This window comes from Neiella litorisoli (genome assembly GCF_014773395.1).
GTDB classification, from domain to species: Bacteria; Pseudomonadota; Gammaproteobacteria; order Enterobacterales; family Neiellaceae; genus Neiella; species Neiella litorisoli.
On record NZ_JACXAF010000024.1, the window covers coordinates 1 to 57,671 of the forward strand.

A 57,671-nucleotide genomic window follows, 5' to 3' on the forward strand; every position below is an offset into this window, starting at 1 on the left:
GTGCTGTGGCAAGGATGGCTCAAATTACAAGCCATCCTTGAAGGGTACGAATTAGCCAAGTCTCTTGAACTCTAAGATGTGATCAAGAGACAGCCGAGTTTCGGTGGCTTTTTTGATCGGGGCGACCTCATCGTTAAATCGCAATCAGATAGGCACCAGCGGCGATCGAGACAACAAAGGCCATGCCATACCAGAACAGTTTGAAGAAACCGCGAGCAGTATCAATCTTCAAATCGTGCATAGCATGGAAGATGCGGTGACAAGCGTGCCACATTGGGAACGCGATCACCGCTAGCAAAATAATCTTGCCCAGCCAGTTGCTGGCAAATGCATTGACGCTGGCATAATCCAACTGCAACACGCCGAGCGGCACTAGAATACCGGTGATCAGGATCAGCGCTGGGGTGGCAAATGCTGCAACCACGCCGCCGGCACCAAACAAGCCCCAAAAGATAGGCTCATCGGCACGATGATATGTTTTGCCTGACTTACTCATGCGGCACCTCCCCAAGCGACAAAGCCAAGAATCACGATGGTGGCAATAACAAAGACGATGTAATGGCCGACGACCACCGGCTTGTCACTGATTTTCTGATCGCCTTTTTGCAAATGCATGGCCTTTGGCGCCAGCGAGAACCAAGTTATGGCGTGGTATAAGCAGGCGACTAAAGCGATCAAATGAAAGCCAATGTAGATAGGGTTTTCCATGTGACCAAGCCAGTTATTCCACGCCGCTTCGCCTTTGACCAGTGCGGCCAGTCCCCACAACATGATCAGCGAATAAAGACCAACAAAAATACTGGTGCCTTCGCGCAGCATATACAGGGTATGGAATCGATTGGCCATAAACCAATTGGCTGGCATCGGTTTTACATAAGGTTTGCGCTTACTCATGATGGCCTCCGTGGACGAAGTTTTGACATCACAAAGTCGGTGCTGCTTTCGACTTTGCCTTGCTGGATTGCCGATGCCGGATCGACACCTTTTGGACAAACTTCCGAGCAATAGCCGACAAAGGTACAACCCCAGACACCTTCCTCGGCATTGACGATATCAATCCGCTCGTCACGGCCTTGGTCGCGGGAATCTTGGTTGTAGCGGTGTAGCAAAGTCAGGGCTGCTGGTCCCATGAATTCGTTGTTGAGGCCATACTGAGGACAAGCGGCATAACAAAGCCCGCAGTTGATGCACAGGCTGTATTGACGATATCGAGTGAGCTGAGCGGGCGTTTGTAGGTGCTCACCATCGTCCACCGATACCGCATCTTGGCGAATAATGTAGGGCTTAATTTCTTCGAGCTTTTCCACAAAATCGCCGATGTCAGCGACCAAGTCCCGCTCGATTGGGAAGTTGGCCAATGATTCCACCGTGATACCGGTGTTGAGGTAATCTCGCAGAAAGGTTTTACAACCGAGTTTGGGCACACCATTGACCATGTAACCGCAAGAGCCACAAATGGCCATTCGGCATGACCAGCGATAACTCAAGGTGCCATCTAGATTATCTTTGATGTAATGGAGGGCATCGATGATCGACATATCGTCGGCATACGGCACTTCAAACTCTTGCATGAAGGGGGCGTCGTCTTGCTCCGGGCGATAACGCTGGACCTTGACGCGCATCATCGCGCTATTCATTTTGCACCTCCTTCTTGTTCTTGCGCTTCGGCGGCGGCACCGTAGACTCGCTCTTTCGGCTGTGATTTGGTGATCACTACATCCTGATATTGAATATCGGGAATGCCGTCTTCGCGGTAAAACGCCAACGTATGTTTCAGGTAATTTTCATCATCGCGTTGTTCATAGCCATCAATACGCTGATGTGAACCACGAGATTCTTTACGATTGATCGCCGAGTGAGCCATGACGGTTGCAACATCAAGCATGTAACCAAACTCGATGGCATTGAGCCATTCGGTATTGAACACCGTTGATTCGTCATCAAGCTTCAGATTGCCAAGGCGAACGCGCAATTCTTTCAGCTCGTCGATGGCGGTTTGCATCAACCCTTCTTCACGATAAATACCAACGCCGCGCTCCATGGTTTCGATCAACTGTTGGCGCAAATCGCCTAGCTTCTCGGTGCCGTTGGACTGACTGCGAATGGCTTCGGCAGCAGCAATTGACGCTTCGGCTTGGGCAATGGCGTCGGCTTCGCTAATGTGGTCGACTTCAAGCGAACGGGCGCCAGCATTTTCACCGGCCACTCGCCCGAGTACGGCTAATTCTGCCAGCGAGTTTGAACCCAAGCGGTTGGCGCCGTGTAAGCCTGAGCTGGCACATTCACCAATTGCAAATAACCCTTTGACGGTGGTTTCACAATTTGGATCGACGTAGATGCCGCCCATGGTGTAGTGGACGGTCGGTCGCACTGGGATTGGTTCATGAACTGGGTCAACGCCGACATAGGCTTTGGCTAGTTCGCGGATGAATGGCAGGCGTTCGTTGATTTTCTTTTCACCCAAGTGACGCAGGTCAAGGTGGCTGACCATGCCCCATTTGGAATCAATCATGTTGCCTTTTTTCTCTTCGTGCCAGAAGGCCTGTGAAACTCGGTCACGCGGGCCCAGCTCCATGTATTTGTTTTTCGGCTCGCCGAGTGGCGTTTCGGGGCCCATGCCATAATCTTGCAGATAGCGATAGCCATCTTTATTGACCAGAATGCCGCCCTCGCCGCGACAGCCTTCGGTCATCAAAATGCCGGTGCCGGGCAGTGCGGTCGGGTGATACTGAACAAATTCCATATCGCGTAGGGCAACGCCATGGCGATAAGCTAGCGCCATGCCATCGCCAGTCACAATGCCGCCATTGGTGTTGTAGCGATAGACGCGGCCTGCACCGCCGGTGGCTAGGATCACTGATTTTGCGCGGATCAGATGATAAGTGCCTTCGGCTAAGTTGATCATTACCAGACCTTTGACTGCGCCATTCTCAACGATTAAATCGTGGCAGAAGAACTCGTCATAGCGGGTGATATTGCTGTATTTGGTCGAGGTCTGGAATAGGGTGTGGAGCATGTGGAAGCCGGTTTTGTCGGCGGCAAACCAAGTCCGTTCAATCTTCATGCCGCCGAAGGCGCGGACGTTGACATGGCCACTTTCTTTACGGCTCCAGGGGCAGCCCCAGTGCTCGAGTTGTAGCATTTCTTTTTTCGATTGCTCAACGAAGTATTCGACCACGTTTTGGTCGCATAACCAGTCGCCGCCGGCGACCGTGTCGTTGAAGTGATTATCCAGTGTGTCGTGATCTTGTACTACCGCTGCCGACCCGCCTTCTGCCGCCACCGTGTGGCTGCGCATAGGGTAGACTTTGGAAACTAGGGCAATACTCGAATCTGGATATTTTTCGGCAGCAGCAATGGCGGCGCGCAAGCCTCCACCACCGGCACCGACAATCGCGATATCGGTTGTGATTATGTCCACTAATGTTCTCCCAAGAACTGGCTCTATTTAATTGTTGTAGGGCTGTCCCGATGGTACTGATACGTACCTGAATATAGGTTGATCTTGATCTTTTTTTCCGGCAGTTGTGAAAAGGCGCTGCCAGAGTTGTTAACTATAGGTCGTTGTTGCATTTTTACCGCAATTGTTAGTCTGCAAATTGGATCAAAGAAGGACCATATGAGGGGGCAATTAGCCGCAGTTGTTGAACTCGGATGACAAGTTTGGTTAACAACTTGTCTTATTTTTGTCATTGATTAACTTTTAGCTTGGCTATAGCATGAGCCGGTTCACATAATCACCAGATTAATTAGTCGATGTTTCAACGGTTCACTCCAAACCACCGAATTTGGCTCCTTGCCATGTTGGTGGTCGCTTTGCTCGGATTGCAGCTTGCTGCAAGCTGGCATAGTGCCGATCACGTCCATGAGGATGAGGGTCAGCATGTGGTGTGTACCTTGTGTCTGGTCAAGCATTCAGTCGCTGTCAGCTCGACGCCGGCTGCCGCGTTAATTGCCTCGCTGTGTTTACTCAGTTTGGCAAGACGCATCCGTATTGTTACTTCCAAACCTTTAGCGCCAACGTTTGCAACCAGTTGTCGCGGCCCCCCAGCTGTTATCTAGCTTTTTCTTTTCTTACAACACCTAACTAAACACATGCTCACAACGGCAGGATGAGTCGTTGTGCTTTGGGAGAATAACAATGCAAAAATCCACTACTGTTCTAGCGGCAGCGATCACTGCTGCGTTGGCTGTTGCTGCAGCGCCTGCTGCAGCTGAAGAAGCCAAGTCTGGACTGAATAACATTAACGTCAGTGCCATCTTAAATGGCGGTTTTACCTCACGGGATGAGGACTTCACTGGTATTTCTGGCTTGCCGATTGATGGCGACCATGCATCGGGTCCCCAAGATGGATTCTGGCTGGATCATTCTGAGTTGGCTTTGTCGGGCGCTGCCGATGACATGATTTACGGCAAAATGACGGTGGTACTTGAAGACCATGATGGCGACACTGAAGTCGAGCTGGAGGAAGCCTTTATTCAAACCATGGGGCTGCCGCATGGCTTGGCGATTCGCGCCGGTCGCTTTATGTCGAACGTTGGCTACCTCAATGCAAAGCACACTCACACCGATTACTACGCCGATCGCCCAATTGCCTATCGTGGCTTGCTGGGCCGCCATTATTACGATGACGGTGTTCGTTTGAACTGGGTTGCGCCAACCGATTTTTATCTGGAATTTGGTGTTGAGGCTTTTAAAGGTGGCCAATTCCCAGCGGCCTCCGGCGATACCGTCGGCAGCCATGTGGTGTATTCAAAAATTGGGGACGACATTAGTGAAAGCTTAAGCTGGCAGGGTGGCTTGGCATGGATGAAAACCGATGTCGATCCGGACCACTGCTCGAGCCATGATCACGGCCATGATGATGAACACGATGAACATGACGAACACGAAGAGCATCATGATGATCACGACGAGCATGAAGAACACGAAGCTGGTCCTGCATTCTGTGAGTTCGACGGTGACAAAGACTTCTATGTTGCTGACTTTGTGTTGAAATGGGCTCCAGGCGGCAACTACAAGTATCAGTCGGTGACTTGGCAGACTGAGTGGATCAAAGTTGACGAAGATGGTGCTGTGTTCCACGAAGAACATGACGATCACGAGGAAGAAGAGCACGAAGAACACGGCGAGTGGGAAGCGTTTGATGCTGACAATACTGGCTGGTACACCTCGTTGGTTTATCAATGGTCACCACACTGGGCGGCTGGTGTTCGCTACAGTGAAATTGATGCCGATGACGCCTATGCTGAGGAAGGTTTTGACAGTCCAAAAGCGTATGACTTTATGTTGCAGTACAACTTCTCTCACTTCTCGTTATTGCGATTCCAATATACTCGCGATGAGAGCCAAGCCGATGGCGTAGAGGACAATGTCTTCACTCTGCAATACACAACTGCGATAGGAGACCATGGTGCGCACATGTTCTAAAATGTGGGCTGTTGCGTTGACGGTGCTGCTCAGTGCAGCAGCACCAGCTCGGGCGCTGAACATCTTTGCTTGCGAACCCGAGTGGGCTTCGTTAGCCAAAGAGCTAGCGCCTGAAGCTGATATTTACAGCGCAACCACTGCTTATCAAGACCCTCATTATGTTCAGGCTCGACCGAGCTTAATTGCCAAGCTTCGCCGTGCCGATCTATTCGTGTGTTCTGGTTCCGAGCTTGAAATCGGCTGGTTGCCAGCGCTGCAAATGCGCGCCAATAACAGCAAGGTCAGAGATGGCCAACCCGGCGCCTTCTATGCCGCTGAACAAGTCGAGCGGTTAGATGTGCTAGGCAAAGTCGACCGCAGCATGGGCGATGTGCATGGTGGCGGCAATCCTCATGTCCATTGGTCGCCGACTCGCATCGAGCAAATCGCTAAAGCCCTCACTCAGCGCTTAATCGTTATCGAGCCAGCCAATGCAGAACGCTACCAGCAACAACTCGCGTCGTTCTTGCAGCGCTGGCAGACCCAGCGTGAACAATGGGCTGCCCAAGCATCGAGCTTAAATGGGGTGCAGGTGGTGTCATACCACACCAGCTATCGATACCTATATGACTGGTTGGGTATTGAGCAAGTGGGTGATTTAGAGCCAAAGCCGGGGTTGCCGCCAACCAGTGGTCATCTGGCCTCTTTGGTTAGCCTGCACAAGCAAAAGCCTTATCAATTGATTATTTACGCGTCTTACCAAGATGGTAAAGCGGCCAATTGGTTGTCATCTAAGACGGGGACTGCCGTGCTGGGACTGCCATATAGTGTGGATCCAAACAAGGAGCAGCTGGTTGATTTATTTGGGCTGTATCAAACGGCAATCGATCAACTGCTAGCTGCGGTAGCCGCCGATGGCTGATTTGTTACCGATCCTGATACCGGCACTAGTGGCCGGTTTGTTGGTGGTGTCGACCCATGTGCCGCTAGGGTATCAGGTGTTGCGTCGCGGCATTATCTTCATCGATTTGGCGATAGCGCAGGTGGCAGCATTGGGCATTGTGGTGGCGCATCAGCTGCATTTGATGCATACCTTCCATGGCGTTGAATATTTGCTGTCGGTGGTGTTTGCCATGTTCGCTGGCTTGGTGCTGGCGCTGTTGGAAAAACGCTTAAAACAAGAGTTAGAAGCGGTTATTGGTTGCATTTATGTATTAGCAGCAACTGCGGGCTTGCTGGTGTTGGCTCATGATCCACACGGTGGCGAGTTGCTCAAGCAAACCTTGTCGGGCTCTATCCTTTGGGCAACTTGGGATATGTTGGTTTGGCATGGGGTAGTGGTAGCTGGCGTGTTGGTTTTACTGTGGTGGAAGCGCTCGTTATTAAACGGTATTTGGTTCTATCCCATTTTTGCTATTGCGATTACTAGTGCGGTGGATTTAGTCGGCGTCTATCTGGTGTTTGCTAGCTTGATCATGGTGCCGTTGGCGACCAATCGCTTGCCGTCAGGCGCCAAGCGTTTGGCCACTGCTTATGGCTTGTCGATACTGGCTTACGCCGCAGGATTACTGATTTCGGCTTGGTGGGATTTACCGAGCGGAGCGACGTTAGTTTGGTGCTTGGCTGTTGTCGCGCTGGCGTTTGCTTTGCTGGCACAGCGTAAAGCTACCATGGCCTAGCTTTGGTCACTCTCCTTAAAAGTCCCATGAACTGTGTGAAAAGTCGGGCATTAGCGAGTATCGGTGCGTCAGACAGCAGGAATGCTGTCTGTCGAGCGCCCCAAGGATGGGCTTGCAGCGTCAGCGATAATTGCTGATGGCTGGCTTTACCATCCATTTGGGCCATCAAGGAGAATTAGCTGCTTCTAACTCAGACTCGTCGTGAATACTTTGCTGACGGGCTCCTGCCCTTTGCAAAGTCCCGCTCCGGCTTCCTGCCTACGCGACCACTTTATAAAGTTGTCCCATGTCGGCTCTACTGCCGCTTCCCTGCGGCAGAAGCTTGTTTTCGTCCTATTGACAACTCTCCTGAAAAGCCCGTGGACTGTTTGAAAAGCTAGGCATTGGCGAGTATCGGTGCGTCAGACAGCAAGGATGCTGTCTGTCGAGCGACCCAAGGATGGGCTTGCAGCGTCAGCGATAATTGCTAATGGCTGGCTTTGCTATCGACTTAGATGAGCATGGTGAATTAGCTGGTTCTAATTCAGGCTCGTTTGCTAGCTACTCCAACGCCTTTACCAGCTGGGTGACCGCGTTGCGGGTGGCGGTAATCTGGTGGCTGATGGCATCGTTGCTATCGCGATCCGTGGCTAGAGTCGGCCAGTGTTGTTGCCACTGCGCGAATAGTTGCTCAGTGTGCTGGGGCACGGGTGGAGGCATTAATACGCTGAAATCTCGGATCAACAGCACATGATTCCAGCCTTGGAGGTTGTAATCCGTTGGTGGCTGCTCACCGAAATGAGTTTGATGGACCAGTTGCTGCAGAGCTCCCAGTTCCCTGAGCATTTCAAAAGCAGCAAATCTTATGGTTCGGTTATGTTCAGTCACGTCGCTGCGATATTGGCTAGCCGCCAGTGCCGTGACGGCAATAAACAGGCTCACCACACCGACCCATTGTTGCTTCAAGTCGTTGAGCAAACTCATGTCGACACCCCGCTTCCATGGGGCGCTTGTTCTCCAGATGGTTCAATCGGCTTTAATGCGGCAATAGCGCGGCTGGGGAAGTTAGTGAAAATGCCGTCTACACCTTGAGCTTGCAAAGCGATGACATCATCGACCTCGTCTACGGTATAGACCCGCACCTGCAAGCCACGCCGATGAGCATCATCAATGAGATCATCATCGAGATTGGCCACATCAATATGAATCGCCGAGCAGCCGATGCGCTGGGCAAACTCTGCTAAATCCAATGGCACACTGGCGGTCAAACCGGCGTAGTTGTATTGCGGCCAGTTATAACGAAGCTCAGACAATAAGCGATGGTGAAAGCTAGAAACGATCAGTTGCTCTGGGGCAAAGCCGAGTTGCGCTACTGCAAAATCGAGCGCATTGAGCGTTGGTCCAGCCACCTCTTTGTGCTTTAACTCCACGTTGAGCTGGCATCGACCTCGGATACAATCGAGCACTTCGAGTAGCGTTGGGATTTGTTGATCGCCACCGGTTTTCAGTTGTCGGAGTTGCTCAAAGCTAGCATCGCGCAGCCGACCAATACCATTGGTGGTGCGGTGGAGCCAACGGTCATGGAACACCATGACCTGATCATCGGCTAATTGGACATCAATCTCGATGCCATCGGCATCAAATTGAATCGCACGCTCAATGGCGACCAAGGTGTTTTCTGGATGGTCGCCACTGGCGCCACGATGGGCAAAAACCTGCATGCTGAACTCATCAGCTATCGATTCATACTGCAAGTAAACATGCGCTCAGAATAACCGTCAAACCGATTAATGAGACCGCGATGCCAATCTTGGCCATATCTTTGTTATTAATCTTGCCACTGGAATAGGCCAGCGCATTGGGCGGCGTGCTCACTGGCAATACCATGCCCATTGATGCAGATAGTGCCACCACCAACAGCAGCGATGTTGTGCCGGTCAGTTGGCCAGCATCAATGAGTGTTGTTGCTACAGCGACGGCAACCGGCATTAGCAAGTTGGCGGTGGCGGTGTTGGACATCAAGTTGGCCATCAAATAACACAACACGGCTAAACCAATGAACACGCTAGCCAGCGGCAATACGGTGAAGTCGACGGCGTGGGCAATTGCTTCAGCTAGGCCTGTTTTAGACAACGCTATACCAATGGCGATACCACCGGCAACTAGCCAAATGACATCCCAGTTGAACAGTTTCAAATCTTCTTTGCTAATAATGCCGGTAGCAGTGAATACCGCCAGTGGCAGGATAGCCACCACGTAGCTGTTCATGCCGTGCAGCTTGGTCGACAACCACAACAGAATGGTGGTGGCGAAGGTGACGTAAACAATAATCGCGCGCGGCGAGGTACGGAATTTGCGCTTAATGTTGATGTTCAGCTCGGTCATTTTTGGCGGGAAGAATCGCGTCAGCAGAAACCAACCCACTGCCAACATCACAATGACAAAAGGCACGCCAAAGGCCATCCAAGAACCAAAACTAACCGCATTTGCGCCTTCAAGATACTGCAGTGCAATAGCATTGGGGGGCGTGCCAATGGGGGTGCCAATACCGCCGAGGTTGGCTGCGACAGGAATCGACAGCACCAACCCCTTGGCCCCAGGATCGCCCTCTGGTACTGCCGCCAAAACCGGCGCCAGAATCGCCAACATCATCACGGTGGTCGCGGTATTGCTCATGAACATGGAGAACACTGCGGTGATCATCATCAGGCCCAGCATTACGTTTTGCGGCTTATGGCCAAACGGCTTGAGCAATACGCGCGCTAGGTTAATGTCCAGCTCGTATTTGGAGGCCGCCACGGCCAAAGCGAAGCCGCCTAAGAACAGGATGATAATCGGCGAACTGAGGGCGTTGAGAATGCTGGTGTAAGGCAGTAACAAATCAGCGCTGCGAAAATCGGCGACAAGCCAGCCGAGACCGGCGCTCGATAGCATCATTAACTCCAGCGTAATAATCACCACAGATGTGGCGAATACCGGAATCGGCTCCAAAATCCACAGGCCCGCAGCGAGCACGAAAATCGCCAGTAGTCGCTGCTGAATGGGATTCAAGTCAGCTAAAGGTAACCAGTCAGCGGGTAGGATTAATACCAGCACGAATAAGGCGATGCAGATAGCCAGTTTGCGCCACTCGATCATAGAACACTCCATCGTATGGTGAGTCGTCGATGAAAAAAGCTAGAGCCAGTTTAGGAGCACTTGGATTGGTGCTCCTGCGCAGGATCATCTTTTGGTTTGACCTACAAAAAAATATAGCCAGATTGTGATCTATCAAAGTGAAACAGCAAATTTTGCTTGTTTCGCCCTTAGTTTTCGCTCAGCAGCAAATAATCAGCGATTGAAGTTAATGAGAACTTGCTGTTTGGCCTTAAGATTCGTAACTTGGTGGCCATTATTGTAAATGGATTGTTGAAGTTACCGCAGTGGTAATTCGGTCATCATATGTATATCCAGACTCGTTTTTTTATCGCTTTGTTATTCGGCGCCTTCTCTGCTCCGGCGCTTGCTCAGTTGAGCAACTACGAAAAAGGGCTGCAGTCCTACGAGGCCAACAAGGTTGAAGAAGCCTACATCCACCTCAAAAACGCCCTGCAAGATAACCCTGATTACCTCCCTGCACAGATTTTATTAGCAAAAATCCTCATCGATCGGCGCCAATACGCAATGGCCGAGAATGAGCTCGACAGAGCGGCTCGCAAAGGCGCCGATGGCGACATTATTGTTGAGTTGTTGGGGCAGGCATTGTTGGCTCAAGCCAAGTATGAACAGGCATTAAATTATGCCAACCGCATGGTGCTATCCGACGCCGGTGAAGTTCACTATCAACTGGTTCAGGCTCAAGCCCATCGAGCGCTCGGTAATATCGGCCAGGCGGAGTCGATTTACCGCGCCATTGTTCTACAACAGCCGCTGCAACTGAAAGCGAATCTTGGCCTTGCCGCGGTGTTACTGTCACAACAGCAGTTAGATGAAGCCGAGCAGTTACTGGCAACCATAAAGAGCGTTGCGAGCTCTGACAGCCAATACTGGTTACTCGCCGGTCGAGCTCATTATCTACGCGATGATGTGCAACTTGCGCTCGCGGCCTATCAAAAGGCGGTAGAGCTGGCACCAGAAAGTGTCCCTGCGCTTAAAGCATTAGCGATTACTTACTACGTCGATTTGGCTAACTATGACAAAGCACAACAGTCAGTGGAGCAAATTTTGGCCATCGCGCCAAACGATCCCCATGCTCAGCTGATTAAGAGCAACTTGCTAGCGGATCTGAATCAAGACAGTGTTGCCGATCAGGTGCTGATGCAACTTCACAGTCAGTTGTCGCGGGTTGACACTCAATACCTGCTGAAAAGCAGTGAGTTGCTCCTTATCGATAGCGTCACTAGCTACAAATTACAGAAGTGGGAAGAAGCTAGTCGTAAGTTTGAGACCTACCTAGACAAGGAACGTGACGTCAATGCGGCGGTGATGCTGGCCGATACCTACCTGCAGCTTGAACTCTATCCGTCAGCTTTGGCCCTGTTAGATGGCTATAAGAAAGAATTACTGGATAACTTGGATCAGGCGCTGATCCTCGCATCCTTGTATGTTGATTACGGCAAGCTTTATGACAGCCGACATTATTTACCGCAAATCGAGCAGCGTTATCCGGGGGCGCCGTCGTTACTCGTTCTGATGGCAAAAAGTCTGACCAAACGTGGCCAATATGATGAGGCGCTCGCAACCTTATTGCGGGCCACGGATCAGTCAGACCGAGCGTATCAATACGCCTTGGCGACGGCTTATGGCAACGTTGGCCAGCCTCAGCAAGCATTAGCTATTGTCAATGAGCTACTGCAGCAAGAGCCAAATAACCAAGATCATCTGCTGTTCAAAGCACGGTTGTTGGTGCAGCTGCAACAAGCCGACGAAGCCGAAAAAATCGTGGCTGGTTTGTATCAACGCACTCCAGACGAGCGCAATGTGGCCTACGCCTATGCCAGTTTATTGCGCGCCAAAGGACAGCCTCAACAAGCTTTGTCAGTGATCAAGCCGGTCACTCAGGCGCACTCCAGAGATAATCAACTGTGGTATCTGTTAGCCAAAATCGAAACTGACCTTGGTCGAGTTGATGAAGCTGTTGATATTCTCAAAGAAAAGGTCAAAGGCGATCGCCTGACTGTGACCGTTGAGTTGGCCAAAATCTACCATCAGGAGGGGCGTTTTGACGATGCCATGAGCATGGTCGACAGTGCCTTGTATCAAGATCCAAACAATGAAGAAGCCGCTGTGCTCAAGGCGCAGATGCTGATTGAACAACGCGATCGCAAGGGTGCCGATCGCGTGTTGGCCAAATTGAGCCGCTTGTGGGCTGAGAATGCCGCCCGACTGGTGGAGTTGAGCCGCATGCAGCGAGCTAATCAAGCGTTGACCAGTGCTGAGCAATCGCTGCGCCAGGCGCTGGCGTTACAGCCTAGCTCAAGCATCGCCTTTATCGAGTTAATTGAGCTGTCGTTACAACAGCAAAAAGTGTCTGAGGCAAAATCGTTGCTAGCCGATTTTGCTGATTTGGAAGGGGCTTCCGCGGTCTACCTAGAGGTGTTGCGTGGCGATGTCGCCTTGGCGGAAAACAAAACTGAACAAGCTCTGACTCATTATCAAGCTGCATTTAAGCTGGACCCTTTGAACGTCAAATCCTTTACTCGGATGACGCAATTGAGCGCAAGTGCTGAGCGTCAGCAGCAATATGCTCAGTTGGTTGAAGCCCAGCTTGATAAACAGCCGCACAATGACTTTATGCGCCACACTCTGGCCGACTTTTATTTGCAGCACGGCCAGTTCGACCGTGCTCAGCATCATTTGCAACTGTTGCTGACCCAACCTGTGCCCGATTTCCGCAAGGCGGTGGCGCTAAATAACCTGGCGTTTATTCATATTCAAAAGAATAACTATCCGCTGGCGGTATCGACCTCGGCGCAAGCGTTGCAGTTGCTCCCTCAGAATGCCCAGTTTCTCGATACCCACGGTTGGGCATTGACGTTGAACGAGCAGTATTCCGAAGGGTTAGGCTATTTACGAGAGGCGCATGTAAGGGAGTCCTCGGAGATCGAAATTCGATTCCATTTAGCATATGCGCTTGCCAAAACAGGGCGTCAGGCTGAGGCGCGCGCGCTACTCCAGCAACTACCTGATTTTCCGAAAGGTATTGCGGAGCAGAAATTTGCGAATGAACTGTTTTCTGAAATTTTTGTTAATTCTCAAAAATAATCGTCAGAAAAATTTACAATCAGTTTAGAATATATACTCAATTTTTATGGGTTGTTACTTAACTTATTGTAAATTAAGTCTAAATAATGTTGGCTTGATTTGTGCTTATTTACTCCGCGTGAATCGATATTAAATTAAATAACGATACGTAGTTGTTGTACTTTTTGGGTTTGAGCGTCGTATGAAATTACTAGCGGTAAAAATCACACTACTGACAAGTTTGGCTCTAATGAGCGGTTTGTCATACGCAGGTTCGGTCATTAGTTGTTCGAGTAAGTCCATCAATCTTGATTACGGTAATGCTTCAGGCTACGCGCAAGCTTGCCATGAAACGCCAACTTGGCAGCGCCTCGGCAGCAGTTGGGACAGCGAAGCGGCAAACACCAATGGTGACGCGACTGACTCTGATGGCGTTAAATGGCGTATCAAGCAGTCCGACGGCAGTTGGTCAGACTATTCCAACACCGCTACGCTAGAGCAAGGCGATACGGTTGAGTTTCAATTCAGCTTTACCCGCAGCACCACAGGTTATGCCCATAACTACGATCAGCTGAAAGCGTGGGTTGATTGGGACCAAGACTTTAAGTTTGAAGGCCGCAAAAAAGGCGAGCTATTGACTAAAGTGACTTGGGATAAGAATAGAGATTCCGAAGGTAATATTGACGGTGGCGGCGATCCAAACCGTTCGTTAGGTTGGATCGATTCAACTAACCACAGCTTGGGTTATGTAAAGAACAGTGCCGACACCCATGGCTTTTTCTATCAAACCATCACGATTCCAATGGATGCCATGATTGGCGACACTTGGATGCGCGTTCGGGTGGCTTGTTCTGAGTCGATTGTCAATAACGGCGGTGGGGTTTTAAGGCCTAAAGGCTATTTGTATCAAGGTGAAGTGGAAGATTACCTGCTGACCATTGCCAAAAAGACAACGATTACCAAGGTATCAGAGCCTTCAGCGATTGCCTTGATGATGGCAGGTTTCCTGTTGATGGTTGCCCGAGCACGGAAAAAGGCGCGCGTCAGCTAAGTCGCAAAACAGCACAAAAAAGCCCCTTTCGAGGGGCTTTTTTGTGTCTTCAGCTTTTGCTCTGTTTGTGGCCATAAAGTGTCTCGTAAGCCGCAGCTGATAGCACTAAAGCGCCGCCTAAGAGCGTTCGCCAGGTTGGTACATCAGCTAGTATCAACACAGCAAGCGAGGTGCTGTACAAAGGCTGCATACAGGAAATTAAGCCAACTGTTTTTGCCTTTAAATAGCGTAGGCTGGTGGTGTACAAAGAATGAGACAGTGCAGTAAAAACGACGCCAAGAAGGATTAAAAAGGTCCAGTCTTTGCCACTGGCTTGTTGCCAGTCATCAGAGAGAAAGGCTACTAGCGCGAGACCGCCGATGAGGGTTTGATAAAACATCGCCTGGGTGCCGCTATAGTGTGAAAATTGATATTTATACAACAGGTTTCTGGCGGTAAATAGCAAGGCCGAGAACACGCCGGTGAGGATCCCGGCGATGACTTCTGAGTTCTGCGTCGTACCGCTATTCCCCGCGATCAGCCACAATCCGGCAAGCCCGACTAAGCCCATCAATGCGTCCGTGATATGAGGCAGCTGTCGATGCAGCAACGGCTCAATGAGCACGGTCATCAGCGGGTAGGTGTAAAATGCAATCACGCCGATGGCTACGCCAGCATATTGCATTCCGGCAAAGTAAGTCGCCCAGTGCGTCGCCATCAATACGCCCAGTGCGAGCGCGATCAGATAATCTCGCCAGTTATTTAGCCGGACGCGCTCGTTTCGAAACTGAAACAGCGCGATAAAGGTTGCGACCGCAATAAAGCACCGAATAATGGTGATATCGAGCGCTGTGAGCTCGATCAGCTGAGAAAATAGCGCGGTACCGCCAAATAGCAACACGGCGCCGTGTAATGACAGCAGCCCTTTACGTTGCTCGGCGGCAGATTGGCTTGGCATTTATTCGGCTCGGCCAAAGGTCGCCATTGGCTCACCCATTCGAGTCGTCGCTTCTGCTGCCATGGAATCGACAAAGTTAATCGCATCTTTACCAAATAGCATGATGACCGTTGAACCGAGCTTGAAGCGGCCCATCTCATCGCCTTTGTTCAGTGACACTGATGTCGGCCCTTGCGCCGGATACTGCCAGCTGAATACTTGCTTGCCGGCAGGGGGAGTAATGGTGCCGGCCCAAACCGTCTCCATGCTAGCGACAATGGTTGCGCCAACTAGGATTTGCGCCATCGGCCCAACAGGGGTATCAAAAATGCAAACGACGCGCTCATTACGGGCGAATAGCCCTGGCACGTTTTGCGCAGTGAGCGGGTTCACTGAAAAGAGTTTTCCTGGCACATAAATCATCCGCCGTAAGACGCCATCAACCGGCATGTGTACTCGGTGATAATCGGTCGGCGACAAGTAAATTGTGGCAAAGGTGCCGTCATTGAATTGTTCGGCCAACTGGGCATCGCCACCAAGTAGCGCGGTGGCGCTGTATTCGTGACCTTTGGCTTGAAAAATCTGACCGTTATTAATCGCGCCGCACTGGCTTACTGCGCCATCTGCCGGCTGAACTAAGGTGTTGGCAGTGTCGTCAATTGGCCGCGCGCCGGGTTTCAGTGCTCGGGTAAAGAAATCATTAAAAGTCTTATAGCCACCAGGATCAGGGTTGGCCGCCTCGTCCATATTGACCTGATAGCGTTTGATAAACCATTGAATGGTCCGTGTCGTGATTGTTCCGGCTTGAGCTGCTGCTAAGCGGCCTAATAAGCGACTCAGGCCGTGTTGTGGGAAGCAATATTGCAAAGCCACCTTAAGTGAATCTATAGACACGTGTTTACCTCTGTTAAATGAACCGCTGTAGTGTACACATTCGAGTCGCTTAGATCAGCGAACAAAGGTTCGATTACTGCGGTTTTCTTCCATGCTGAGCATGATCTTATGGTAGTTATCGAACCGGAATTGTGGGATTTCGCCTGCATCGAGTGCTGCTCTCACCGCACAGCCAGGGTCTGCTTGGTGTTTGCAGTCGCGAAATTTGCACTGGCTGATCAACGGCAAAAACTCGATATAGCCATTGATAATTTGTTCAGGAGTCAGGTGCCACAAGCCAAACTCGCGCACACCCGGAGAATCAATTAAGCGCCCGCCGCCGGGAAAGCTCAACATCCGCGACGCCGTCGTGGTGTGCTGACCTAAGCCTGAATTTTCTGAAATATCGCCCACGTCAATATCAGCGTCGGGGATTAATTGATTGATCAACGACGATTTTCCTACGCCGGATTGACCAACAAAGATGCTAATTTGGTCATTCAATTTCGGTATTAATTGCTCAATCCCCAGTTGTTGCTTACAACTGATGGTGAGCGTTGGGTAGCCCAATTGCTGGTAATAGGCCAAGCGCTCATCAATGTGCTGTCGTTGCTGCTCATCGGCCAATTCAATTTTGTTGACCAGCAGGGTCGGTGTGATCCCCATGTCTTCAGCGGCAATAATATAGCGGTCGATAATTTGATCAGAAAAATCAGGCAAGACACTGCTGACGACAAACACCTGATCAATGTTGCTGGCGACAATTTTGACGCCATCATAATAATCTGGCCGAGTCATTTGGCTATGGCGTTCTTGCACGGCCTCAACCACGCCGCGGCGCTTATCGCTCTCCCGAGCTTCACGCCAAAGTACCCGATCACCACACACTAGCGACGATACATTGCGGCGGATGTCGCAACGGATCACCTGTCCTTGATTGTCTTCAATATCGGCATGCTGGCCAAAACGGCTGATCACTAAACCGTGCTGCTCTGCGCCGAGCATGTCGTCATCGATTGATGCTCCCGCTTCTGGTTGTTGCTCAACGCCACGCTCAAGTTTGCGCTGGCGGTTCTGTTGAATGCGGCGGATCTGCCCTTTGCTGAGTTTTTTACGTTTCGCCAAGTCGGGTTCCAGTTGGGGTTGATGGTGTCCATTGCTATGATAATACCAATCTGCTTGGATATGTACGGTTAGACGAAAAGGAGTGCATTTGTGGCTAGAGACAGGCGCCTGATCTGGATTGATTTGGAGATGACTGGGTTGGAGCCGATGACAGATGTCATCATTGAGATCGCAACCATAGTCACGGACGATGAGCTAAACGTGATTGCCGAAGGGCCGGTGATTGCGATTCATCAGAGTGATACGGTTTTGGCAGGTATGGATGACTGGTGCACCCGCACCCACACCGAATCTGGACTGGTTGCTCGAATTAAAGCGAGCCAATACTCGGTGCAACAAGCGGAGGCTGAAACACTGGCCTTTCTTAAAGAGCATGTTGACCAAGGCGCTTCGCCGATGTGCGGCAACAGCATTGGCCAAGATCGGCGGTTTATCTACAAATACATGCCCGAGCTGGCTGAATTTTTCCATTATCGCAACATCGATGTCAGCACCTTAAAAGAGCTGGCTCGCCGTTGGCGACCTGACTTAGCACCATTTGCAAAGAAAAACACCCATTTGGCCATGGACGACATTCGCGAGTCGATTGCCGAGTTGGGTTACTATCGTGAACATTTTTTACGCAGCTAAACTGCCCAGAATCAGGGTTTTGAAGCTAATTTCAGAAATTTTCCGATCTGGGCTTGCATCGTCGGCGGATTTGCGTAAAATTCGCATCCGCTTGACGGAACGCGGCACTAGCTCAGCTGGTAGAGCGCAACCTTGCCAAGGTTGAGGTCACGAGTTCGAACCTCGTGTGCCGCTCCAATTCCTCAAGCCCGATCAATACAGTGATGCGGCACTAGCTCAGTTGGTAGAGCGCGACCTTGCCAAGGTCGAGGTCATCGGTTCGAACCCGATGTGCCGCTCCAATTCTCACTGTATATCAATAAGCGGCACTAGCTCAGCTGGTAGAGCGCGACCTTGCCAAGGTCGAGGTCACGAGTTCGAACCTCGTGTGCCGCTCCAATTTTCTCTCTGAATTATCTAATCCGAGTTCGCTCATCAAGCTTGTATGCTTGCCTGATGCAGGCATCAATGCCGCCTCTAATAATCTTTGCTGTTTGCGTCATCGGAATGGTGATGGACGTGTTCAAGGCATTGTTAATCGAGCGAATGGTCAGTCGCTGACCAGAGCTCATTTCTGATAGCAAGGTGCTTGCTCGGCTCATGGCGGTTAGCTGAAGCAACAAGTAGTTACCATCGACTCGCTGCTGTGAATGGCTGGTGAACGTGGCTATCCGCGCGGGGTTGTGATCGATGGCAAAGCGAAACTGATATTGCTGGCCGCCCATACTCTGGTTGAATTGATCGCTAGGGCCGAATTCAAGCTGCAAGGCGGCATTGGTGCATGCCGGTGGGTAACGCTCAAGTACCAGTGCGCCGCGTTTAACGATGCCGGGTGAAAAATCAAAGCGCGACATCACCTTGAGCTGCTCGTTGTCTTCAATGTTGCGCCATTGGCCGTCAATTGCGACGTCATTTGCTCCGTTGTTGGCGTAAGCGACTTTGGCCGCAGGCAAGCAACTAAGCAAGCAACATAAAAAAGCCAAACCAGAACGGCATAGCAAACGCATCTCGATGGCTCTTTTCTTTGACAACATGGCGGCGATTGTAGCGCAAATAAAAAAGCTCCCATACAGGGAGCTTTTCAAAACATGAGAGCGATTCTGGTTTAGAACAGCTTCGCAGCGGTTAGGTACAGCTCTTCATCAAAGACGCGGCGCTTGTTCTCAATGGCGTCAATGATGTCGTGGTGTACTAACTCACCTGAAACAACACCAACACAACGGCCGCCGTGGCCATTAATTAGTAGATCGACAGCGTAAACGCCCATACGGCTCGCCAGAACGCGGTCAAACGCTGTTGGCGCACCGCCACGTTGAACGTGGCCAAGAATCGTTGCTCGTGTTTCACGGCCGGTACGAGCTTCAATTTTCTTCGACAACTGGTGAACATCGGTGATGTGCTCAGTGACCACGATAATCGAGTGTTTCTTGCCATTTTTGATGCCTTTGACGACATCTTCAATCAGCTGAGTTTCATCATATGGCTTTTCAGGAACGATGGCGTACTCGGCACCACCGGCAATCGCAGCGGCCATGGTCAAATCGCCACAGTAGCGACCCATCACTTCGATGACAGAGATACGATTGTGAGAGCTAGAAGTATCACGCAGGCGGTCAATGGCTGAAATGACACAGTTCAGCGCCGTCAGGTAACCGATTGTGTAATCAGTGCCCGGTACGTCGTTGTCAATGGTGCCTGGCAAGCCGATACATGGATAACCCATTTCAGTCAGACATTTAGCACCCATGTAAGAGCCATCACCACCGATCACAACCAAGGCTTCGATGCCGTGTTTGTTGAGGTTTTCGATGGCTTTTTGGCGTACCGCTTCGTCTTTGAATTGCGGGAAGCGAGCAGAGCCCAAGAATGTACCGCCACGGTTGATAACATCTGATACTGAACGACGGTCCATTTTCTCGATCCGATCTTCGTACAGACCCAAGTAACCATCATAGACGCCATAGACTTCTAAACCTTCTGACAATGCAGCCCGAACTACTCCGCGAATTGCGGCATTCATGCCAGGCGCGTCACCGCCGCTGGTTAGTACACCAATCTTTTTAATCATGGGTTTCCTCTGTCCTGTATTTCAAAATCTTGTCTGCCTGATAGCTGCCAACCGAGTTGTTTAACGGTCACGCCGCGCACTTTAGGCCACCAACTATTGTGTGATTGACGGTGGCTATTGCGTTTGGCTCTAGCAGTATAGGACGTTCTTTTCGTATTTTTGGTGGCGTTATTGTAATAATTTCTTGAGATAGATCACCCTGATCTGCTTGATCTGGTTCAACTAAGCTTCGAATTCTGCGGCGAAAGGCTGCTGGCGCAAGGCTTTCACGGCTGAAAAAAGTTCCGCCAAGACGTGAATTCGGGCAACTTTTTCGCTTATTCATAAATTTTTCTTTTGACAAATAACGTATGCAACATTATTTCTGATTTTGATCCGTCAACGGTGTTTTTTGGAGATTCAGTTACTATGTCTCAAGAGATGCGGATGACGCTGAAAAAGCGTTTTCAAGATTTTCGAAACTATCCCTATGGGTTTTCTCGTTCTGGCGATTTTTCACTGAAAGAAAGTCAGGTGTTGGAGCAGCATGGCAAATTAGCAGCGGCTTTGGCTGATGATTTAATCACACCAGAAACCGACGAGGAGCAGCGCTTACAGGCGGTGATTCGTGGCGAATTGAGCGCAGAATCGGCTCTGGAGAAAGTCTGGATGAAGTACCAGAAGCGCATCAACCGGCCTCATGTCAGCGCGTTGTCTGCCAAGACCACACGCAATGATGATGACGACGACGATGATGACATCGTCATTGATGATGATGATTAGTCAATTGATGTAGACCACAACAGCCAGCAATTGCTGGCTGTTGTCTGTTCACGTCGTGCGTCGATCGCTGGGCATTAACCCGGCAGTTGCGTCATATCTAACGATTGATGACTTTGCGATGCCAACACTGCGGCGCCGATGATGCCTGCTTGGTTGAGCGATTTGGCTGGTGTTACTTGCGCGGCTACATCAATCGCATCGGCAAATTTGTCGAATTTTTTGCTGGCGCCGCCACCGAGAATAAAGGCATCAGGCCAAAACAATTGCTCCAGCGTAATCAGGTATTTATTAAAACGCTTCGCCCATTCTTGCCAATCCAAATCGTCACGCTTGCGAGCGGCATCAGAAGCGCGATGTTCCCATTCACGGCCTTTGTTATCGAACAGGTGACCCAACTCGGTGTTAGCAACAAGCTCGCCGTTATTGAACAGCGCGGTACCGAGCCCTGTGCCAATGGTGACCATAAACACCACGCCATCTAAATCTTTACCGGCGCCAAATTGCATTTCCGCTAGACCAGCGACATCAGCATCATTACCGACGTAACAAGGCAGATGAGTGGCTTCACAAAAAATCTTTTGGACATTGACGCCACGCCAGCTGTCATCGATGTTGGCGGCGGTTCTCGCGACGCCATGCTGAATCGCTGCCGGAAATCCGCAGCCCACCAGGCCATGCCAATGAAGCTGGTCGCAGATCTCGGCCACGGTTGCCGCCACCGCTTCTGGGGTTGCAGGCTGAGGGGTAGGAATACGTAATCGCTCGCTAATCAATTCACCAGTAGTTACATCCACCACGGCGCCCTTAATACCTGAGCCTCCGATATCAATACCTAAAACCTGCATGTTAGTTTCCTATTGTTTTTGTTCGACTATTTTTACCAAGAGCGTATTGCTTCGCTGCCCCGTTATTTCCACTTGAGTGCCCGCCTTGGCAGTCTCTCCGGCAGGGAGCTCCACTTGCCATTCGCTATCACCCAAATGAATTCGGCTGCGGCCGTTTTCAACATCCTGAGTCAGGGACGCTACTTTGCCCTGATGGCGGCCAACCTGCTGATTTAAGTCGGGCTGGCTACTACGAATGTTGGCTGGATTGTAAAAGCGGCGGCCAATAACCAACATGAGCATGGTCAAAGCAGCGAAAGTTAGCAACTGAGCGGTCCAGCCAAGTGGGATCAACCAGTGGAGCAGTGCCACTATCAGTGCTGCTAGCCCTGGCCACAACAACCAGCTGGTTGGCAGGACCACTTCCAGCACCACCAAAATGATGCCGGCGATGGCCCAGTCTGAGGGCTCCATTTGTTTGAGCCAATCGATAAGTAGCATCATGATCACTTACCTGTTGATTTCAGCAGCTCTCTAACGCCTTCGACGGCACCTAAGATGCCCGAGGCTTCCAGCGGCAGCATCACCACTTTTTGATTTTCTGCTGCGGCAATGTCTTTGAGCGAGTCGACATACTTTTGCGCGATGAAGTAATTGAGCGACTGCGGGTTACCCTTGGCAATGGCATCGGACACCATGCGTGTCGCTTCGGCTTCGGCTTCGGCTTGTCGCTCTCGGGCCTCGGCATCGCGAAATGCGGCTTCTTTGCGGCCTTCGGCTTCGAGGATCTGCGCTTGCTTTTCACCCTCTGCACGCAGCACTTGGGCTTGTCGTTCGCCTTCGGCCTCAAGTACCGCCGCACGCTTGTCACGCTCGGCTTTCATTTGATTGGCCATCGCTTCAACCAAATCGGCAGGTGGGGCAATGTCTTTGATTTCGATACGGATGACCTTAACACCCCAAGGCTCGGCGGCGCTGTCGACCACTGCTAGCAAGCGCGAGTTAATTTCATCGCGCTCCGACAGCATTTTGTCCAGCTCCATGGAGCCTAAAACGGTCCGGATATTGGTGAGCGCTAAATTGCGCAGGGCATGTTCTAGGTGGTTTACCTCGTAGACTGATTTCGCAGCATCAATCGGCACAAAAAATAACAGCGCATCAATACTCACCATGGCATTGTCAGAGCTGATGATTTCTTGCGAAGGAATTTCAAGTACCTGTTCCATCATATTGACCTTATGGCCCACTTGGTCGACAAACGGCACGACAAAATGCAGCCCAGGTTTTAGCGAGCGAGTAAATTTGCCAAACCGTTCGATGGTGTATTGATAGCCCTGGCGGACGGAAACAACACCGGAATACACCAGAAACAGGACGAAAACTGCGATAACTAACGGCAGCACAGGGAGTTGATCGAGCATATTAGTTCTTCCTTGATTTGATTGGATATTTCTGACTTAGCCTAGCTTATCTTGGCGGTCTTTTGTGGAACCTATGTTGAAAATTGGCAAGGAAGTTGGTTGGCTTTTTGTAACAGCGGATAACAAAAAAGCGAATGCTCCAAGGAGCATTCGCTATTGATCACAACCAGCTGTGACTGGTGGCCCAGTGGGTTGTTAGCCGATGCGGCCGGCGCCTGCCATGGCAGAGCAAATATAGAAGTCTTCTTTCAAACCCGTTTGTGCTTGATAGTTTGCCGCGACAGCTGCGCGGACTGGTTCGACTAAGTCATTTGGCACGAGCGCGACAATACAGCCGCCAAAACCGCCGCCGGTCATCCGCACGCCACCGCGCTCGCCAATGGTTTGCTTGACGATATCAACCAAGGCGTCGATTTCGGAGGTGGTGATTTTGAAATCATCACGCATTGAAGCATGGGAGGCCGCCATTAAGCTCGACAACGCTTTCAAATCACCTTGCTCCAACGCTTCGACCGACTCCAGTACCCGCGCATTTTCTGTCACCACATGACGGGCGCACTTGAACACATCAGCCGCTAGTTCGGATTCTTTGGCCAGTAGTTCGTCCTGGCTCAGCTGGCGGAGGCTGGCTTTACCGAAGAAGCTAGCTGCCTGCTCACATTGTTGGCGGCGCTTGTTGTATTCGCTATCGACTAAACCGCGCTTTTTGTTGGAGTTAATGATCACCACATTCAATTCAGCGGGCATTTTCACCGACTTAGTGGCAAGGCTCTCGCAATCAATCAACAGGGCGTGACCCGCTTCGCCTTTGGCAGAAACCAGCTGGTCCATAATGCCGCAAGCACAGCCGACAAATTCGTTTTCTGCTTGCTGGCCATTAAGGGCAATTTCTTGCTGCGATAAATCAAGCTGATACAGCTCTTTAAACACTTGCCCGAGGACAACTTCAAGGGCCGCAGATGAACTTAACCCAGCGCCTTGCGGGACGTTGCCAGAAAAAGAGATATCGGCACCAGCAAATTGATAACCGCGAGCAAGCAGACATTTGATCACGCCACGGACGTAGTTGACCCACATGTTGCCGTCATGAAATTCAATGTCGTCGGCAATGGAGAACTGATGAACTTCGTTGTCGTAATCAACCGATTGAATTCGAATGATGGCGTCATCGCGCTTTGATGCAACCGCGACAGCCTGATAATCAATGGCGCAGGGTAACACAAAGCCATTATTGTAATCGGTGTGCTCGCCAATCAGGTTGACGCGACCGGGCGCTTGTACCGTGAGAGCAGGTGATGCACTAAAAGCGGCTTCAAATGAGCGGGTTACAGCATCGATAAGTTGTTGTTGACGGGTCATTAGCGAGCCTCCAAATAATGTACATCACTCACATCGCGCAGCCTCTGGGCCGCTTGTTCGGCGGTGAGATCACGCTGTGATTCGGCCAGCATTTCGTAGCCAACCATGAATTTTTTCACTGTCGCACTGCGCAACAGTGGCGGATAAAACAACGCATGTAGTTGCCAGTAGTCGGCATTTTGCTGCTCTACGAACGGCGCATAATGCCAGCCCATGGAATAAGGGAACGAGCACTGAAACAGGTTGTCGTAGCGGCTGGTTAGCTTTTTCAGGGCAACGGCCAAATCATTTTTTTGGTCATCGTTGAGATCGCTCATCCGCGCCGCTTTGAATTTCGGCATCAACATGGTTTCAAATGGCCATGCCGCCCAATAAGGCACCACCGCGATCCAGTATTCAGTCTCCACCACAGTGCGCTCTTTGCGGTCGCTTTCACGCAGTGCATAGTCAAGCAGTAAGTTGCTGCCATGTTTGTCGAAGTGGGCTTTGAGGTGGCGATCTTTAATGGCAATTTCGTTGGGTAAAAAGCTGTTGGCCCAAATCTGACCGTGTGGATGAGGCTGCGAGCAGCCCATCGCGGCTCCCTTGTTTTCAAACACTTGCACCCACGCGTAGTCCTGACCCAACTCTTCAATTTGCTCATTCCACGTATTGATAATGGCGCGGATCTTGTCGGTGCCCAGCTCTGGTAGGGTCTTGCTGTGATCCGGCGAGAAACAAATCACTCGGCTCAAACCACGGGCGCCCTGGCTGACAAACAGCGGATCGTCCGATGCCGGTGCATCTGGCGAGTCGGTCATCAGTGCCGCAAAGTCATTGTTAAAGACATAGGTTTCGGTGTAATCGGGATTTTTATCACCGGAGATGCGGGTATTACCGGCACACAGAAAACAGCTCTCGTCATAGCTTGGCGAGTCTGTCTCCGGTAGCGCTTCATTCTGACCGCTCCAAGGGCGTTTCGCGCGATGTGGCGACACCAACACCCATTGTCCGGTGAGTGGATTAAAGCGACGGTGCGGATGTTCGGTCGCATCAAATTCAATTTGTTGGGTCATGACTGTTCTCGCTTAGTCAGAAAAACCGTTGGGGTAGTTGGATTGCCAGCGCCAGGTATCGGCGGTCATCTCGGCAATGCCATATTGGGCCTGCCACTTGAGATCGGCTTTGGCTTTGCTCGGATCGGCCCAGCATTCGGCAATATCGCCAGGGCGACGCTCGCAAATTTGGTATTTGATTGGATGGCCGCACGCGTCAGAAAAAGCGGCAACCATTTCCAGTACGCTGGTACCCGTGCCGGTGCCTAAGTTGTAGATATGCACACCGGCCTTGTCAGATACATGTTGCAGCGCTGCGATGTGACCATCGGCTAGGTCCATCACATGAATGTAGTCGCGCACGCCGGTGCCGTCTTTGGTCGGGTAGTCGTTGCCGAATACTGCCAATTGTTCACGTCGGCCAACGGCAACCTGAGCAATAAAGGGCATTAAGTTATTAGGAATGCCCTGAGGATCTTCGCCAAGCAAACCGGACGGGTGAGAGCCAACTGGGTTGAAGTAACGCAACAGGGTGATGCTCCAGTCCGGATCGGCGATGTGGAGATCTTTCAGGCACTCTTCGACCATGTACTTGCTGCGACCATATGGATTCGTGGTGGCGCCAGTCGCGGTTGTTTCTCTAATGGGAATTTCTTCCGGATCACCGTAAACCGTTGCTGACGAGCTGAAGATAATCGACTTGATGCCGGCAGCTTTCATCTCCTGAACCAGCGCTAGGGTACCGTAGACATTGTTTTCGTAGTACTCCAGCGGCTTTTCGACCGACTCTCCGACGGCTTTCAGTCCAGCAAAATGGATCACTGCTTTGATGTCATGCTCGGCGAAGATCGATTGCAGCAGTTGGCGATCACGAATGTCGCCCACATAGTACTGCACATCCTGATCGAGAATTTTCTTTAAGTGGCTGACGACGCCGAGTTTGCTGTTGTGCAAATTATCCAGCACCACTGGGGTATAGCCAGCGGCAATAAGTTGTACACAGGTATGGCTGCCAATGTATCCAAGACCACCAGTTACCAGTACTTTCATGTGTGAGCTCCAGTTCTCGTCGCATTGCAAATTAAGCTGGCAGGGGCTGGGTAATGCCTGTTGCGAGCTTGCTGAAGACAATTTCAACATAAATAATTCGATTGGTAAACCAAATAGTTTTATAGATTGACCAATGTCAAAATTGTTTAACCAGATAGCCGGAAGCAAGTCCTGCCGAAAGACAAAAAAGGACAGCTGACGCTGCCCTTTCGAGGTTACTTTTTAGAGCTTTCGCTGCGGATCGAGCCACAACTCTTTACGTGATAGCGGAGCATCGGCAGGTAGTGAATGATTGGCGATGCGGATGATGTTGCGGCGATCAATTTGGGCTAGCTCCATGGCACTGGCAATCACCTTGGAGCCATAGAACATTTTATCAAAGCTACCGTCGGCAATCGCGGCCTCTAGACCTTGCTCTAAGGCGCGATGTAATTCGCGATTATTCTTGTCGACGTACAAATACATCGCCATGGGATACTGCAATACGACACCGTTTTCGACGGCTAAATTCAGATCGTTATGGGTTTCAACAACCTCCCAAATTTCATGCATGGCCAGCGGCAGGTAGTCAAAGCGGCCGCCATCGACCATATAAAACAAACTCTCGGCTTTGACCGGCTTCACTACTTCCAAACCAGCGGTTTCTAAAATTTGGGTGTCGCCCCAGAAGCGGCCCAAACCGGCGGTTAATTGCTTGAGTTGATTGAGACTGTTGATGCCGTTAAAACGGTGCTGTGCATTCTTTTCGATAACAAATAAGCGATAGCCTGCTAATCCTTTAAACAAAGGAATCTTGACGGCTTCTAATTCGCCCTGCAGTTCAGTGCTGGCGCCGGCCCACATGACACTCATGTTGCCGTGTTTTACTTCTTCCTTCAGCCGATTCACGCTCAACCATTCGTTCGCTGCATTCATCTGGTAGCGATAGTTGGACTTCTCAAAAGCTAACTTCATTAAGTCAACGACAAGCTGATCACGCTCGCCAAGTATAATCGGCGTGGTGACATTGCTATTGGCTTGACTCATGGCGCTAAATAGAGCGACCAGCAGGAACGTAACGTACTTTTTTATGGTCATGGTTGTGTAACTCCCCAGAGTGATGGACTGTCGATGTCATCCTGGACTGGCGAAGCATGAATGCTGGCTTCTGCCGCAGTCCCGTCCCTGGGAACAACGTAAACTTAAAAATAATATTGCAAAATGTTAACAATCTACATTGATTCAATAAAGTGATGACAGCGTTTTTTGCTACCTTGATCAAGAAATAATCGACTTGGATTAGGGCCTGTTGGCGAGTGGTTAGCTAGCCAGCCTGTGGTCGCTGCGAAAGCGAACCACTGGCTGACCCGTGCTGGAATTGTGGAAAGATTAAGCTGCAGCAGTTTCTGGCTGTTGTTCTGGCTCAGGCTCAACCGCTTTGCTTTTCGAGCTGAGCGTAAAGCAGGCGACTAACGTCGCAGTCAGCGAAAACAGGCCAAAGTAGATATAGCTCATGGCAAAACCATGGACATCGTACATGTTGCCCATGACCGGCGAGGCAATGGCAGTAAACAGGTTATTCACCACCTGAAAGCCGAACATATAAGTGAAGGAATTCACTTTCTTATCAAATTGCTCCGCAACATAGGCAAACACCGACACCATCAACAACGGGTTGGCAACGCCAAACATCAATTTACCAGCAATGGCGAGATATAAGTTTTGTTCGCCTAAGCCGGCAATTCCCATCATAAACATGAACGAGGTGATACCCGCGGCGGTGACAATTAAGCTACCTTTGGCGCCGATACGGTTAATCAGGAAGGGCACGCTGGCGCTAACAAAGAACAGAAAGACGGAGCAAATACCGTCCATGGTTGAACTAAAGGCGATCCCCGCTTCTTGGGTTTCAAAAAAGCTAATGAAGTAGCGGGTGAATTGTGTGGTCGAGGTCCAGAACACCACCGAAATGGTCGCCGCGTAGGTCATAAAGGCCCACATTTTGGGATTCTTAGCCAGCTTAATGACGTCTTTAGGGGCAATTTTCTCTTGCGATAGCACCTCATTCTCAACGTCATCGAGATGGCGTACCTTCAAGCTCCAGCAAAACGCCAGCATGATAAATGCTGACACGGAAGCCGCGTAGAACATCAGATCTGGGTTGATGTTATAGAGCACGCCCGCCAGTAACGCGGAGACGCCCCACGAGGCAATACCAAAGCCATTCACCAAACCGAAGTCAAAGCCGTGACAGCGAGCAAAGCGGTCACAGTAAGAAGCAATCACGCCGCTACCTGCCTGGAACAGCATCCCGAGATACAGCGAACCGAGAATCACGCCATACATAAAGGTTGAGTCGTTGGCTAGCAGCGGAGCATAGACGTACAGGTAAAATGGCCCAATCATCAGTGCACACAGGGCAATGAAATAGACCAAATGCTTTTTCAAGCCGAGCTTATCGAGGATGTAACCGAAAAAGGGCTTAAATAAAATGGCTAGACCGGTTTGAAAACCAAACAGAATGCCGATTTGAGCGCCATCAATGCCGACGCGATCATCCAGCCATACTGCGAACAATGAACCTGAGGTCAGCGACCAGAAGAAGTTATAGAAAAAGTACATCAGGCAAGCTTTGCCCATGGCCACTTTATTTGAATCGACGCTCATCTAGCGACTCCTATTCGCAGCGCTTCACTATCTCAGTGAGTGAATGCTGGTAAACCAATAACCTGAAAAGTTGAAGGGACTATACATATTTGTCAACCAATTGTAAGTGATGCAGCTAACAAAATACTTCTAAATTGAGTGGTGAAGGGCTTTTTTGAGCCATTGTTAAGCTATTTTTGTTAACAATGTTCGTGTGTTTTTATGATGGTTGAATCGCCATCTTGTTTTGGTTTGTCTTAATTTTATTGGTGTTGCGGCGATAAACGTGCATCTCGTCACTTTTCTATCGGAATTAAAAAGAGTAGACTTGCTGGCAATTAGCTATACCAATTGATTTATTGGTTAACCTTTAATTAGGTAGCACTCATCAATTTATAAACGAGGTAACCATGGATACGACCAACAAGAAGCTGAGTTTGGCTTCCAAGCGCGCCATTGAGCGAGGCTACGATTCAACCGGCCCTGAGTGGTTCATTGAGTTTGGTGTTGAAGAACTAAAAGGCGACTTTGCCTATGAAGAAGGCGTGATCCGTCGTGATCCTTCGGCGGTGTTGGAAGTTGATGGCGTCTACCACGTTTGGTACACCAAAGGTGAAGGTGAGACCGTTGGTTTCAACTCGGATAACCCGGAAGACAAAGTATTTCCATGGGACTTGACCGAAGTGTGGCATGCCACCTCTAGCGATGGTGAAACTTGGAAAGAGCAAGGCGTGGCGATTGCTCGTGGCGAAGCCGGCCGATTTGATGACCGCGCGGTATTTACCCCAGAAGCACTAGCCCATGACGGCAAGTTCTATTTGGTCTATCAAACCGTTACCACGCCATACACCAATCGTCAGTACGAAGAAATTGCCATTGCTTGGGCGGATTCACCGTTTGGACCTTGGCACAAGTCAGATGCACCGATTCTCAGCCCAGAAAAAGACGGCGAGTGGGATGGCGAGCAGGACAACCGTTTTGCAGTGAAATCAAAAGGTAGCTTTGACAGCCACAAGGTTCACGACCCTTGCTTAATGTTCTTCAACAACAAGTTTTACCTGTACTACAAGGGTGAAACCATGGGTGAAGGAATGAACTTTGGTGGCCGAGAAATCAAGCATGGTGTCGCTATTGCCGACAACATCCTCGGTCCTTACACCAAAAGCGAGTACAACCCTATTTCCAACAGTGGCCATGAAGTTGCTGTGTGGCATCACGCTGGCGGTATTGCCTCACTGATCACTACTGATGGACCAGAGAAGAATACGGTTCAATGGGCGCCCGATGGGATTAATTTCGAGATTAAATCTCACATTAAAGGCGCACCAGAGGCGTTGGGCATCTTCCGCTCTAACGACAGCTCTGAGCAGCAAACGCCAGGTTTGGAATGGGGCTTGTGCCATAAATACGACCCATCTTGGAACTGGAACTATATCTGTCGTTACAAGGTGAAGCGCCAAATTCTAGGTTTTGATACCTACCAAAATACCAACTAAGCCCGCGCCTTAGTTGAACGCTATTAGCCAAGCCGTGAAAAACCCCGGCTTGGCTTTGCGCTTTTGCTCGCCCTGAGCCGCGCACCTGTCTTTTCTGCCCGATCTTTGAGGATGCCATGTCTCACGCTCAATACTCGATTGCGAACTGTCGCGAACAACGTTGCTTTAATTCCAATTGGCAATTCCAATTGGCCGAACAACCCAAGGATCAGGATTGGCGCGACGTCACTCTGCCCCATGATTGGAGTGTGGAGCATCCATTCTCCGAGGAGTTAGAGGGCTGCACCGGCTATCTGCCCGGCGGCATTGGGTGGTATCAGAAGCGCTTTCAGCTGCTCGGCTTAGGCTCAAATCAACGCGCCATATTGGTGTTTGATGGGGTCTACAATCACTCAGAAGTGCGCTTGAATGGCACCACGGTGGCCACCCAAGTCAGTGGCTACGCGCCTTTTGTGGTTGATATTACCGAGCAATTGAATGCTGATGGGAATGAGTTGTTGGTCAAAGTTGACCGCACGCGGATTGCTGACAGCCGTTGGTACACCGGCTCTGGCATCTACCGTGACGTGAAGTTGGTGGTGCTGTCTGATGTCCATGTGCCGGTTTGGGGTAATTTCATTCACTGCCAAGACATTAGCCCGCAACAGGCCAATGTCATCCATGAGCTGCAGTTGAACAATGATCGCAGCACCGAGGTCGCTGTTGAGCTGCAGTTTGATGTGATGAGCAAAGCCTCCGAAAAGCTCGTTGCATCGGTTAGTCAGCAGTTGACGCTGCAAGCAGGAGTGCAGGGGCAATCGACAGTGCTGCAATTATCGCTGAGCAACCCTGAGCTGTGGTCAACGGCCGAGCCGAACCTCTATGTTGGCAAGACCAAGTTGTTAGTCGATGGCCAGTGTGTCGACCAATTTGATACGGTATTTGGCATCCGTGACATTCACTTCTGCCCCAAAACCGGTTTTCATTTAAATGGCCAAGCACAAAAGATTAAGGGCGTTTGTTTGCATCACGATGCTGGCCTAGTCGGTGCGGCGATCCCAGATGCGGTTTGGGCGCGCCGTCTCAATATTCTCAAAGCCGGCGGCATGAATGCGATTCGAATTGCCCACAATCCGGCATCCGATCGACTGCTGACGCTGTGCGATGAACTTGGCATTTTGGTGCAGGATGAGTTCTTCGATGAGTGGGACTTTCCGAAAGATAAGCGCAGAAACATGAATGAGCAGCACGATGATTATGTCTCGCGCGGCTACGCCGATTATTTTCAGGACAATGCCGAGCAGGACTTGCGCACCTCGTTGTTATGCCATCGTAATCACCCATCGGTCTTTATGTGGAGTATTGGCAATGAGATTGAATGGACTTACCCGCGCAATGTCGATGCCACCGGCTTCTTTGATGTCGATTGGAGCGGCAATTACTTTTGGAGTTTGCCACCGAATTCACGCGACCAAATTATCGCCAAACTCAAAGAGCTGCCCGCCCACCAATACGACATTGGCGAAACCGCACAAAAGCTGGCGAAGTGGACCAAGGCACTAGACGCCACCCGACCGGTGACCGCCAATTGTATTCTGCCATCGGCCAGTTATGAATCTGGTTATGCCGATGCGCTCGATGTCATTGGTTTTAGTTATCGTCAGGTGGTGTTCGATTATGGCCACCAACATCATCCGCACTTACCCATTATCGGCAACGAGAGCTTGCCCCAATGGCACGAGTGGAAAGCTGTGATGGAGCGTCCCCATGTCTCAGGTGTGTTCCTCTGGACCGGCATTGACTACATGGGCGAAGTGAATGAACAGTGGCCTACCAAAACACTGGCTTCGGGCTTGCTTGATACCGCCGGCTTTGGTCGCGCGCCTTATTACTTGTACAAAACGTTATGGACTGAGCAACCCATGGTTCATATGGAAACTCAGGTGCTTGATGACGAACACTATAGTGCCGATCTGAGCCAATTCACGGCGGAAGAAAAAGATGCCGAAGCCTGGAAAACCAAAGTATGGATTTGGCCTAAACTCAATCGCCATTGGAATTACGCCAGCAATCAAACCATTTTGATTCAGGGATTCACCAACTGTGATGAAATGGAATTATTCCTCAATGGCATGAGTTTAGGTGTTCGTCAGTTGGCCAGCCAAGACGACCGCATTCTCAAGTGGGCCGTGCCATATGAGCAGGGCGAGCTGAAAGCCATTGGCCGCACGGACGGTAAAGTGGTGACGGAACAAGTATTGCGTTCAGCCGGCATCGCCTCGGATATTCGGATTCAGACCTGCGCCAGTGATGCTGATTATCAGGATCAACAGGTGCGCCATTTGGTCCTTGATTTGGTCGACGGCCAAGGCCAGCCGATTTGTCATCAGGAAACCAAGTTCAGCGTGACCACTGATGATGCTGCACAAGTGGTCGGCGTCGATAACGGCGCGCCTGCGAGCGTCCAACCCTTCCAGAGCAATTGCATTGAAACTGCCGATGGTCGAGCCTTGGTGTTGATTCGTCTATTAGAGCCTGGCAAAGCAGCCAAGGTGACGGTGCAGTCAGATACTGGTTTGAGCCAAACCGTTACGTTGCAGTAGCAGGCACTGCGGCAATGACCCAAGGGCACCACTTCGGTGCCCTTTTTGTTTGTGAGTTACAAAAAAAAGCCCTGGCAGAGGGACCAGGGCAAAACCACAATCGGGGTATTTTTCACAAGGGTGGGGTGGTTTAAAATTTAGCCATAATTGAAGTACACGGTTTTCTTCTGCAAATAGCCTTCAAGGCCATATTTGCCATCTTCGCCGCCAATGCCACTGCGCTTAAAGCCAGTGTGGAAGCCGTTGAGCAGCTCGCCATTTGGCCGGTTGACATAGATTTCGCCGACTTCTAACTCGTTAACCGCCTTCATGATGGTGCGAACATCTTTGCTGTAGATGTAACCGGATAGGCCTAAATCGATGTCATTGGCAAACTGCAGCGCTTGTTCCAAGCCGGTTACCGGCATTGCCGCGACGATTGGCCCAAACACTTCTTCTTTCATAATCGCCATGTCGTTGGTGACATTGGTGATCACTGTCGGCTCAAACCAGTAGCCCTGCTTAAACAGTTCGCCTGTTGGCTTGCCGCCACCACAGGCTATCGTGGCACCGGCTGCTTTGGCTTTTTCAACATGGCCAATTAGATTGTCAATTTCGCGGGCATTGACTTTAGGGCCCACATCAACGGTTTCGTCGGTGGGCAAGCCAACTTTCAGCGCTTTCACTTTATCGATGAACTTCGCCATAAACTCATCGTAAATGGTTTCATGGATATACATGCGCTCATTTGAGGTACAGATTTGGCCACAGTTACCAAAACCAGATTGCACCGCCAGCTCAACCACTTCATCAACATCGATGTCATCCATCACAATAAACGGCGCTTTACCACCCAATTCTAGGTTTAGCGCCGTGATGTTTTCAGATGCAGAGCGATACAGAATAGAGCCAACTTCGGAGCTGCCGGTGAGTGTGACCAGCTTGGTGATTGGATTGCGAACCAGCTCGTCGCCAACTTCAGTACCTAAGCCAGAAACGATATTGACCACCCCTTTGGGGATGCCAACTTGTTCAACCAGCTTGCCGAACTCAAGCACAGTCAATGGCGTGTCGGCAGGCGGCATCAGCACCATGGAGTTGCCGGTGACTAACGCGTTGCCCAGCTTACGAGCGGCCAATGCCAGCGGGTAGTTCCAAGCGAGCAGACCAACGGTAACGCCATAAGGTACGCGCTGAATCCAGATTTGCTCATTGGCGTTCTCACTGGTGGTGATCTCCCCTTCGATACGACGGGCAGATTCCGCGGCATAACGCAAAAAGCCAACCGAACCGGCTACTTCGCCGCGGGCATCGGTCAGTAATTTACCTTGCTCTTCGGTGACCATTTGAGCAAAAGTTTCGCCTTGCTCTTCGAGTTTGTCGGCTAGCGCAGCCACGTACTCAGCGCGCTTTTGTGCTGGCAAACGGGCCCATTCGATTTGGGCCACCGCAGAGGACTGCAGCGCAGCTTTGGCATCGTCTCGCGTACCTTGCGGGGCGTATCCGACAACTTGTTCGTTTGACGGATTGAGAACCGTGATGGCTTGACCATCTGACGATTCGACCCATTGCCCATCAACATACATTTTGTGGGTGATCTTGCTCATTTAACTTCCTCGAAAACAAGGTTGAATTATAAAGGTAAACCAATTTGGTGAATAATACTGAAAATAGGTTAACCATTAAAGTGATTGTTATCACATCAAGTCAATCTTTGTAGAAAAAATAAGGCATGTGGATGATTTTATAGATCAACCAAAATGTCATTCTGACCATTGCTGGCCAAAAAGTGAGATCTGTGTCGAGTCGCTTGCTACATTTTGCAAGACAAAAAGAGTAGTATCTGGAGCAGGGTTGCCGCGCAATTTGCTAAATTGATTTACCAAATTGCAGTAGCACATGGAAATAAAGACGAAGGTACCACAACAAATGAATAGCCCAGAAGCGAAACGGCGTTATTACGACATTGGTTTGCAGATTGAAGAAATGCTCTTTTCGGGCGTCTTCAAAGCGGGCGAGCGATTGCCGTCTGAGCGTGAGTTGAGTGAGCGTTTTGAAACCAGTCGGGCGACTATTCGCGAAGCCATTATTATGCTTGAACTTAAGGGCTTGGTGAATGTTCGTCAGGGCGCCGGCATTTACTTCATCAATTCACCCGAACTGGCCAACCACCGCTCGATTTTGCCGAAAAGCGATATCGGCCCGTTTGAATTGCTGCAAGCTCGCCAAATCATTGAGAGTAGCATTGCCGCGTTTGCCGCCAGCCAAATCAAGTTCAATGAGCTGCGCGAGCTGAAGAAAGTGCTGCAGGCGCAGGAACGTGAAGTAAACGGCGACAGCGCGAAGTTCGAAGAATTGGATCAGCAATTTCACTCGTTAATCGCCGAGTCGACCCAAAACCGGGTGTTGATCAATCAGGCCGCAGAAATGTGGAGTACAGTGCGGACCCAGAATCCACTGTGGAAAGAGTTAAACCATCAGTTTCTCCACGAGGAACGCCTGCAGGCCATGTGGATTGAAGACCACAAACGGATCTTGCTGGCTCTGCAAAAGCGCTCTGCTGAAGAAGCCCGGCAAGCGGTGTGGAATCACATTGAAAACAGTAAGCAGGAATTGCTGAAAATCGCTAACGCCGAAGATGTTGATGCTGACGCTGATTTTGATGATTACTTCTTCGCCCAGGATTACGAGCTGGATGCTAAAGGCTGACAGCCTGAATTGACTGAATAAAGCGGCTTTTGCCGCTTTTTTTACGTCTGCAGGTGGCTTATTCCAACAGGCTCTAGTCGTTTTGCGGCGGTTTTTCAGCAACAATTAATAATTGTGAAGCCAGCCTTTTTACGCCTAATTTCCACACTGCCCAGTCATAGATGGAAGACAGTAGAAATACCGGAAATACACTGACGTAGTAGGACGACTGATAATAGCGAAAGCGAATTTGGCTCAGGTTAAAGCCGCTGTTTTCAAACAAGTTCCGAATCTCCGGATAAGCACAGCGATGGTAGTAGGCAACAAAGCCTAATTCGCCGCGGCGCTCTGGAAATGCCCAGTTCACCAGCTTTTGAGTCCATGAGTTGGGTAGCATCCGGTTGAGTAATGAAAACGGTGCGTTTTTACCCGGTAAAACATGAACACAAACACCGCCAGGTTTTAGCACTCGAAACATTTCTCGGGCGAATACGTCGTTATTTGGCAAGTGCTCCATCACTGAACGGCTAATGACGAGATCGACGGAGTTGTCTGCCAGTGGCCATTGCTCACAGGCATCAGCGACGAGTGCGGCGTCTAGGTAGCGGTTTTTGCGCAGTGACGATGGCAGAATATCCATGCCGATGATGGTCGTTGAACCGGCTGCCGCAAGCTTTAATGAATCAGGTAACAAGTAACCGGCGCCGACATCTAAAATCACGCCTCCGTCAAGGCGCATGGCGTGCTCAAGGATCTGCTGTTCGTAGTGGGGGAATAATGGTGCCGTTAACTGTTGTGGCAAGCGCCATAACACACGTCGGCAAAGGCCATGATTCAGCCGCTTGATAAACCCCATTATCACTTGTGCTCCAACTATTGGTTGAGTTCGTTCGCAACTCGCTGCTGCTGGTTCTGAACGAGTATGATCTCATTTGTGCGCTCGAAGCATGCGTTGAAAACACTATGGAATCAACTTCTTTGCCAGCAGAAACAACAAAGCCGCTTCAAGTGAAGCGGCTTTGTCATCATTGGCCAATGGCGTTAGCTGACCAGATAATCGTAAACGCCTTGTGGCACCGGAATGCCCTCTTTGCTGCACTTGGCTTTGTATTCAACCTGCAAATCATTTGGTGCCAATACTTTTTCAACATCCGGTGCAGGTGGCACTTCGCGCAATTCGGTCACCATGGCTTTCATCATGGTGGCAAACAATGGGTTACCCAATTTGTCCGGATCGATGACGATGACTAAGCTGGCGAGCTTGCGGAATTTATCGTAGTCGCCGTACATCCGAACAATGTGGTTGCCGAAGTTGGCGCCCATCAGAATGCCGGTCAAAGCATCAATTGACAGCGCAATACCGGAACCCTTGTGGCCGCCGAACGGCAGTAGGTTTTCAACCTTGTGAGGATCGGTCGTTTCGTGACCTTCGGCATCAATGGCAAGGCCCGGACCGATGGATTTACCGGTTTCTTTGGCATGCAACAACTTACCAAAGGCAGTAGCGCTGGTGGCCATGTCAACAATCATTGGCTCACCATCAGCAACAGGGAAACCAAAGGCAATCGGGTTGGTGCCCAAGAAGCGTGCAGCACCGCCATATGGCGCAACACAGGTATCGGTTTGGGTCATCGAAATGGCTATTTTGCCAGCATCAGTGGCTTGTTGAATAAAGTAAGACAGGGCACCACAGTGTGAGGTGTTTTTAATGCTAACAAAGCCAACACCGGTTTCCGTTGCCAGTTCGATGGCGTGGTTGGTGGCCGCGATCAGCGCCGAGTGGCCCATGCCATCGTCAGAATCGAGCACTGCCACAGATGGCGAGATCTGATCGATGCTGAATTCGGCATTAGGATTTAAGCCACCTTTTTGCAAGCGTGTGCAGTAGTGCTCAACGCGCATCACACCATGAGAGTGCACGCCGGTAGAGTCGGCATGGACTAACACATCGGCGACTTCATCGGCAGTTTTTGCTGGCAGCCCAGCAGCTTCAAGTTTTTTAACGGCGAGCGCTTTTAGCTCGGCTTCCATTACATATTGAGTTGTCATTGCTACTTCGACCTTAAGAGAAATTAATCACGCCTTTGATCAGCGACTTGTTTTCCACCACGTCTTCTTTGTAGTTGCTGCCAAAGGTGGCGAAGTCGTAGTCTTGGTTCTTCATGATGTCTTCAGAGATGAGGCCCTGTTCCATCAGTTCGATAACGCGCTGGAAGTCTTCGCGGGTGGCGTTACGGCTGCTCAACAAGGTGGTTTCTTTCTTGTGGAAGGTTGGGTCGTCGAGTACCAGATCGCCGATGTATAAACCGATGAAGACCACTTTGCCGCCGTGGCGGATCAGCTCAATACTGCGGCTCATTGATTGCTTATTGCCGGTTGCATCCATTACGGTGCAGGCCAAACGGCCGCCGAATGCCGCTTTGAGCTGGACTTCGTAGTCTTCGGCAAGTGGATCGAGTGCAGGTACACCCAGTACTTTTTCGATGTGTTGACGACGCGCTTCGCTGACATCAGCAACCACGACTTGGGCGCCATTTGCTTTGGCAATGGCGGCAGCGGCAATGCCGATTGGACCTGCACCAATTTGCAATACGCGCTCACCGGCTTTGACTTCGGCACGGCGAACGGCGTGGGCGCTAATGCCGAAACATTCGATCAGCGCACCCTGACTTGGGGTGATCGAAGCGGGTAGTTTGATCAGGTTGTCTTCTAGCACACTGAGGAATTCAGTGAAGCCGCCATCTTGGTGCACACCATAGAGGGAGACATTTTCACAACAGTTGGTTTTGCCATCTTCACAAGCTGGGCACTCTCCACACGGAATACAGGGGATCACGGAGCAGCGATCGCCAACTTGGGCGTCTTTACAATCGGCTCCTAGCTCAACCACTTCGCCGCAAATCTCATGACCCAACACGCGTGGGTAGCTGAAAAATGGCTGGCGGCCGGCATAGGCGTGAATGTCAGTACCACAGATGCCAACGGCTTTGACTTTCAGCAGCACTTCATTAGCTGCCACTGCTGGCATCTCACGTTCAACATATTCGATAGAGAAAGGCTCATTACAAATTAAAGTTTTCATGATTAGTTGGTTCCTTTAGATACCGAGTGGACCAAGCCCTTGATACCTGTTTCTTGTAGGTTCACGAATGCTGTCTCAATGAGCGCAGCAAAGGTTTCATTGCTTTGTGGGTGTTCACCAAAAATCTGCTTTAGGGCCAGCAGTGCCTTGAGCTGGTCGACGGCGGTCGATGCGCTATTCACTGCTTGCTTCAGTTGTTCTGCCATTGGGTCAACCAAATCGCCGCCGTTGGTGACGGCGTTAATGACGAATGTTGCCCAGCCGGCAATCAGCAGCGGCTGGCACGTTGGCGTAATGCCGCGCTCAAGCATCGTCAGCATTGGGTCAATGGCGCGTTGCGGCAGTTTTTGGCTGCCGTCCATCGCGATTTGAGCTGTTTTGTGCTTGATGTTGGGGTTGCTGAAGCGGCCAATCAGTAACGAGGCGTATTGCTCGAGGTCGACTTTCAAATTTGGATTAAGCGATTTTGCTTGCTCTTCAAGCATCAGGCGCAAGGTAGTGGCGCGGAAATCGGCATCTTCCATGCACTGGTAGATGAAATCGTAACCGGCAAGGAAACCGTTATAGGCGAGGAATGAGTGGCTGCCGTTGAGCATACGCAGCTTCATTTCTTCGTAAGGCAAGACATCGGCGACGAACATGGCGCCGGCTTTGTCCCAGTCTGGGCGGCCTGCAACGAAGTTATCTTCGATCACCCATTGACGGTAATCTTCACAAACAATGCCGCATGGGTCGCGGTAGCCAATGCATTCGTCGATCACGGCAAAAGCGTCATCGGTCATGGCTGGCACAATGCGGTCAACCATAGTGCTAGGGAAGGTGACATTCGCTTCAATCCAGCTGGCCAGCTCGGCATCAAGTTGTTTGGCAAAGCTCAATACGGCTTCTTTGGTCAGCAGGCCATTCTCTGGAATGTTGTCGCAAGACAGCACGCTGAACGGTGCTAGACCGCGATCGCGGCGTATCCGCAAGGCTTCGGTGATAAGGCCGAGTGCCGATTGTGGCGTCTGTGGGTTGGCTAAATCATGTTGAATGAGGCCGTTGTTGATATCGAGTTGGCCCGATTGTGGATCGCTGCAATAGCCTTTTTCAGTGATGGTCAGAGAAACAATCTTTACTTGTGGCTCGGCCAACTTATCAATTGCTGCTTGAATACCATCGACTGGGGTATGAATTGATTCGGTTACTGACCGGATTAGGCGCGACACCATGGTGTCGGCTGAGCGCTCAACGACGCTAAATAAGTGATCTTGAGCTTGTAAGTCGGCGATTAATTCAGGGCCGCCAAACATGTTAATTTCGCAGATCCCCCAAAGTTGGTCTGACTGATCGTTGGTGAGATCGTTATAAACGGCCTGGTGACCGCGGTGAAAGGCGCCGAACCCGATATGGACAATATTTGTTGCTAGCTTTGAGCGATCAAAGCTTGTCTTTTCATTGAATCCAAGAGATTCCAAATTTACTTCTGTTGTTGTTGTCATTTGTATCACCAACTTATCAACCAATTGCTAGCGGACTGTTGTTCGTTCATCCGCAAGCCGTCACTGTGTAGGAATGAGTGAATGGTAAACCAATTTTTGTCGGCTGGCTAATAGGTATTTGGCGGCTGACTTGCGTTTTTTTTTGTTTATTTTGATTTAAGTTATTGTTTATTATTTTTATTTTGTATTTTTTGTTGACAATTAAATGTTCTTTATTTTTTAACGCCATCACATTATTTATTGTTTTGGTTGACCAAAGTTGTGAGCTAGCACTAAGATGGCACCGTTTTCTAATCCCAATGACTTCGTCTTATTGCAGGGCGAGCCAGCAAAAAAACTGAGAGTTGAGCATGTCTAGTGAAATTTTGACTTTTGGTGAACCAATGTTTGAGTTCAGCCAAATCAAGGAACGTGATGCTGCAGATGCAGATTTCCTGAGTGGGTTTGGCGGCGATGTATCAAATTTCGCAATCGCTGCTGCTCGCCAGGGCGCCAATGTCGGCATCTTTACCCACTTGGGCGCGGATGCATTTGGTGCTGAATTCCTCAAGTTATGGCAGCGTGAATCGGTCAACTCTGATCTGGTTGTCAGCAGCCAAACGGCTCATACCGGTGTTTATTTCATTACCCACGACGAGCAAGGTCATCATTTCTCATTTCTGCGCAAAGGCTCTGCGGCTAGCTTGATTCAGCCGCATCAGTTACCCGTCGAAGCGATTAAAGCGGCAAAACTGCTGCATGTGACTGCCATCACTCAGGCGATTAGTGCCAATAGTTGCGATGCTGTATTTGAAGCATTAGATGTGGCCCGAGCCAATGACACCCTAGTTTCGTACGACACCAACCTGCGGTTGAAATTGTGGTCTCTGCCACGTGCCCGTGGGGTGATCAGCGAAACGATTCGCCATGTCGATATTTGTTTCCCTAGCTTGGACGAAGCTCAGCTGTTGACCGGTTTGACCGAGCCCGACGAAATCATTGACTACTACCTCAAGCTTGGTGCTCGTATTGTGGTGCTAAAGAAAGGTGGTGAAGGGGCCACAGTTGCCACTGAATCGGAGCGTTTTTCAATTTTGCCGCACAAGGTGACGCCGGTGGATGCGACTGCTGCTGGTGACTCTTTTGCCGGTTCGTTCTGTACTCATTACGTGCGTGGCGCCAGCCTCAAAGACGCGCTGGCTTATGCCAATGCGACGGCTTCGATCACCATCACTGGCTACGGTGCGGTCGCGCCACTGCCAACATTGGCGCAGGTTGAAGCGCGACTAAACGAAGCCAGCGCCTGAATATCGAATTTAATTTAAAACATGGATCCATCTATGCAAAACCTTAACGAACAGCTTCGCGCGCTAAAAGTGGTGCCAGTTATTGCCGTTGACAAGGCCGAAGACATCTTGCCGCTGGGCGAGCAATTGGTCAAAAACGGCTTACCTGTGGCCGAAATTACGTTCCGCTCGGACGCCGCTGAAGAAGCCATTCGCCTACTTCGCCAAGCGCAACCTGAGATGTTGATTGGTGCCGGTACTGTGCTCGATGAAGCACAAGTCATCGCCGCTAAAAATGCTGGCGCAACCTTTATCGTCTCGCCGGGGCTGAATCCAAATACCGTGAAAGCTTGTCAGAAGCATGACATCGCAATTGTGCCGGGGGTCAATAACCCATCGACCATTGAAGCAGCCATTGAATTGGGGCTCGATACGGTGAAGTTCTTCCCTGCAGAGCCTTCCGGTGGCATCAAGATGCTGAAAGCGCTGCTCGCGCCTTATCCGCAATTGCAGGTGATGCCAACCGGTGGCATTGGCGCAGGCAATATTGAAGATTATCTGGCGATTCCTCGCGTATTGGCTTGCGGCGGGTCGTGGATGGTTGATAAGGCGCTGGTGAACGCCGGCGAATGGGACAAAATTGGTGAGTTAGTTGCTGCTGTTGTCGCGCAACTGAACGACTGATTTCGGAGTAGTAGTTGTTATGAGCCCGATTAAGTCGATTGAAAATCGCCTTTATAAGATTCCGTTGGCTGAGATCTTATCTGATGCTAAGCATGGCGATCATGACCATTTTGAGCTGATCACCTGCACCATCACCTTAGAAGATGGTTCTCAGGGCACCGGCTACACCTATACCGGCGGCAAAGGCGGTTATTCGATCAAGGCGATGCTTGATTATGACTTGGCGCCATCGCTGATTGGTGCCGATGCGGAGAACATCGATGCCATTTATGATCACATGGAATGGCACATTCACTATGTTGGTCGCGGCGGTATTTCGTCCTTTGCTATTTCGGCGGTTGATATCGCCCTCTGGGATCTCAAAGGTAAGCGTTTGGGGCAGCCGCTGTGGAAAATGGCCGGTGGTAGTAGTGATCGCTGCAAAGCTTATTGTGGCGGCATCGACTTACACTTTCCGCTCGACAAATTGCTCAATTCGATCGAAGGCTACCTCAAGCGGGGTCACAACGCGGTAAAGATCAAAATCGGTCGTGCCAACATGCAAGAGGACATTGACCGAATTGCCGCCGTCCGCCAACTGATTGGCCCAGATATCACATTTATGATTGATGCCAATTACTCACTGACGGTTGAGCAGGCCATTACCTTGTCTAAAGCCGTCGAACAGCATGACATTACTTGGTTCGAAGAGCCGACCATTCCTGATAACTATCAAGGCTTTGCGGAGATCGCCAAGAACACATCGATTCCATTGGCGATGGGTGAGAATTTACACACCATCCATGAGTTTGGCTATGCCTTTGAGCAAGCTTCGTTGTCGTTTGTGCAGCCCGATGCGTCGAATTGTGGTGGTGTCACCGGTTGGCTGCGTGCGGCACAGCTCGCTGACAAATACGGCATTCCGGCTTGTAGCCACGGCATGCAGGAATTGCACGTTAGCTTAGTCAGCAGTCAGCCCAATGCAGGCTGGCTAGAAGTGCATAGTTTTCCGATTGACCAATACACCAAGCGCCCGCTGGTGGTTGAACAACACTTGGCTGTCGCGCCCAATACACCGGGCACTGGCGTCGAGTTTGATTGGCACAAGATCGCCGAATATCAGGTCGCATAACGCCGACCGAGGTTCGCCTTACTAAGCGTTATATTTGTACTTTGTGTGGTTTTGCCCCGTGCTGGACATCAGCATTGGGGCTTTTTTTTGCGTTGATTTTGCGATTGCTAATTTGGTTGACCAATGTGTTTTGTTACTTGTGCTGATGAAATTTTAAATTGCTTCGTCATTTGATGATCTAGGACAAAAAGTGATTTTAAACCGAGTGTTAGAGGATTTTTGATGTGTTTGTTTTGTGATTATTGATCTACCTATTTTGTTATTTGGTTGACTAATGTGATCAAAACTAAAAAATTGGTTGTCCTTTTGTGTAACCATGTCGGCCAGTTAAAACACTGAAGTTATTCGAATGACTAAACAAACACTAACGGCTTGCCAGTACGCGTTGATCGTCACCATTGGCGGTTTTGTCTTTGGCCTTGATGCTGCCATCATTTCCGGAACCATTCGCTATATCACCGCTGAATTCGCTCTCTCTGACATGGAGTTAGGGACGGTCGTCAGTGCGCCGAGTTTAGGAGCCATTTTTGGCCTGTTCTTGGCCGGCAAAATGGCCGACCTATTTGGCCGCAAGAAAACCCTCATCATCATTGCCGTGGTCTATCTGATCTCGGCCCTTGGTTCTGCCTTTGCGACCAACTTTACCGTGCTATTGGTGGCGCGTTTTATTGGTGGATTGGCGTTTATTTCAATTTCAGTCACCTCTATGTACATCGGCGAAGTTTCGCCACCACAGCTTCGCGGCAAGCTGGTTTCGTTTAACCAATTAATGATGGTCATTGGCTTATCCGGTGCTTACTTCATTAGCTATGGCTTAGTGCAGTCGGTGGCGCCCGGTGAAACCGAAATTTGGGGTTTTGCCATTTGGCGAGTGATGTTTGCTACTGAGATCTTGCCAGTCATTATCTGGGCAGGCTTGCTGTTTACCATTGCCGAGTCGCCGCGTTGGTTGCTGATGTATGGCCAACGAGCACAAGCGAAGCAGGTGATTTTCAGTGTCAATGACCCAGCCACAGCGGCGGCGGCACTGGCCGACATGGAAGCAAACTTAGCCAGTCACAAAAGTGAGTTGGTTGCAGACAAGCCGCTGAAACTCACTTTTGCCCCTAAGTACCGTAAGGTGCTGTTGCTTGGTATTGCCATTGCCACAGCGCAGGGATTCACAGGCATGAACGCCATTTTGTTTTATGCGCCCGTCGTGTTTGAGCAATTGGGTTCTGGTGTTCACGGTGCGTTTGAACAAACCACATACATTGGCGTGTGCGGCTTTATTTTTACGCTGGCGGCAATTTTTCTGGTTGATAAATTGGGGCGCCGACCTTTGCTACTCATGGGGCTCGCCGCCATTTTGGCATCTCACTTGTTGTGTTGGTATGGCTTTAGTAATGCTAGCTACGTCATCTCGCAACGGACCCTCGACAATGTGCCGGTTTCGATGGACGCCAGTAAGCTCGAACCGCACACCGGTAAAACCTTCGATTCCGACATTGCGCTCAAAGCGTTGCTGGCGGAAACCTATGAGCACAAAGGTGCCAAGCTTATCGAAGGCTACGTGATTCAGTCTTCAGTAACCATGAACGCCACCGTCATTCTGTTCGGCATCTTTGCTTTTATTGGCGCGTTCCACTTTTCCATTGGGCCAATCATGTGGGTATTGATCTCGGAGATCTCGCCGAATGCGATTCGCAGTGTCGCGATTCCGTTTTTTGCTCTGACCACCAGCATTTCCAGTTACTTGGTTCAGCACCTATTCCCTTGGCAATTAAACACCATTGGGGCCGCCGGAACATTCCTGATGTACGGCATGTTCGCCGCTATTCCACTGTTAGTAGTGGCGCTGTTCCTGCCTGAGACCAAAAACAAAAGTATTGAAGATATTGAAAAAACTCTGGTGTCCGAGGCCTAGCCTCGGGCGATCAGCGACTGACACAGGAGGTAATCAACTCACACGGTTATTGAGGATCATGGCTTGGATGCAGTGGGACTAATCTAACCGAAAGTCATGGTTGTGATAGAGATTTCGAATATTACAAATCACGCACGACTCCTTGGGGGGAGTTACAAAATAATGGAAACACACAACATGAAATTAACAATAAAGTTGTTGTCCCTTGCCGTTGCTACAGCCTTGGCCGGAACCAATGTCGCAGTAGCACAGGAACAAAACGAAGATACAGAAGTGATTCAGGTCCGTGGTATTCGCGGTTCTTTAGACAAGGCTGTTGGCATTAAGCGGACTTCTTCTGGTGTCGTTGATGCCATCTCCGCAGAAGATATCGGTAAATTCCCAGACACTAACCTAGCCGAATCGCTGCAGCGGATCACGGGGATTTCGATTGACCGCAACAACAACGAAGGCAGCCAAGTGACCGTTCGTGGTTTCGGCCCGTCATTTAACCTAGTGACCTTGAATGGTCGCCAAATGCCAACCTCCAACGCGCTCGGTAATGACTCCGCTGGCGGTCGCACCAACAGTCGTAGCTTTAGTTTTGAAGAGATCTCAGCCGATAGCGTTAGTGGCGTGGAAGTCTTTAAAACCGGTAAAGCACATGTGTCATCTGGCGGTATTGGCGCCACCATCGACATTAAAACGTCGCGCCCGCTCGACTTAGAAGACAACACCCTGATGTTTAAAGTACAGGGCAATATCGATACCAGTAACGAAAAAGGCGATGACATCACGCCAGAAGTGTCGGGCTTGTTTAGCAAGGTACTCGAAACCGATATGGGTAACCTTGGCTTTCTGGTCAATGCCTCGTTCTCCAAGCGCGATAGTCGCAAAGAGTTTGTTGCCGTGAATGGCTGGATTAATGACCGTGCAAATACCTGGATGCCCGGCATTGATGACAGCAATATCGACCGCACAAAAAATCCAGATGGTTGGTATTGGGCTCCGCAAGATTTCAGTATTAACACCAGCGACCATGAACGAGAGCGGACCAATGCTCAGTTTGTGCTGCAATATGCGCCGAATGATGACTGGGTGGCGACGCTGGATTACACCTTGTCACGTTATGACGAAGAAATTGAACGAACCAACATTGCTTGGTGGTACGACTATTGGAAAGTGCAGGGAACTGCCGATAGCAATGGTACTGTGATTGACGCGACCACGGCCAACCACCGCATTAACCACTACGGCTTCTACAACGACCTCGAAACCGAAAATGATTCCTTTGGCGTTAACTTAACCTGGCAGGCAACTGACGAGTTGCAGTTTGAGCTTGATTACCACGACTCAACTTCGGAATCTCAACCTGATGGCACCGTTGCAGAAAATTTAGCGATTTTGAGTGGCAAAGAGTTTGATGACGATTTAACGCTTAATGCGACTAACGGTGTGCCAACGGTCAATATCCTCGATCGCAATGGTGACAGCTTTACCACCGAAGGTTTGATCGGTGATCTGGGTATTGCCCGTGGTTATCAGGTCAAGAACGACATTGAGCAACTTCAATTACATGGTAAGTGGGACCTCGACTTTGGCCCGCTAATTGGCTTGAACTTTGGTGTCTCGGATACTGATTTCAAATATGATTCGAGTCGTCGTTTGCAGTTCTCGTTCTTATCTGAGCTCGACTTTAGTGAGCTGGAAATTGATTGGGTGAAAATCAACGGAGTGCCCGGTTTGAATACTGCGGCAGAGTTTGACCCCAAGCACCTACTCGCATTGGGTGAAGAGCAAGGGTTAATTGCGCCCGAATTTCCGGCTGATCTTGATCGGGTGAAAGAAGAGACCACAGCGATGTACGTCTCCGCTGATTTGGAGTTTGAGGTTGCCGGCTATGATGTCAACGTCAACGCTGGTTTGCGTTATGAAGACACTGACGTCACCGGTTCTTCACAAAGTAACCTGCCTTACGCCTATCAATACGTGACCATTTCCGAGCTGCTGCCGCTTTACTACGACAATGGCGCAACGCTGGAATCGCTCAAAGCATCGTACGATGAGTATCTGCCGAACTTAGACATTAACGTTAATCTGACCGACGATTTGATTGCCCGTTTCGCTGTCAGCCGGACCATGACACGCAGTGATTTGCCGGCGTTATCTCCGGCCACCAACTTGACCATGTATCGTCCTGGCGGGCCTTACACTGCCGGTCAAGGTAACCCTGGTCTGGAGCCATATACCTCCGACAACATCGATCTGTCGCTGGAGTGGTATTACACCGAAGCCAGTTATGTGTCGATTGGTTACTTCGATAAGTCAGTCGAAAACTTTATTGGCACCGATACTGAGCAGCGCATCATTAATGGTGCCGATGGCTCGCCGCTAACCGATCCGAGCATCAACCCGCGTCCGGGCTGTCCTGATGGTGAAAATCCTCAGTGTCAGTCGCAACCGGGCGATCCAATCATGAATTGGGACGTAACCACGCCAATGAACATGGAAGATGCCTCGGTTGATGGTTGGGAAATGGCGTTACAGCACGTCTTTGGCGAAACCGGCTTTGGTACCATTATCAATGCCACATTTGTTGACGGCGACGTCGAATACGATGTGTTCTCTGTGGAACAAACGGTGGCGCTCACCGGTTTGAGCGATTCGGCCAACTTTGTTGGTTTCTATGAGAAAGACGGTATTCAGGTGCGTGTTGCTTACAACTGGCGTGACGACTTCTTGTTAAAGACCGATCAGCCTGCTCGTGGTGACGAGCCAGTGTTCACTGAAGCCTACGGTCAGTGGGATATGAATGCGAGCTACGACATCGACGACAACTTCACTGTGTTTGTCGATGCCATTAACATCACCGGCGAAGATGCCCGCTCTCACGGTCGCTTCAAGAACCAGTTGATCGATAGTCAGGAGTACAAAACGCGCTATGCCATTGGTGTTCGCGGTAAGTTCTAAGTCACTTCCTGCGATTATCATTTGCTGATCCAAGGGCAGCCTGCAGGCTGCCTTTTTCGGTGCTCAGCGTGACCATTTTGATACGCCATCGACGCGCAAGATGATCTACAGCAAACATCAGAAAAGTTTGCCGAAGTGAGCTATTTGCTTTGCCAAGTAAATAGGTCATTATTTGTTTTAACTGTTAAATAAATTAATCAAGGATAACCCATCATGACTGACAGCAATCACTGGATCGAACTGACCAATGCCAATGGCATGCGGGTACGGCTGGTTGATATTGGTGCCAGTATTGCCAGCATTCAGTTGCCAATGGCCAATGGTGAGATGCGCGAAGTAGTGGTTGGTTGTGATCGGCGTGACGATTATCTCGACAATCCCGCGTTCCTTGGCGCTAATGTTGGACGCTTCGCCAATCGTATTGAAGCGGGCCAGTTTTCTATTGGCGACCAGCAATACCAAGTGACGATTAACCAAGCGCCTAACCATCTCCATGGTGGCAGTCAGTTCAGTCACAATGCTTGGCAGTTAGTCAGCCACGATCGTCAATCTGCGGTGTATCAGTTTGAATCGAAGGATGGTGACGAGGGCTATCCGGGCAACTTGGTGGCAAAGGTTCACTATCAGTTGGGTGACAACAACGACTTGAAAATCAGTTATGAGGCAACCGTTGATCAGCCTTGCCCAGTGAATTTAACCAACCATAGCTACTTTAACCTCGATGCCGAGCAAGCCACTGTGCTTCAACATCAGATGCAAGTGGCGGCGCAACATTATTTGCCGGTTCGTGAAGGCGGCATTCCAGAAGGACAGATTGCAACGGTTGCAGACACCAGCTTTGACTTCCGTGTGGCCAAGACCATTGGTGCCGATCTGCTGAGTGACGAGCAGCAACAGCGGGTCAAAGGTATTGATCATAGCTTTATTATTGAGCCTCAACTGGCCGCCACTGAACCTGCTGCGAAGGTGACTTCAGCCGATCGCCAAGTTGTTCTGTCGGTGTTTACCAGTAAGCCAGCGGTGCATATCTATACTGGTAATTTCCTCGGTGGCGTTGCTACCCGTGATGGCGATGGTGTCGATTATCAGGGCGTCGCTCTTGAGACCCAGTATTTACCCGATGCGCCCAATCAGAACTGGCCTCACCAAAGCTGCATTTTGCAACCCGGTGAGACCTACAAGCACTTTACTTGCTTCCAATTCAGTATCGAAGATTAACAGCTGACCGGTTCGTAGCTGCGGTGACGATAGCCTTTAATATCGCTTTCAAAGCCTTTTACGCTGCTTCGCAATTCCTCTGAAGCTTGCGCCAATTGCGTGGTGCAAGCTTGGTTGCCTTCGGCAATTTGATGCACTTCATCAATCAATTGATGAGTCTGCTTTGATAGCTGAGCTTGATGGCTGGCCGAATTGGCGATTTGAACATTGAGGTCGGTAATACTATCAACCACGTTAACCAGTGAGCGTAGTGCAGTCAGGGTATCTCGCGATTGATCGGCGTTGGTCAGTGCGCTAGCCGAGTAGTCTTTGAGCACCTGAGCAGATGTCGATGCTTCATCCTGCAACGACTCGATCTGCCCCTGGATCTCTTCGGTGGCGACCTGCGTGCGTTGCGCTAAATGACGCACTTCTTCGGCGACTACGGCAAAGCCTTTGCCATGACTACCTGCTCGAGCTGACTCGATGGCAGCATTCAATGCCAACAAGTTGGTTTGGCCAGCGATATTTTGAATTAACTCAACAACTTCATTAATGGCATTGGTTTTTAATGCCAGTCGATCGGCGCGCTCTGATGCTTGGTGCAAATCGGTTGATAAGCGAGACACGGCATTGGCCAGTTGCTCCACTTGACCAACGCCTTGAGTGACATCCTGCTGCGCTTGTGACACTAATTCGGCGCCACGAGTCGACGAGCTTTGGGTGGTTTCGGCTTGGCTTAATACATCGGCCATTAGCTCGTTAATGCTTTTGGTCAGGCGTTGCTGACGATAGATCCCATCGGCACTGTGATTAACAACCTGATCCAGCTGGGTGCTTTGAACCGAAATATTGCGTGCCGAATCGGCCATTAAACCAATACTGCTTTGGAATTTATCGAGCAGGTGGTTAAACGCAATGGCTGTCTCGCCAGCTTCGGTTGCTCGCTCGACTGGCGCTCGGTCGGTTAAATCGCCGGTTTGAACGATGTGATGCATGGTTTTCATGGTGTCGAGCCAAACCGTTTTAGCGCCGTGTTCGACCACGTTCAAGCCCAGTTCTTCCTCGCTTTCGGTGACACGCAGGTCGTGGAATACATTGAGCAAGAAGAAGGTGACCAGCCCCATGCCAAAGGCCCAGCCAAAGGTTGTGAACACGCCGGTCAGCTGTACCATGAATTGTTCGACATGAGAGCCTGCAAGCAGTTGCGAACTATCGGCGAATAGTGCCACCGCTAAGGAGCCCCAAATACCGCCAACGCCGTGCACTGCAACTGCCCCAACTGGATCGTCGAGTTTAAAGCCGTGCAGAATGGCGATTTCAGCACCATACACAATGACAGCGCCGATCAAGCCAATCCAAATCGCGCTGCTCGGCTCAACAAAAGCACAGCCTGCGGTGATTGATACCAACCCCGCCAAAATACCATTTAATGCTTGTTCGACTCGGACCTTGCCTTGATGTTGCAGCCACGACAGCAACAGGCAAGTTAAGCCGCCTGCGCTTGCCGCCAGCAAAGTGTTGACGATGATCTTAGCAATCGCTCCCTCTGCTTTTAAGGTGCTGCCGCCGTTGAAGCCAAACCAGCCAAACCACAGGATAAATACGCCCAAGGTTGCCAATAACAAGTTGTGGCCGGGGATTTCTTCCACCTCGCCGTTATCATTAAAGCGCCCTTTACGGGGGCCCAATACAATCACGCCAGCCAGAGCAACCCAAGCGCCAACGGAGTGGACGACAGTTGAACCGGCAAAATCCATAAAGCCTTTACTTTCCAACCAGCCTTGGCTATCACCCAACAACAGGCTGCCCCAGGCCCAGTGACCGCTGACCGGATAAATGACTAAACTGATAATCACCGAGATAATGAGGTAGGCACGAAACTTCATTCGTTCGGCAACGGCGCCAGCGACGATGGTGGCCGCGGTACCCACAAATGTTGCTTGGAATAGAAAGAAAGCAAAGTCGAAAGGTTGATTGAGTAAACTGCCGAAAAAACCTGAGCCACCAAATAAGCCAGAATTGGTTTCACCAAACATCAGGCCAAAACCGACGAACCAGAATGACAACACGGCAACGGTAAAATCTGAGATATTTTTGACTGCGACGTTGTAGCTATTTTTGGCCCGAATCAGGCCGGATTCAAACATGGTGAAGCCAGCTTGCATGAAAAACACTAGGCCGGCGGCGACAACCACCCAAAGTAAATCTATCACCCGTGACTCATCTGCTGCCTGTGCCGGAAGAGCCAATAACAATACGGGTAAGTACCACAATCCTTTCACGATAGTCCTCAAATTTTATTGTCGATGCGCCGTTGCATCGCTGTAGCATTCTTCACATCTGTAATAAAAAGTAAACATTTTGAATGACTTACGACAATTTTGAGGTTTTATTCGATCTGCTTTGGTGCGTTATATTTATTTTTTGCCCTTTTGGTGTGCGTGGCGGATCTCAATGGTGCAAAATTTATTGCAGTGGTTAAAAAGTATGCCGGTACTGATTGTTTTGCCAGCGCTCAACTGATTGACGCTGGCCTCTTGACACTAGCCGAAATTATCTCTTTGGATTGCTATGGCTGTGATTGATTCGACTTCGAAAACGCTTGTTGCAGTTGCTGTAACGAAACGCCGAGTAATGCTTTGCTCAGCTTGCTGAGCTGTTGCTGATCGCCACTGAAGTGGTAGGTGTTGTGGTAGTGACTCAAGCGCTCACCAACGGCGAGCTCTCGGGCATGAGAAGACGTCTCTAGTTCATAAAATGGGCCGGGCCGACCATTTTCCAGCAAGCCGTAGTTAAAGATATTGGTGACATCACCGCCGTATGGATCGACATCATCCTGCCATACCGAGTTGACGTAACTGCCATCTGCCGGTGGCTCAAATTGAAACTTAACAATGGTCAGCAGATTCAACTCAGCGTTGTAACTGCCCATGATCGGTTTAGTGTATTCCGGCGCGATGCCGATCTTATTCATGTAGCTGGCATCGGCGTTGTAGAACACAGTATCGTCAACGATGTTGGTGTGGCTGGCTTTGGTCGGAGTGAAATAGGATGTGACCTCGGCGAGTGGTTGGCTCAGCGGAATGGCAATGGTGGCATTGGGATAGAAACAACCTAACTCCCAAATGGATACCAAGCCGGTTTGCCGAGACAATGCTTGGTTAGCCGTGTTGGTGAGTGTCGTCGACGCACTAAAACCAATAGCCTGAATGCCTTCGGGAATGGTTACCGCTAGCGATTTGGCCAGCTCGGCAGTATCAAACAAATGCAAGGTTCGGCTGACATGAAAATTGAATTCAGTTTCCATGTGATTGATAAGGCGAATGTCTTGCTCGAATGTCACTTGTTGTGGTGTTTGATTGACGATATCAAAAGCAACAGTGGTAATGGCCGGTTGATAATGGACGGTTTCTGCTACTTGCGCCGTGCCTGGCTTGAAAAACAGGGCATACGGGCCTTTTTCTGGGCCGAACCACAAACGACTGACACCGCCCACATTGAGGTTTTCAATCTCACTCAGATCTTGCTTGAGCAATTCTCGGTCGAACCAGCCGATGCTATCGCCTTGATCGCCTGTCATGCTGCTCACCATGGCACGGCCCTGAAACTCGGCTAACACTGCCAGACGATTGTCGCCGCTGGTTAACACAATGGGTTGGTAGTTCTCGGCTAACAGCGCCAAGTCTGACTGAAAGCTAGCCGCTTGGCTGAAATGAATTGAAGTCATAGTGATGAAAAGAGCTGCAATGGAGTAAGCAAAGCGCGTCATAGTTGCAATTGAATTATGGTTAACAATTTACAATTTATTTTAAGGAGAGATGATGAAAGAAGATGAGAGCTGGATCGGCTTTACGGAACTGTCTTGCTGATTTTGACTACCTACTTAGAGTTGATTCGACTCCGACCATTCGCGCAATTTGTCTAAGCACTCTAATGCCGACTGGCCAAACGGTGTCAGTTCGTAGGTGACGGCGACAGGCCGGTCACTAATAACCTTGCGAATGACCATGCCGTTGCTTTCCAATTCTTTTAGCCGCTGATCGACCATTTTCTTGCTGGCGCCACCGAGCATGCGACTCAAATCATTGAATCGAACCGGGCCGTCCTTGAGGTGATAGATGATCGAACCGGTCCATTTGCCGCCAATCATTCGCATGCCTTTTTCAATTGAGCAAGGTTCAAGGCATGGATTGATGGCTTTTTTTCGACCGTAATCATCTGTTTCTAAATAACTTTTCAAATCCGACCTCAAAAAACACATAGGTTACCAAAAGGTAACTAATTGAAATTGGTTTGTAGGTTACCATAATAAACCGAAGTGCAACAGATTGAGTACTAGACTAAGTACCGCAGTAGACAATCCAACTGAGGAGCCATCACAGTGAGTCACGTTTTAATTATCAATGCCCATGAACCTTCACCCTATTCGGAGGGCAAATTGAATGCTTCGTTGGTTGCGCAAGCCAATGCAACGCTCGAAGCCAAAGGCCATCAAGTGCGAGTGGTGACAATGCAGGATGACATCGTTGTTGAGGAGCAGCTGGCGCATTTTGAATGGGCCGATCGAGTGATCTTACAAACGCCAATCAATTGGATGACGATTCCATGGTCTTTTAAGAAATACATGGATGAAGTGTTTACCGCGGGCATGGGGGGCGCATTGTGTCACTTTGATGGTCGTACGCCGGAACAGCCGAATAAAAATTATGGCACAGGCGGTACCCGAACGAATACCAAGTACATGTTGTCGCTGACCTTTAATGCACCAGAGGCGTCGTTCAATGATGCCAGCGAATACTTGTTCCAAGGTAAAAGTGTTGATGACTTGATGATGCACATGCATGCCAATTTCCGCTTCTTTGGGATGACGGCACTACCAACCTTCGCCTGCTTTGATGTGATGAAGAACCCCAATGTCGAAGCCGACTTCAAACGCTTTGCCGCGCACTTGAATGCCCATTTCTAACCCTTGATACAACTCACCAGCTAGGAGCTACCCATGTTCACTTACTACGAGCTAGATAACGCACCGGAAGAGTCCAAGCCTTTGATGGAGCAGTCGTTAAAAGGTTTTGGCATGCTACCCAACTTGCACAAAATACTCGCCGAAGCGCCAGCGACGTACGAGGCGTATAACACCACTTTTTCTTTGTTTATGAATAACACCACGCTATCGCCGATCGAGCAGCAGGTGGTATTCATGACGTCCAACTTTGAGAACAACTGCCACTATTGCGTGCCGGGTCATACTTGGATGATGAAAGCTGGAAAAATGCCGGAAGAAGTGATTGAAGCGCTGCGCGAAGGCACCGTGATCCCCGATGCCAAGCTGCAAGCGTTGCATGATTTTGCCAAAGCCTTGCTCGACCAACGCGGCCATATTGGCGATGACAAATTACAGGCATTTCTGGCTGCCGGTTACTCCAAGCGACAAGCGCTGGAAGTGCTAACGGGACTGGCGTCTAAATTGATTTCCAATTTCACCAATGCGCTGACCCATACCGAAGTCGACGCGCCAATGAAGGCATTCGCCTGGACCCATCCATCACAGCGATAAGGAGCAACGCAAGATCATGAGCACAGCAAAAGATATTCATCTGTACACAGCCTCGACCATGAATGGCTGGAAACCTGTGATCTTCTTGGAAGAAGCTGGGGTGGAGTACGATCTGACGTATATCGATTTTTCCAAGAAAGAACAGAAAGCGCCGGAGTACGTCAAGCTCAACCCGAACGGTCGCATTCCGACCATTGTTGATCGCTCTAACGATGACTTTGTGGTTTTCGAGTCGGGCGCAATTCTTTGGTATTTAGCTGAGAAATACGGCAAGTTCCTCCCTGAAGACGCCAATGAGCGGTCGCAAACCTTGCAGTGGTTGATGTTCCAAATGGGTGGCGTCGGGCCAATGATGGGGCAGGCCATGTATTTTCAGCGGATTGCCGCCAAGCAAGGCGAAGAACATCCTTTCGCCATCAAACGTTATGTCGATGAGAGCCGTCGTCTGATGGAAGTATTGAACAGTCGTTTGCAAGGTCGCGACTATCTGGTTAGCGATCAATACACCATTGCAGACATGGCGACGTACCCATGGGCCAGAGCGTACTATTGGGCCAATGTCTCCGTCGATGGTTTGCCGCATTTGCAGGCGTGGTTTGACCGTATCGATGGTCGCGAAGCAACTCAGCGCGCGCTCGAGATCCCAAAACCGTTTTGGGCGTTCTTTGGTAAAGGCGATGTCGCCGCCCAAGAACGGGAAAATGCCGAGCGTTTTAAGAGCGATGTGAGCAAATCGAAATGATGCAACTGCTCACTCCATGCTAGCATTAGGGCTTTGAAACTGGGGTGGTCTTAATCCGCCTGAAAGTCGTAAGGTCGATATGAAATCGACTTGTCGTAGCAGCAAGGAGTGAAAGGAAGCATGCGTCATATTTATTTAGGTTTACTGGTCTCAGCCGTTTTAACCGGTTGCGGAGGCGGCGGTGGTGGCTCATCGACTGCCGGCTCCAATCCAACGCCTTCGCAGCCAGATGGCCGCTGGCAGCAAGGGGTGTTTGAACCATCCACCGACTTTGAAGCCAAGTGCGAAGTGGTTCGTACACATCTGGATATCAACGGCAATTATTACCCAGATGAACAGGGTTCAGAGGAAGATGAAAAGCTCTGGTTGCGCTCTTGGAGCCATGAAACCTACCTTTGGTACGATGAAATCATCGATCGAAACCCAGCGAACTATGCCTCGCCACAGAGTTACTTTGAGGTGTTAAAAACCACAGCCAAAACGGCGTCAGGTGCTAACAAAGATAACTTCCATTTTTATGAGTCGACCGATGACTTTGAGGCGTATTCTCAATCAGGTACTCAGACCGGCTACGGCATCAATTGGCGCTTTATTGCCAGTGCGCCGCCGCGAGATATTCGTGTCACCTCAGTCGAAAGCCAATCGTCGGCAGGGCTTGCCGGTGTCGCTCGCGGCGACAAGCTGATCCGAATTAATGACGAGGACGTGATTAACGGCAATAACGTTGATTTCTTCAACGATGCGCTATTCCCCGCTGAGGAAAATAGCCAGTACAGTTTCACTTTTGAGCGCGTTGATGGCAGCGAAGTGACCTTCAACCTGTCTTCGGGGGTGTTTGAGCAAAGCTTCGTTAATAACGTAGCGATTTTGGCCACCGATTCTGGTTCGGCCGGTTATGTCCGCTTTGATGGATTTCAGCGCCCAGCGCAAACGCCGCTGATTGAAGGTTTTCAGCAGTTTGTCGATGCCAATGTCAGCGATTTAATTCTCGACCTGCGCTACAACGGCGGCGGCTTATTAGCCATGTCATCTCAGCTCGCTTTCATGATTGCCGGTGAGCAGCAAACCGCTGGCAAGATTTTTGAAACCCTACAATACAACGATCAATTCCCATCTGATAATTCAGCAACGCCTTTTTACACGCAGGAGATTGACTGGGAGCGCGGCGTGTTGACCAACAATCGACTGCCTACCTTGAACCTTGAGCGAGTCTTTGTCATTGCCACCGACAACACTTGTTCCGCCAGCGAATCCTTGATGAACAGCCTCAAAGGTATTGACGTTGAGGTCATTCAAATTGGCGGTACGACCTGTGGTAAGCCTTACGGTTTTGTGCCAACCGATAACTGTGGCACCACCTATTACACCATTCAGTTCCAAGGCGTAAATGACAAAGGCTTTGGCGATTATGCCGATGGCTTTAAGCCGACAGAAACACCGCTTTATGATGATGAGTTGCTAGGCTGTGTGGTTGCAGATGACTTTACGCAGCCGTTGGGAGATACCAACGAAGGCATGCTTTCTGCGACCTTGGCGCGGTTAAACACCGGCAGTTGCCCGTTGAATGCTAGCGGCGTGGCCCAGACTAGTGTGAAAACCAAAGCAGGCAATAACCTGCTGAGTGAATTGTCGGTATTTGATCCAAACAATCGTGTCTTGCTTCAGAACAATCGCATCTACCTGCCGATTAAGGACCAAGCCGATGACTAAACTACTGACGGCGCTGCATTGCAGTATTCTACTGTTGGCAATCGGAGGATGTATGAGTACTGTTGCCGATACCAATGAGCCCGTAGCGGCGGTGGTTGCCAGCGGTGACGCGAATAAACAAGCACTGGAGCGTGCTGCTTCTGAGTTGCTGTTTGGCCGTCAGATTCGCTTTTCGGCGACTGCTTTTACCGATAGCAGCCGAGTCTCTATCGAGAAAAACCAAACTCGAGAT

General features: G+C 50.2%; 50 protein-coding genes and 3 tRNA genes (1 of these 53 running past the window's edge). 25 read left to right on the forward strand and 28 right to left on the reverse strand.

The genetic code is table 11. From position 1 onward, the window contains the following. Positions 1-133: 133 nt before the first annotated feature. Genes frdD through frdA form a run of 4 tightly spaced genes read right to left on the reverse strand, consistent with a single transcriptional unit; the run spans position 134 to position 3,421 of the window. Positions 134-496 carry a fumarate reductase subunit FrdD gene (gene frdD, locus IC617_RS15625; RefSeq protein ID WP_191145925.1) on the reverse strand — a complete coding sequence of 121 codons (363 nt, stop codon included), beginning with the start codon at positions 494-496 and terminating at the stop codon, positions 134-136. Then, positions 493-894, reverse strand: coding sequence for a fumarate reductase subunit C (locus IC617_RS15630; RefSeq protein WP_191145926.1), 402 nt, complete (start codon positions 892-894; stop codon positions 493-495). The genes frdD and IC617_RS15630 overlap by 4 nt, the downstream gene beginning before the upstream one ends. Continuing rightward, complete coding sequence (locus IC617_RS15635) at positions 891-1,637, reverse strand: succinate dehydrogenase/fumarate reductase iron-sulfur subunit (protein ID WP_224746063.1); 747 nt, start codon at positions 1,635-1,637, stop codon at positions 891-893. The genes IC617_RS15630 and IC617_RS15635 overlap by 4 nt, the downstream gene beginning before the upstream one ends. After that, on the reverse strand, positions 1,634-3,421 hold the full coding sequence (gene frdA / locus IC617_RS15640) for a fumarate reductase (quinol) flavoprotein subunit (protein WP_191145927.1): 1,788 nt from the start codon (positions 3,419-3,421) through the stop codon (positions 1,634-1,636). Before frdA ends, IC617_RS15635 begins: the two co-directional genes overlap by 4 nt. Positions 3,422-3,756: 335 nt before the next feature. Between frdA and IC617_RS15645 the strand changes: the two genes are divergently transcribed. The 4 genes from IC617_RS15645 (at position 3,757) to IC617_RS15660 (ending at position 7,089) form a co-directional block, all read left to right on the forward strand. Further along, the gene (locus IC617_RS15645) at positions 3,757-4,062 is read left to right on the forward strand and encodes a hypothetical protein (protein WP_191145928.1); all 306 of its coding nucleotides are present in this window, start codon (positions 3,757-3,759) and stop codon (positions 4,060-4,062) included. Positions 4,063-4,141: 79 nt separating this feature from the next. Continuing rightward, positions 4,142-5,431 carry a hypothetical protein gene (locus tag IC617_RS15650; protein ID WP_191145929.1) on the forward strand — a complete coding sequence of 430 codons (1,290 nt, stop codon included), beginning with the start codon at positions 4,142-4,144 and terminating at the stop codon, positions 5,429-5,431. After that, positions 5,412-6,332, forward strand: coding sequence for a metal ABC transporter solute-binding protein, Zn/Mn family (locus IC617_RS15655; RefSeq protein ID WP_191145930.1), 921 nt, complete (start codon positions 5,412-5,414; stop codon positions 6,330-6,332). The genes IC617_RS15650 and IC617_RS15655 overlap by 20 nt, the downstream gene beginning before the upstream one ends. Beyond that, complete coding sequence (locus IC617_RS15660; RefSeq protein WP_191145931.1) at positions 6,325-7,089, forward strand: metal ABC transporter permease; 765 nt, start codon at positions 6,325-6,327, stop codon at positions 7,087-7,089. The genes IC617_RS15655 and IC617_RS15660 overlap by 8 nt, the downstream gene beginning before the upstream one ends. A gap of 540 nt (positions 7,090-7,629) precedes the next feature. Here the strand turns inward: IC617_RS15660 and IC617_RS15665 are convergent. The 3 genes from IC617_RS15665 to IC617_RS15675 are packed head-to-tail and all read right to left on the reverse strand — an operon-like array spanning position 7,630 to position 10,206. Further along, positions 7,630-8,052, reverse strand: a complete 423-nt coding sequence (locus tag IC617_RS15665) for a hypothetical protein (RefSeq protein ID WP_191145932.1) — start codon at positions 8,050-8,052, stop codon at positions 7,630-7,632. Continuing rightward, a complete protein-coding gene (locus tag IC617_RS15670; RefSeq protein ID WP_191145933.1) occupies positions 8,049-8,789 on the reverse strand; it encodes a glycerophosphodiester phosphodiesterase in 741 nt (246 codons plus the stop codon). The genes IC617_RS15665 and IC617_RS15670 overlap by 4 nt, the downstream gene beginning before the upstream one ends. A gap of 22 nt (positions 8,790-8,811) precedes the next feature. Continuing rightward, positions 8,812-10,206 carry an SLC13 family permease gene (locus tag IC617_RS15675; RefSeq protein WP_224746064.1) on the reverse strand — a complete coding sequence of 465 codons (1,395 nt, stop codon included), beginning with the start codon at positions 10,204-10,206 and terminating at the stop codon, positions 8,812-8,814. A gap of 303 nt (positions 10,207-10,509) precedes the next feature. On the opposite strand from IC617_RS15675, the gene prsT reads away from it, so the two are divergent. Together prsT and IC617_RS15685 are read left to right on the forward strand one after the other, a co-directional pair. Then, on the forward strand, positions 10,510-13,311 hold the full coding sequence (gene prsT / locus IC617_RS15680) for an XrtA/PEP-CTERM system TPR-repeat protein PrsT (protein ID WP_191145935.1): 2,802 nt from the start codon (positions 10,510-10,512) through the stop codon (positions 13,309-13,311). Between the two features lie 181 nt (positions 13,312-13,492). Then, complete coding sequence (locus IC617_RS15685; protein WP_191145936.1) at positions 13,493-14,341, forward strand: GEVED domain-containing protein; 849 nt, start codon at positions 13,493-13,495, stop codon at positions 14,339-14,341. A 49-nt stretch (positions 14,342-14,390) separates the two neighbouring features. On the opposite strand, the gene IC617_RS15690 is transcribed toward IC617_RS15685, so the two are convergent. From IC617_RS15690 to rsgA, 3 genes are read right to left on the reverse strand one after another with little or no spacing between them, the layout of a single operon-like run. Further along, positions 14,391-15,278: a DMT family transporter gene (locus tag IC617_RS15690; protein WP_191145937.1), complete on the reverse strand. Its 888-nt coding sequence runs from the start codon at positions 15,276-15,278 to the stop codon at positions 14,391-14,393. Then, the gene (asd, locus tag IC617_RS15695) at positions 15,279-16,145 is read right to left on the reverse strand and encodes an archaetidylserine decarboxylase (protein ID WP_191145982.1); all 867 of its coding nucleotides are present in this window, start codon (positions 16,143-16,145) and stop codon (positions 15,279-15,281) included. Positions 16,146-16,205: 60 nt separating this feature from the next. After that, positions 16,206-17,255: a small ribosomal subunit biogenesis GTPase RsgA gene (rsgA, locus tag IC617_RS15700; protein WP_191145938.1), complete on the reverse strand. Its 1,050-nt coding sequence runs from the start codon at positions 17,253-17,255 to the stop codon at positions 16,206-16,208. A 90-nt stretch (positions 17,256-17,345) separates the two neighbouring features. On the opposite strand from rsgA, the gene orn reads away from it, so the two are divergent. From orn to IC617_RS15720, 4 genes are all read left to right on the forward strand, one after another. After that, on the forward strand, positions 17,346-17,885 hold the full coding sequence (orn, locus tag IC617_RS15705) for an oligoribonuclease (protein ID WP_191145939.1): 540 nt from the start codon (positions 17,346-17,348) through the stop codon (positions 17,883-17,885). 101 nt (positions 17,886-17,986) lie between these two features. Then, positions 17,987-18,062: transfer RNA gene (locus IC617_RS15710), tRNA-Gly, on the forward strand. 28 nt (positions 18,063-18,090) lie between these two features. Further along, positions 18,091-18,166 (forward strand) — tRNA-Gly (locus IC617_RS15715). Positions 18,167-18,187: 21 nt separating this feature from the next. After that, positions 18,188-18,263: transfer RNA gene (locus IC617_RS15720), tRNA-Gly, on the forward strand. Between the two features lie 14 nt (positions 18,264-18,277). Here IC617_RS15720 and IC617_RS15725 read toward each other — a convergent pair. Both IC617_RS15725 and pfkA read right to left on the reverse strand, forming a co-directional pair. Continuing rightward, entirely contained in the window at positions 18,278-18,871 is a 594-nt protein-coding gene (locus tag IC617_RS15725; protein WP_191145940.1) for a hypothetical protein, read from the reverse strand. A 98-nt stretch (positions 18,872-18,969) separates the two neighbouring features. Continuing rightward, positions 18,970-19,932, reverse strand: coding sequence for a 6-phosphofructokinase (gene pfkA / locus IC617_RS15730; RefSeq protein WP_191145941.1), 963 nt, complete (start codon positions 19,930-19,932; stop codon positions 18,970-18,972). A 408-nt stretch (positions 19,933-20,340) separates the two neighbouring features. Here pfkA and IC617_RS15735 point away from each other — a divergent pair, with 408 nt between their 5' ends. Beyond that, complete coding sequence (locus IC617_RS15735) at positions 20,341-20,694, forward strand: MaoP family protein (protein WP_191145942.1); 354 nt, start codon at positions 20,341-20,343, stop codon at positions 20,692-20,694. 74 nt (positions 20,695-20,768) lie between these two features. Here IC617_RS15735 and ppgK read toward each other — a convergent pair whose 3' ends face one another. From ppgK to IC617_RS15775, 8 genes are all read right to left on the reverse strand, one after another. Continuing rightward, positions 20,769-21,539, reverse strand: coding sequence for a polyphosphate--glucose phosphotransferase (ppgK, locus tag IC617_RS15740; RefSeq protein WP_191145943.1), 771 nt, complete (start codon positions 21,537-21,539; stop codon positions 20,769-20,771). A gap of 9 nt (positions 21,540-21,548) precedes the next feature. Further along, the gene (locus IC617_RS15745) at positions 21,549-22,022 is read right to left on the reverse strand and encodes an NfeD family protein (protein ID WP_191145944.1); all 474 of its coding nucleotides are present in this window, start codon (positions 22,020-22,022) and stop codon (positions 21,549-21,551) included. Positions 22,023-22,024: 2 nt separating this feature from the next. Then, the gene (locus tag IC617_RS15750; protein ID WP_191145945.1) at positions 22,025-22,939 is read right to left on the reverse strand and encodes an SPFH domain-containing protein; all 915 of its coding nucleotides are present in this window, start codon (positions 22,937-22,939) and stop codon (positions 22,025-22,027) included. 195 nt (positions 22,940-23,134) lie between these two features. Beyond that, positions 23,135-24,298, reverse strand: coding sequence for a galactokinase (galK, locus tag IC617_RS15755; protein WP_191145946.1), 1,164 nt, complete (start codon positions 24,296-24,298; stop codon positions 23,135-23,137). Next, complete coding sequence (locus tag IC617_RS15760; RefSeq protein WP_191145947.1) at positions 24,298-25,353, reverse strand: UDP-glucose--hexose-1-phosphate uridylyltransferase; 1,056 nt, start codon at positions 25,351-25,353, stop codon at positions 24,298-24,300. The genes galK and IC617_RS15760 overlap by 1 nt, the downstream gene beginning before the upstream one ends. Before the next feature lie 12 nt (positions 25,354-25,365). Next, the gene (galE, locus tag IC617_RS15765) at positions 25,366-26,382 is read right to left on the reverse strand and encodes a UDP-glucose 4-epimerase GalE (RefSeq protein WP_191145948.1); all 1,017 of its coding nucleotides are present in this window, start codon (positions 26,380-26,382) and stop codon (positions 25,366-25,368) included. A gap of 222 nt (positions 26,383-26,604) precedes the next feature. Continuing rightward, positions 26,605-27,459 (reverse strand): transporter substrate-binding domain-containing protein, encoded by an 855-nt coding sequence (locus IC617_RS15770; protein ID WP_191145949.1) that lies wholly within the window; start codon positions 27,457-27,459, stop codon positions 26,605-26,607. A 291-nt stretch (positions 27,460-27,750) separates the two neighbouring features. Continuing rightward, positions 27,751-29,028 (reverse strand): oligosaccharide MFS transporter, encoded by a 1,278-nt coding sequence (locus IC617_RS15775; protein WP_191145950.1) that lies wholly within the window; start codon positions 29,026-29,028, stop codon positions 27,751-27,753. Positions 29,029-29,417: 389 nt separating this feature from the next. Here IC617_RS15775 and IC617_RS15780 point away from each other — a divergent pair, with 389 nt between their 5' ends. Together IC617_RS15780 and IC617_RS15785 are read left to right on the forward strand one after the other, a co-directional pair. Continuing rightward, positions 29,418-30,503: a glycoside hydrolase family 117 protein gene (locus IC617_RS15780; protein ID WP_191145951.1), complete on the forward strand. Its 1,086-nt coding sequence runs from the start codon at positions 29,418-29,420 to the stop codon at positions 30,501-30,503. A gap of 116 nt (positions 30,504-30,619) precedes the next feature. Further along, entirely contained in the window at positions 30,620-33,085 is a 2,466-nt protein-coding gene (locus IC617_RS15785) for a glycoside hydrolase family 2 TIM barrel-domain containing protein (RefSeq protein WP_191145952.1), read from the forward strand. A gap of 137 nt (positions 33,086-33,222) precedes the next feature. On the opposite strand, the gene aldA is transcribed toward IC617_RS15785, so the two are convergent. Next, positions 33,223-34,671 (reverse strand): aldehyde dehydrogenase, encoded by a 1,449-nt coding sequence (gene aldA, locus IC617_RS15790; RefSeq protein WP_191145953.1) that lies wholly within the window; start codon positions 34,669-34,671, stop codon positions 33,223-33,225. 292 nt (positions 34,672-34,963) lie between these two features. On the opposite strand from aldA, the gene IC617_RS15795 reads away from it, so the two are divergent. Continuing rightward, complete coding sequence (locus tag IC617_RS15795; protein ID WP_224746065.1) at positions 34,964-35,773, forward strand: FCD domain-containing protein; 810 nt, start codon at positions 34,964-34,966, stop codon at positions 35,771-35,773. Between the two features lie 73 nt (positions 35,774-35,846). Here IC617_RS15795 and IC617_RS15800 read toward each other — a convergent pair whose 3' ends face one another. The 4 genes from IC617_RS15800 to IC617_RS15815 form a co-directional block, all read right to left on the reverse strand. After that, positions 35,847-36,608 carry a class I SAM-dependent methyltransferase gene (locus tag IC617_RS15800; protein WP_191145954.1) on the reverse strand — a complete coding sequence of 254 codons (762 nt, stop codon included), beginning with the start codon at positions 36,606-36,608 and terminating at the stop codon, positions 35,847-35,849. A gap of 185 nt (positions 36,609-36,793) precedes the next feature. Then, the gene (locus IC617_RS15805) at positions 36,794-37,801 is read right to left on the reverse strand and encodes an Ldh family oxidoreductase (RefSeq protein ID WP_191145955.1); all 1,008 of its coding nucleotides are present in this window, start codon (positions 37,799-37,801) and stop codon (positions 36,794-36,796) included. 13 nt (positions 37,802-37,814) lie between these two features. Continuing rightward, a complete protein-coding gene (locus tag IC617_RS15810; RefSeq protein ID WP_191145956.1) occupies positions 37,815-38,834 on the reverse strand; it encodes a zinc-binding alcohol dehydrogenase family protein in 1,020 nt (339 codons plus the stop codon). A gap of 2 nt (positions 38,835-38,836) precedes the next feature. Then, positions 38,837-40,315, reverse strand: a complete 1,479-nt coding sequence (locus IC617_RS15815) for a mannitol dehydrogenase family protein (protein WP_191145957.1) — start codon at positions 40,313-40,315, stop codon at positions 38,837-38,839. Between the two features lie 350 nt (positions 40,316-40,665). Here IC617_RS15815 and IC617_RS15820 point away from each other — a divergent pair, with 350 nt between their 5' ends. The 6 genes from IC617_RS15820 to galM all read left to right on the forward strand — a co-directional run bounded on the left by IC617_RS15820 (position 40,666) and on the right by galM (position 49,448). Next, positions 40,666-41,601: a sugar kinase gene (locus tag IC617_RS15820; protein WP_191145958.1), complete on the forward strand. Its 936-nt coding sequence runs from the start codon at positions 40,666-40,668 to the stop codon at positions 41,599-41,601. A 33-nt stretch (positions 41,602-41,634) separates the two neighbouring features. After that, positions 41,635-42,264 carry a bifunctional 4-hydroxy-2-oxoglutarate aldolase/2-dehydro-3-deoxy-phosphogluconate aldolase gene (locus IC617_RS15825; RefSeq protein ID WP_191145959.1) on the forward strand — a complete coding sequence of 210 codons (630 nt, stop codon included), beginning with the start codon at positions 41,635-41,637 and terminating at the stop codon, positions 42,262-42,264. Between the two features lie 19 nt (positions 42,265-42,283). Then, positions 42,284-43,375, forward strand: coding sequence for a mandelate racemase/muconate lactonizing enzyme family protein (locus IC617_RS15830; RefSeq protein WP_191145960.1), 1,092 nt, complete (start codon positions 42,284-42,286; stop codon positions 43,373-43,375). A gap of 349 nt (positions 43,376-43,724) precedes the next feature. Then, positions 43,725-45,281: an MFS transporter gene (locus IC617_RS15835; protein ID WP_191145961.1), complete on the forward strand. Its 1,557-nt coding sequence runs from the start codon at positions 43,725-43,727 to the stop codon at positions 45,279-45,281. A gap of 177 nt (positions 45,282-45,458) precedes the next feature. Then, positions 45,459-48,230: a TonB-dependent receptor gene (locus IC617_RS15840; RefSeq protein ID WP_224746066.1), complete on the forward strand. Its 2,772-nt coding sequence runs from the start codon at positions 45,459-45,461 to the stop codon at positions 48,228-48,230. A 213-nt stretch (positions 48,231-48,443) separates the two neighbouring features. Next, positions 48,444-49,448: a galactose-1-epimerase gene (gene galM / locus IC617_RS15845; protein WP_191145963.1), complete on the forward strand. Its 1,005-nt coding sequence runs from the start codon at positions 48,444-48,446 to the stop codon at positions 49,446-49,448. Here the strand turns inward: galM and amt are convergent. The 3 genes from amt to IC617_RS15860 all read right to left on the reverse strand — a co-directional run bounded on the left by amt (position 49,445) and on the right by IC617_RS15860 (position 53,670). Beyond that, positions 49,445-51,712 (reverse strand): ammonium transporter, encoded by a 2,268-nt coding sequence (gene amt, locus IC617_RS15850; RefSeq protein ID WP_191145964.1) that lies wholly within the window; start codon positions 51,710-51,712, stop codon positions 49,445-49,447. The genes galM and amt overlap by 4 nt on opposite strands. A gap of 287 nt (positions 51,713-51,999) precedes the next feature. Further along, entirely contained in the window at positions 52,000-53,157 is a 1,158-nt protein-coding gene (locus IC617_RS15855) for a DUF6786 family protein (protein WP_191145965.1), read from the reverse strand. 156 nt (positions 53,158-53,313) lie between these two features. Next, positions 53,314-53,670: a winged helix-turn-helix transcriptional regulator gene (locus IC617_RS15860; protein ID WP_224746067.1), complete on the reverse strand. Its 357-nt coding sequence runs from the start codon at positions 53,668-53,670 to the stop codon at positions 53,314-53,316. Positions 53,671-53,811: 141 nt separating this feature from the next. Here IC617_RS15860 and IC617_RS15865 point away from each other — a divergent pair, with 141 nt between their 5' ends. The 5 genes from IC617_RS15865 to IC617_RS15885 form a co-directional block, all read left to right on the forward strand. Further along, positions 53,812-54,396, forward strand: a complete 585-nt coding sequence (locus IC617_RS15865) for an NAD(P)H-dependent oxidoreductase (protein WP_191145967.1) — start codon at positions 53,812-53,814, stop codon at positions 54,394-54,396. A gap of 33 nt (positions 54,397-54,429) precedes the next feature. Beyond that, positions 54,430-54,987, forward strand: a complete 558-nt coding sequence (locus IC617_RS15870; RefSeq protein WP_191145968.1) for a carboxymuconolactone decarboxylase family protein — start codon at positions 54,430-54,432, stop codon at positions 54,985-54,987. 16 nt (positions 54,988-55,003) lie between these two features. After that, positions 55,004-55,729: a glutathione S-transferase family protein gene (locus IC617_RS15875; protein WP_191145969.1), complete on the forward strand. Its 726-nt coding sequence runs from the start codon at positions 55,004-55,006 to the stop codon at positions 55,727-55,729. Between the two features lie 120 nt (positions 55,730-55,849). Further along, a complete protein-coding gene (locus IC617_RS15880) occupies positions 55,850-57,439 on the forward strand; it encodes a S41 family peptidase (protein ID WP_191145970.1) in 1,590 nt (529 codons plus the stop codon). Beyond that, positions 57,432-57,671: the 5' portion of a hypothetical protein gene (locus tag IC617_RS15885; RefSeq protein ID WP_191145971.1), read on the forward strand. 147 nt of this gene lie beyond the right edge of the window; 240 of the gene's 387 nt are visible here — the first part of the coding sequence; it begins with the start codon at positions 57,432-57,434; its stop codon lies off the right edge, out of view. The genes IC617_RS15880 and IC617_RS15885 overlap by 8 nt, the downstream gene beginning before the upstream one ends.

Bases quoted from the DNA above. Each gene is read 5' to 3' on its own strand.
- IC617_RS15655 (WP_191145930.1), top strand. From the start codon at position 5,412: ATGGTGCGCACATGTTCTAAAATGTGGGCTGTTGCGTTGACGGTGCTG.
- IC617_RS15670 (WP_191145933.1), bottom strand. From the start codon at position 8,789: ATGCAGGTTTTTGCCCATCGTGGCGCCAGTGGCGACCATCCAGAAAAC.
- IC617_RS15660 (WP_191145931.1), top strand. From the start codon at position 6,325: ATGGCTGATTTGTTACCGATCCTGATACCGGCACTAGTGGCCGGTTTG.
- IC617_RS15805 (WP_191145955.1), bottom strand. From the start codon at position 37,801: ATGACAACTCAATATGTAATGGAAGCCGAGCTAAAAGCGCTCGCCGTT.
- galK (WP_191145946.1), bottom strand. From the start codon at position 24,298: ATGACCCGTCAACAACAACTTATCGATGCTGTAACCCGCTCATTTGAA.
- IC617_RS15830 (WP_191145960.1), top strand. From the start codon at position 42,284: ATGAGCCCGATTAAGTCGATTGAAAATCGCCTTTATAAGATTCCGTTG.
- IC617_RS15815 (WP_191145957.1), bottom strand. From the start codon at position 40,315: ATGACAACAACAACAGAAGTAAATTTGGAATCTCTTGGATTCAATGAA.
- IC617_RS15870 (WP_191145968.1), top strand. From the start codon at position 54,430: ATGTTCACTTACTACGAGCTAGATAACGCACCGGAAGAGTCCAAGCCT.
- pfkA (WP_191145941.1), bottom strand. From the start codon at position 19,932: ATGATTAAAAAGATTGGTGTACTAACCAGCGGCGGTGACGCGCCTGGC.
- IC617_RS15795 (WP_224746065.1), top strand. From the start codon at position 34,964: ATGGAAATAAAGACGAAGGTACCACAACAAATGAATAGCCCAGAAGCG.
- IC617_RS15770 (WP_191145949.1), bottom strand. From the start codon at position 27,459: ATGACCATAAAAAAGTACGTTACGTTCCTGCTGGTCGCTCTATTTAGC.
- IC617_RS15800 (WP_191145954.1), bottom strand. From the start codon at position 36,608: ATGGGGTTTATCAAGCGGCTGAATCATGGCCTTTGCCGACGTGTGTTA.
- IC617_RS15880 (WP_191145970.1), top strand. From the start codon at position 55,850: ATGCGTCATATTTATTTAGGTTTACTGGTCTCAGCCGTTTTAACCGGT.
- galE (WP_191145948.1), bottom strand. From the start codon at position 26,382: ATGAAAGTACTGGTAACTGGTGGTCTTGGATACATTGGCAGCCATACC.
- IC617_RS15665 (WP_191145932.1), bottom strand. From the start codon at position 8,052: ATGAGTTTGCTCAACGACTTGAAGCAACAATGGGTCGGTGTGGTGAGC.
- IC617_RS15825 (WP_191145959.1), top strand. From the start codon at position 41,635: ATGCAAAACCTTAACGAACAGCTTCGCGCGCTAAAAGTGGTGCCAGTT.
- ppgK (WP_191145943.1), bottom strand. From the start codon at position 21,539: ATGCAGGTTTTAGGTATTGATATCGGAGGCTCAGGTATTAAGGGCGCC.
- IC617_RS15675 (WP_224746064.1), bottom strand. From the start codon at position 10,206: ATGATCGAGTGGCGCAAACTGGCTATCTGCATCGCCTTATTCGTGCTG.
- IC617_RS15875 (WP_191145969.1), top strand. From the start codon at position 55,004: ATGAGCACAGCAAAAGATATTCATCTGTACACAGCCTCGACCATGAAT.
- IC617_RS15725 (WP_191145940.1), bottom strand. From the start codon at position 18,871: ATGCGTTTGCTATGCCGTTCTGGTTTGGCTTTTTTATGTTGCTTGCTT.
- IC617_RS15820 (WP_191145958.1), top strand. From the start codon at position 40,666: ATGTCTAGTGAAATTTTGACTTTTGGTGAACCAATGTTTGAGTTCAGC.
- IC617_RS15735 (WP_191145942.1), top strand. From the start codon at position 20,341: ATGTCTCAAGAGATGCGGATGACGCTGAAAAAGCGTTTTCAAGATTTT.
- aldA (WP_191145953.1), bottom strand. From the start codon at position 34,671: ATGAGCAAGATCACCCACAAAATGTATGTTGATGGGCAATGGGTCGAA.
- IC617_RS15775 (WP_191145950.1), bottom strand. From the start codon at position 29,028: ATGAGCGTCGATTCAAATAAAGTGGCCATGGGCAAAGCTTGCCTGATG.
- IC617_RS15690 (WP_191145937.1), bottom strand. From the start codon at position 15,278: ATGCCAAGCCAATCTGCCGCCGAGCAACGTAAAGGGCTGCTGTCATTA.
- IC617_RS15810 (WP_191145956.1), bottom strand. From the start codon at position 38,834: ATGAAAACTTTAATTTGTAATGAGCCTTTCTCTATCGAATATGTTGAA.
- IC617_RS15785 (WP_191145952.1), top strand. From the start codon at position 30,620: ATGTCTCACGCTCAATACTCGATTGCGAACTGTCGCGAACAACGTTGC.
- prsT (WP_191145935.1), top strand. From the start codon at position 10,510: ATGTATATCCAGACTCGTTTTTTTATCGCTTTGTTATTCGGCGCCTTC.
- IC617_RS15685 (WP_191145936.1), top strand. From the start codon at position 13,493: ATGAAATTACTAGCGGTAAAAATCACACTACTGACAAGTTTGGCTCTA.
- IC617_RS15635 (WP_224746063.1), bottom strand. From the start codon at position 1,637: ATGAATAGCGCGATGATGCGCGTCAAGGTCCAGCGTTATCGCCCGGAG.
- IC617_RS15840 (WP_224746066.1), top strand. From the start codon at position 45,459: ATGAAATTAACAATAAAGTTGTTGTCCCTTGCCGTTGCTACAGCCTTG.
- IC617_RS15630 (WP_191145926.1), bottom strand. From the start codon at position 894: ATGAGTAAGCGCAAACCTTATGTAAAACCGATGCCAGCCAATTGGTTT.
- galM (WP_191145963.1), top strand. From the start codon at position 48,444: ATGACTGACAGCAATCACTGGATCGAACTGACCAATGCCAATGGCATG.
- IC617_RS15750 (WP_191145945.1), bottom strand. From the start codon at position 22,939: ATGCTCGATCAACTCCCTGTGCTGCCGTTAGTTATCGCAGTTTTCGTC.
- IC617_RS15835 (WP_191145961.1), top strand. From the start codon at position 43,725: ATGACTAAACAAACACTAACGGCTTGCCAGTACGCGTTGATCGTCACC.
- IC617_RS15645 (WP_191145928.1), top strand. From the start codon at position 3,757: ATGTTTCAACGGTTCACTCCAAACCACCGAATTTGGCTCCTTGCCATG.
- IC617_RS15855 (WP_191145965.1), bottom strand. From the start codon at position 53,157: ATGACTTCAATTCATTTCAGCCAAGCGGCTAGCTTTCAGTCAGACTTG.
- frdD (WP_191145925.1), bottom strand. From the start codon at position 496: ATGAGTAAGTCAGGCAAAACATATCATCGTGCCGATGAGCCTATCTTT.
- IC617_RS15650 (WP_191145929.1), top strand. From the start codon at position 4,142: ATGCAAAAATCCACTACTGTTCTAGCGGCAGCGATCACTGCTGCGTTG.
- IC617_RS15745 (WP_191145944.1), bottom strand. From the start codon at position 22,022: ATGATGCTACTTATCGATTGGCTCAAACAAATGGAGCCCTCAGACTGG.
- IC617_RS15780 (WP_191145951.1), top strand. From the start codon at position 29,418: ATGGATACGACCAACAAGAAGCTGAGTTTGGCTTCCAAGCGCGCCATT.
- IC617_RS15760 (WP_191145947.1), bottom strand. From the start codon at position 25,353: ATGACCCAACAAATTGAATTTGATGCGACCGAACATCCGCACCGTCGC.